This window comes from Acidithiobacillus sp. YTS05, from assembly GCF_024396695.1.
In the GTDB taxonomy this organism is placed as follows: Bacteria; Pseudomonadota; Gammaproteobacteria; order Acidithiobacillales; family Acidithiobacillaceae; genus Igneacidithiobacillus; species Igneacidithiobacillus copahuensis.
Genome location: NZ_CP094359.1, coordinates 343,753 through 400,286, shown reverse-complemented (window position 1 = coordinate 400,286; position 56,534 = coordinate 343,753). Strand labels below are relative to the sequence as shown.

Here is a 56,534-nt window from a genome sequence, read left to right as displayed (position 1 = left end):
GCGGCCATATCGGCCGCCATCAATGGAGTCTAGCAAAGTAGACCCCAACCCGCGAGTTACTCGACGATCTTCGAAACGACGCCGGCGCCGACGGTACGGCCGCCTTCGCGCACCGCAAAACGCAGACCGTCTTCCATCGCGATCGGGGCGATCAGCGTGACCTTGAACTGTACGTTGTCTCCCGGCATCACCATCTCCACGCCTTCCGGCAGATCAACCGCTCCCGTCACGTCCGTGGTACGGAAGTAAAACTGCGGTCGATAGCCATTGAAAAACGGCGTGTGGCGACCACCCTCTTCCTTCGACAAGACGTACACTTCGGCTTCAAACTTGGTGTGCGGCTTGATGGTACCCGGCTTCGCCAGGACCTGCCCACGCTCCACTTCGTCCTTCTTGGTGCCGCGCAGCAAGACGCCAACATTGTCTCCCGCCTGCCCCTGATCCAGAATCTTGCGGAACATCTCGACACCCGTCACCGTGGTCTTGGTCGTCGGACGAATACCCACAATCTCGACTTCCTCACCAACCTTGACCATGCCGCGCTCAATACGCCCCGTCACTACCGTACCACGACCGGAAATACTGAAAACGTCTTCAATCGGCATCAGGAAGGTCTTGTCCACCGGACGCTCGGGCATCGGAATGTAGCTGTCCATCGCGTCCGCCAACTTGAAAATCGCCGGCTCGCCAATGTCACTCTGATCCCCTTCCAGGGCCTTCAGCGCCGAGCCAATCACCACCGGAATGTCATCACCCGGGAACTCGTACTTGGACAGCAGCTCGCGCACTTCCATCTCGACCAGTTCCAGCAACTCGGCGTCATCTACCATGTCAGCCTTGTTCAGGAATACAACGATGTACGGCACGCCCACCTGACGCGCCAACAGGATGTGCTCGCGGGTCTGCGGCATCGGGCCATCGGCAGCCGAGCAGACGAGAATCGCGCCGTCCATCTGTGCAGCGCCGGTGATCATGTTCTTGACGTAGTCGGCGTGCCCAGGGCAGTCCACATGCGCGTAGTGACGGTTCGCCGTCTCATACTCCACATGCGAGGTCGCAATCGTGATGCCGCGCGCACGCTCTTCCGGCGCGTTGTCAATCTGATCATAGGCCCGAATCTCGCCACCAAACTTCGCCGACAATACCTTCGTCAGCGCCGCCGTCAGCGTGGTCTTGCCGTGATCCACGTGACCAATCGTTCCCACGTTTACGTGCGGCTTCGTCCGCTCAAACTTTCCCTTGGACATTCAGAAGACCCTCTCCAATCAAAACCAAAAGCGACGTAACAAAATGGAGCCCACAACCGGATTTGAACCGGTGACCTCTTCCTTACCAAGGAAGTGCTCTACCGACTGAGCTATGTGGGCCAAACTTGGAGCGGGTGATGGGAATCGAACCCACACCATCAGCTTGGAAGGCTGAGGTTCTACCATTGAACTACACCCGCACGACCGAACTCGGCAAATCTGGTGGAGGGGGGAGGATTCGAACCTCCGAAGGCAGAGCCGTCAGATTTACAGTCTGATCCCTTTGACCGCTCGGGAACCCCTCCAGCGGTAGCGGCGAATTATTACTTCGTCCCCCGCCACTGTCAAGACTTTTTCAGCGCTTTAACTGATCGGGCGGACACGCATTTTGACACCGATTGATGCCTTTCCAGACTGAGGCGAGGCACACGCGCCTTGACAGCGTTGTCGAATTACAACATTCTTCCGCTTGTTGTAAAAATACCGTCGCCTTGTCCGTGGCGCGGCTCTACATTTGGTATTGAGGAGGGTATTACAATGTCGAACAATCTGCGATTGACGCTGGCGCTTTCTGTCGCTGCGGTACTGAGCTCCAGCATGGCTCTGGCTAGCACCAGCCCTTACGAGGGGTATGCGGTAACTGCCCAGGGAGCACCGGTGGTCACTGCCAAAGGTCAGTGCGTGCGCGGCGGACGACCGGACGGCGACGGGCCCGCTCCCGCCTATTGCGTGCCTCCGGTAAAGGTCGCGGCCCCAGCTCCGGCGCCCGCACCTGCACCCGCCCCAGCACCTATCGCGCCCGTCGAGCAGACAGTGCTGGTCAGCAAACCGATCACCATCACCGGAATCAACTTCAAGTTCGATTCTTACAAACTCCTTGACCATGACATCAAGGTTCTCGATGAGGTGGCCGACTTTGCCAAAAATCATCCTGACGCGGTGCTCAACGTAAATGGATACTGCAGCAAGGTAGGTACGTACGCGTACAATCTGAAGCTGTCCAAGCAACGAGCCGACAGTGTGGCGCAGTACCTGGAGAACCATGGCGTCAGCCGGAGTCGCATGGTCCTCAAGGGCCATTCCTACGATGATCCAGTTGCCACCAACGCTACCGCTCAGGGACGTTTCCTCAACCAGCGTGTAGAAATCAACAGCACGATCAAGGTCGAAAAGACCGTAACCAAATAAGAGCAGACCGCTGCTTGGTTCTGGGCCCTGCGGGGCCCTTTTTCGTCCTATTCTCTGGTAAGCATGCTAGAATCCCGCCATGCGCCAATCTTATCTCCGTTCCCTTCGCATCTTCGAGATCACTCGCGTTCTGGTTCGCTACCGACTGGATGAGTTGCTCTATTATCTGCCGTTGCTAAAGCCGTATCAGGCCATCCTCAAGCTGAACCCCGGGCGCTGGATCATGCCCAAGCCGGAGGGGAGTTTTGGTGCCCGTCTGCGCCTCGCTCTCGAAGCCCTTGGCCCGACCTTCGTCAAACTCGGACAGATGCTATCCACGCGGCGGGACTTGTTGCCGGAAGAGATCACCCGCGAGCTCGCCAGACTACAGGACGCGGTACCTCCCTTTCCATCGGCTCAAGCACGGCAGATCATTGAGCATTCTCTAAGAAAACCGGTTGCAGAACTCTTCGCCGAGATAGAGAGCGAACCCGCTGCCGCGGCATCCATTGCTCAGGTCCATTTCGGTCGCCTGCATGATGGCCGCGAAGTGGCGATCAAAATCCGCCGACCAGGTCTAAGCCGCATCATTGAACAGGATCTGGGGATTCTCGCCTGGCTGGCCGAGCTTGCCGAACGCTATTCCCAGGAAGGCAGACGTTTACGAGTGTGCGCAGTGGTTGCGGAATATGCCAAGACCCTTCGGGGCGAGCTGGATTTTCTGCGCGAAGGAGCTAATGCGAGCCAGTTGCGCCGCAACTTCATCAACGAGCCAGATCTTCTCTACATTCCAGAGGTGTATTGGGACTACTGTAGTGAAGAGGTTTTAGTAATGGAGCGCATACGTGGCATTCAGATTGGGCAACGCGACGCGCTACGGGCCGCCGGTATCGATTTTGATCAGCTGTCGCGCCGTGCCGCCGAGATCTTTTTTCGCCAGGTATTCCGTGACTCCTTCTTCCACGCCGACATGCATCCTGGCAATATCTTCATCGATCCGAGCAATGGCCGTTTCATTGCCGTTGATTTCGGCATCATGGGGAGCCTGGACGAGGCCAGCCAGCATTATCTCGCCGAGAACATGGTCGCCTTTTTCGGCCGCGACTATCGGCGCGTGGCTGAAGCCCACATCGAGGCCGGCTGGGTACCGGCAGATACCAACGTCCAGGATTTCGAAACAGCGATCCGCGCCATCGCCGAGCCAGTGTTTGAAAAGCCTTTACACGAAATTTCCGTGGCCCAACTGCTTCTGCGCCTGTTCCAGACCACCCGCCGTTTCCAGATGCAGACCCAGCCGCAACTGCTACTCTTACAGAAGACGTTGGTGAATGTGGAGGGGATTGCGCGGGACTTCAACCCCACCCTGAATATCTGGGAGGTGGCAACACCACTATTGCGCGACTGGTTGAATCGGCAGCGCGGTCCGCGGGCATGGTGGACACAATTTCGCCGGCACGCGCCGCAGTGGGGCTTGGTGTTACCTGAACTACCGGAACTGGTGCACAACCTGCTGCAAAAGGCCCAGCGTGGCGAGCTGCAAGTGCCCGTGCAGAATGAGGAACTGGAGGCTATTCGGCGGGAGTTACGGCGCGGTCTGCAGCGCCTTGCCGTGGTGACCAGTTCGGTGATCGTGGTTATGGGATTGGCCCTCATTGCCGCGGTCGAAGGGGACCTGAGTACCCTGGTGCTGGATCTTCCTATCTGGCTATGGTTGCTCAGCCTACCTTTCGTCGGCTGGGCACTAACGCGCTGGTTTCAGGCGGTCTTTGTTCGATCACAAAACTAGGAGAGGCACATGTGGATTTTCTTTTCCCTGATCATTGCCGCCTTGGCAGTGATATTTGCGGTGCAGAACAATGCCCTCAGCGCTGTTCGCTTCTTTACTTGGGAGTTTCAACAGTCGATCGGAGTGATCGTCCTGATTGCCTTCGTTGCCGGGGCGCTGGCGAGCACCATTTTTTATCTGCCGACGCATCTGCGCAATCGCTGGCGGATTCGCAAGCACGTCCGGCAGATCGGCGAGCTGGAGACGAAGCTGTTGGGTGAGCAGAACCACAGGTTGACCCTGGAGCAGGAGCTGCATAAGACGTCCGGATCGGAGCAGCGGGAGTCAGAAGACTGCCCGCCGCAGAATCTCTGATCACTTACGGGGTAACGGGGGTCTTTTCGGCGACCTGCTGGAGGTTTTTCGCCTGCCACTTCTCCAACACCGCCAGGTTCGTCTTGGCTTGCGCTACGCCCAGCCCAGCTGCCTTTGTCCACCAATAGGCGGCCTTCTGGAAATCCTGTTTGACACCGAATCCCTGATAATAGAGGTTACCGAGATTGTACTGGGCCGAAGCCACATTCTGCTCTGCTGCACGCTGCCACCATTCGGCAGCCTGCGCATAGTTCTGCGCCACTCCCTGACCAAAATAATACTGCATTCCGAGATTGTACTGTGCCTTGCCATAGCCAATCTTGGCAGCTTTTTCGAACCACTGCGCCGCCAGCGCATAATTTTGTGGCACCCCCTGGCCAAGCGCGCAGTGGGTACCGATGTCATTTTCCAGCTTGGCGGTGGTGAGCAGGGCGGGGGACGTGCTTGCCGCATCCTCCAAAGTGGCTTGTTCGGCCTGGCCAGCCCATGCCGACGCGGAGAGGATGGTGCTGGAAACCAGTACAGCAGAGATAGCTATGGACTGTGAAATCTTCATGGTACCCTCAAAAGAAAACTCCTGGAGTCAGAAGGTTACATCAGAAAGCTCATGCATGGCTATAGCTACATGACGCTACTTTTCGGCGCTGTGGGGACTGAGTTCCACGGCCCGCCAGCGGCGGGCAAGCTGGTCCAGAACGCCATTGATGAAGCGGTGCCCCTGGTCGGCGCCAAAGGCCTTATCAAGCTCGATGGCCTCATTGATGACCACCCGATAGGGGGTGTCCGGTGCAGAGTGTAATTCAAAGGCGGCGAGGCGCAGGATGGCACGCTCGATCTCGTTGACCTCATCTTCCCAGCGACGATCGCTGATGGCTTCGATGATCGCCGGGTCGAGGGCGTCTACCTGGCCGCAGAGTGCCGCCCAGATCCGATCGAAGAAGGCTATATCCGCCGCTTGCAGGCGCTCCGGATCGGCATGGAACTGTTCCGCCAGCTCCTGACAGGAGCTGGGATTGAGCTGCCATTGGTACAATGCCTGCACCAACGCCATTCGCGCCAGACGGCGCCGGCTGGGGCTACGGGGCTCGTTCACAGGTTTTTCAGCAACTGAACCATTTCCATTGCCGTGAGAGCGGCATCAAAGCCCTTGTTACCGGCCTTAGTGCCCGCTCGCTCAATGGCCTGTTCGATGCTATCCGTGGTGAGGATGCCGAAAATTACCGGTACGCCCGTCTCGAGGCCAACCTGGGCGATGCCCTTGGCCGCCTCGCCTGCGACATAGTCGAAATGGGGTGTACCACCGCGAATCACCGCCCCCAAACAAAGGACGGCGGCATATTTGCCGGAGCGCGCGAGCTTTTGCGCCAATAACGGGATCTCATAGGCTCCAGGGCTGTAGATGACCTGAATCTGTTCGTCGCTGGCGCCATGGCGTTTGAGACCGTCAATGGCACCCTGCTCCAACTGCTGCGTGATAAAACTGTTGAAGCGGGCAACCAGCAGCGCGTAGCGCTCGCCAGCGCCGACCTGCAACGTACCTTCGATGCGCTCGATCATGGGTGTTTTCCTGTTTCGAGAAAGGGAAGTTGGCCGACGATTTCGAGGCCGAAACCGCCAATGCCGCGATACTGAAACTGACTGTCACTGAGGACCAGGGCCTGATGGACGCCAAGATCGGTGAGGATCTGCGCGCCAATACCGAAGGTGCGGAGAATTTTTCCCGAGTCTCCTGCCTGTCCAGGCCCCTGCGGCCGTGCCGGCAATTCGGCAATCTGGGCAAGGAGGGTCGCGATGTCGTCGGTATGTTGCAGATATACCAGAACACCGGTCTCTTCCTGCGCCAGACGCGCCAGCGCGTGGGCCACGGGGCCTTGATCCCCGAGAAAGAGATCCGTGAGGGTCTTTCCCACCTGCACCCGCACCAAGACCGGCTTGTCGCTCTCTTCCGGCTGCCCCTTTACCAGAGCAAAGTGGGTCTCACCAGCGATCCAGTCGCGATACAGATGCAGAGTGAACGTGCCCCAGGGGCTCTGCCAGGGCCCACTACCCTCGCGCCGGACAATGCGCTCGCGCTCCAGGCGATAGCGGATCAGATCGGCAATGGTCCCAAGCTTCAGACCATGGCGCGCGGCGTAGGGCAGCAGGTCCGGTAAGCGCGCCATCTCCCCATTTTCGTTGAGAATCTCGCAGATCACGCCCGCCGGCTTGCAACCCGCCAAACGGGCGAGGTCAACAGCGGCCTCGGTGTGGCCAGCACGCACCAATACGCCGCCGGGCTGCGCCGCCAAGGGAAAGATATGCCCCGGCATGACGAGATCCTGGGGACCAGCGCCATCGGCAATGGCTGCCTGAATCGTCGTGGCACGATCGGCAGCGGAGATTCCAGTACTGACCCCACGCGCCGCCTCAATCGAGACCGTGAAGGCAGTGCCCAGCTGCGCAGTGTTGTGCCGCACCATCTGCGGGAGCTGCAGTTGTTCACAACGCTCCTGGGTCAGGGGCAGACACACCAGACCGCGGGCCTCCCGCACCATAAAGTTGATGGCCTCGGGGGTGGCATGCTCTGCCGCCAGGATCAGATCGCCTTCGTTTTCGCGGTCCTCGTCATCCATGAGGATGACCATTTTCCCAGCCCGAATATCGGCGAGAATCTCTTCCGTAGGGCTGATATGCGTGTCCGTCATCAAATGAATCCTTTCGCGGCCAGACTTGCGGCGTCGAGCCGGGATTCTACCGCGCTTTTCCCGGTCTCGGCCATGAGGCGCTCCAGATAGCGAGCGAGAAGATCGACCTCCAGATTGAGTCGTTGCCCCGGTTTCCAGAACTGGGCAGTAGTCTGCGCCAGACTGTGTGGAATAAGATTGAGTGCAAAACCATCAGGATACAGGGAATTGACGGTAAGACTGACGCCATCCACGCAGATGCTTCCTTTAGCCGCGATGTAGCGCCGCAAATCCTCGGGTACCTGCACCCGATAGACCTGGGAGCGGCCGGAGGCCTGCGCGCTGAGCAAAGTGCCAACTCCATCGACATGGCCAGCCACCAAATGCCCACCCAAACGGTCGGCAAGACGCAATGCCTTTTCCAGATTGACCTGCGCACCTAGGGCCAAAGCGCCGAGGGTGCTGCGTTCCAGGGTTTCCCGCGAGACATCGACGGCAAAACGTCCAGGCTCCAAGGCGACTGCCGTCAGACAGACGCCGGACACCGCAATGCTATCTCCCAACTGCACGTCGCTCAGATCGAGATCGCCAGCGGCAACCCAGAAGCGTTGATCACCGCCGAGGTGCTGGCGTTGCTGCAGAGTTCCCAAGGCCTGGACGATTCCGGTAAACATCAAGCCTCCTGCTGACAGAGATAGCGAAGTTTTACGTCTTGTCCCAACACCTGGCTTTCCCGAAGGCGCCAGCGCGGAATCTGCCCAAGCTCCGTGAAGGGCCCGGGCTCGGCAAAGGCGCGGGCGTCCCGCCCCAGCAAGAGGGGAGCAAAGTAGAGTAGATATTCATCGACCATTCCAGCATCGAGAAGACTGCTGGACAGCCGTCCACCCGCCTCGACCATAAGTTCGTTGACTTCTTCGGCTGCCAAAAACTGCATGAGCGCAGTAAAATCGACCCCGACTCCTGAACTTGCCGGCGGCAAAGCGACGAGGCGGGCACCAGCAGCGACCAGAGCCGGACCAGAGGCACCATCGGCATCATCTCGATGCACAATCCACGTCCTACCCGGGCTACGCAAGAGAGCGGCCGTGGGCGGGGTACGCAGGTGTCCATCGAGGACGATCTTGACCGGGTAGCGCAGGGGCGCGGATTCCAGGCGTGGGGCCAGCCGCGGATCGTCGGCCAGGACCGTACCTACGCCAACCAGGATGGCACTCGCCTGCGCCCGCTCCTGCTGCACGTCCTCCCGCGCAAGCACCCCGGTCAGCCATTGGCTCTGATCATTCGCGAGGGCAATCTTGCCGTCCAGGCTGCTGGCCTGCTTGATGCGAATCCAGGGACGACCCGTGCGCATGCGCTGGATGAAACCACGATTCAGCCACGCGGCTTCCTCTTCCAGGCAGGGCAGATCGACTTCAATGCCGGCAGCACGCAGGCGGGCAATGCCCTGACCCGCCACCAGGGGATTGGGGTCTGCCATCGCCACCACCACGCGACGTACCCCGGCGGCAATCAGGGCATCACTGCAGGGCGGTGTGCGGCCGTGATGAGAGCAGGGTTCGAGAGTAACATAGAGCGTTGCGCCGCGCGCCGACTCCCCCGCCTCGCGTAGGGCAAGGACTTCCGCATGTGGCCCACCGGCCTGCAGATGCGCTCCGCGCCCCAGCTCCCTGCCATCGCGCAGCAGAATCGCACCGACTCGTGGATTCGGGTGGGTGCTGTAGCGGCCCTCCTGCGCCAACGCCAGGGCCTCACGCATATACTGAATGTCGTTTTCGTCAATCGCCATCGTTGCTGGACTCAGCGTCATTTCCGGGATCGAGCAGGGCCTGAATCTCGCTGCTGAAAGCATGCAAATCATCAAAACGGCGGTATACCGAGGCAAAACGCACATAGGCAACCGGATCGAGCTCACGCAACGCGCTCATCACCAGATCGCCAATGCGACGGGCCGAAATCTCTCGTTCCGGATGGCTGCGAATCTGTTTCTCGATCTTACGCAGCGCAAGATCCAATTCCGCAGTAGAGACTGGGCGTTTACTCAGTGCACGCCGCAAACCGGCAAGGAGTTTCTCCTGCCGATAGGGCTCCCTGCGGCCGTCTGCCTTGACCACCATGGGAAAGGCCAGGTCGGCACGCTCATAGGTGGTGAAGCGCTGGCCGCAAACCGGACACTCCCGACGTCGCCGCACCGCTTCGCCATCATCGACAATGCGGGAATCGACGACACGGGTGTCGTCATGCGCACAAAAGGGGCAATGCACCGTCAGCCATAGACCGGGAATTTCCGGCAGAGATCCAGAATGCGAGTCTGCGCACTCCGCAGTACGGCCGAATCTTCATGGGCATCGAGGACGTCGGCAATAGCGATCCCGAGAATCTCCATTTCGCCCTCGGCAAAACCGCGGGTGGTCGCCGCCGGGGTACCGATACGAATGCCGCTAGTCACCGCCGGCGGACGGGCATCGAAAGGCACCGCATTTTTATTGACCGTGATATTGGCATGCCCCAAGGCCTCTTCCGCCTCTTTTCCGGTCACCGTCTCGCCCAGATCGAGGAGAAAGAGGTGATTATCGGTACCGCCAGAAACCGCCTGATAGCCCCGGCCCGCCAGGACGGCGGCGAGCTTCTGCGCATTGCGGATGACCTGGGTCTGATAGGTCTTGAATTCCGGCTGCAAGGCCTCCTGAAAGGCAACCGCCTTGCCGGCGATGACGTGCATCAGCGGGCCACCCTGAATGCCCGGGAAAATCAGGGAATTGACCTTTTTGGCGTACTCTTCACGGCAGAGGATCAGCCCCCCACGCGGTCCACGCAGGGTCTTATGCGTCGTCGTGGTGACGAAATCGGCATGCGGCACTGGGCTTGGATGCAACCCCGCGGCCACCAGGCCGGCAATGTGCGCCATGTCGACCAGAAGGTAGGCGCCAATACTGCGGGCAATCTCGCCGATCCGCGCAAAGTCGATGATGCGTGAGTAGGCGCTGGCCCCCGCAACGATCATTTTCGGGCGTTCCTGCTCGGCTTGTGCCGCCATGGCGTCGTAATCGATGCGTCCATCCTCACGGCGCACGCCATAGGCAACCACGTCGAAGACCTTTCCCGACAGATTCACCTTGGCGCCGTGGGTGAGATGACCGCCGTGGGCAAGGCTCATGCCCATGATCTTGTCACCCGGCTTGAGCACCGAAAAATACACGGCCTGATTGGCCTGCGAGCCGGAGTGCGGCTGCACATTGGCATGTTCGGCGCCAAACAGCTGCCTGGCCCGATCGATGGCCAGCTGCTCCACCACGTCGACATACTCACAGCCGCCATAGTACCGCTTGCCGGGATAGCCCTCGGCATACTTGTTGGTGAGCACCGAGCCTTGCGCCGCCATCACCATCGGACTCGTATAGTTTTCCGAGGCAATCAATTCGACATGATCTTCCTGCCGCACGCGCTCGTGCTCCATGGCCGCTGCCAGAGCGGGGTCAAAATCGGCGACTGTTTGGGAAGAAAACATGGGGGGCTCCTGCGTCTATCAATTTTCCAGGCGGAACAGTAGCAAGGCGAGCAGCATTCCCTCAAGCGCAAAATCTGCTGCCTGGCCATGAAGAAGATTCAACTGGCGCGCACTTTCTGCGGTTGCGCCTGCAATACCGGCAGCTGTACCGATCTGCCCGCACGCTTGCGCCGCGGCCGCTGCTTGTTGGCAAAGATGTCTTCATACGCGACATGGACGATGGGAGGCCCGAGTACCCAGACCAAAAGCGCCAGCCATACTTGCGCCGGCAACGGCAGAATGACGCTGGCAACCAGGAGTATGGCCCATAAAGCAATGAGCGGATCACGCAACTCCTGACGAAACAGCAGTGCAAGCGTCGTTTCGACTTCCGCCTCCAGCCAGCCATGCCCCTTGTGCAGCGCTAGGGCCACACCAAAGAAAGCCGGGGAAAACCAGAAATACGGGGTCAGGGCGAAATCGGTGAGGCGCTCACTGAAGCCCATCCACCAACCCCAGAACCCCGGTTCCTGACCCAGCTGCCAGTTGCCCTGCGCACCGCTCAACAGCTCCCCGAGAAGTACCGTTTCGCGGCCAAATTCGAAAAGCAGACCAAACAGCGTCAACACCATTCCCCACAACACCGCCACACTGAGGGCGTGGCGGATTTGCGCACCGGTATATTCCTGCCCGTCACAGCGCCCAGCCAGGTACAATCCGCCCAGGAGTCCGAGGGGGGCAAAACCGTACATGAACCAGAAGGGCAACGGCAGGGCGGTGAGAGCCAAAGGCACCAGCAGGTAGCGCGCCCAGCGCCCGGGATGCTCGCGGACGATGTCGACGCCGCCGTGCACCCAACTTTCCATTCGCTGCAGCCATTTTTTGGCCAAAACCATCCCTCCGCTACCGCCGTCTTTTGACATTCTAGTGAAGGCAGGATACAAACTCAAAGAAATTGGTGATCTTGGGAACACGCCGGTGCCGGAACTTCCAGCCTTTCGCGAACAGGTACGCAGGGCGCACGCGCAACTTATTCATCAGGTCGTTGCCGTCTGTCAGAACGCCGATCGACGGCCAGCACTGGCGGACAGTCTGCGCGCAGCCAGCGCCAACGGTTGGCAAGAGCTCGTCACGCGCCTGGAACGAATCCTGGCGGGCGAGAGGGATGCGACACTGTTGCTCGGTCTGGACGACGAAGACCGCATTGTCGTCGAGAGCGTCCTGCAGGGTCTGCAGGATCCCCTCTCTCTCCCGTCCCCCGGCACCCAGGCCGATCCGAGCTTCGCCGCTCCCGGGATTGCCGGAATCGTCGTCGCTGCCCAGCGGGGCGATATCCAGGCCCTGCAATGGCTCGGGCAGATGGCCGGCCAGATGCAGCGGGCTGGGGGCGAGATGGCAAAGTTGGGCGCCTGTCTGGGACCATTATCCCAAGGAAAAACCGACGTGGAGCGTCTGGGCAAAGGACTGGGCGCCAGCACCCGCGGCCTGCTGCAGCAGATCGTCGAGGAAATGCACAAGCTGCAGGCCCAGTGACGCGCTCACGGCAACAAAGTATCGTGTAGTCATGTTCAGAATCCGAAGAGCAGGAGTGGAGTAGATGGCGTCTGGTTCCCACGTGATTGACGTAAACCTGGGCAACTTCAGTGAGGCCGTGGAAGCCGAATCCTTTCGTCGCCCGGTCGTGGTGGATTTCTGGGCTCCCTGGTGCGGCCCCTGCCGCGCCCTGGGTCCGGTTCTGGAGCGCTTGGCCGACGAGATGCAGGGAGTATTTTTACTCGCGAAGATCAACTCGGATGAAAATCCCGAGCTCTCTCGGCAGTATTCCGTTCGGGGAATCCCGGCGGTCAAAGCCTTTCGTGATGGCAAGGTCGTCGACGAGTTTGCCGGCGCCCTGCCCGAGTCCGCCGTTCGTCAGTTCCTCGACAAGATGTTGCCCAAGGTCGGCGACGAGCAGCGCAAGGCGGGGCTTGAAGCCCTCGCAGGCGGCGACACCGAGGCCGCCGAGCAGGCCTTTCGCGCCGCCCTCGAGCAAGATGCCCGCAATGATGAGGCCCGCCTGGAGCTTGCGCGTCTTTTGCTCGGTCGTGGCGATCACGACGCCGCCGAGCTCGAATTGGCTGCTCTAAGTCCCGCCTTCCAGGTGCGGGAGGACGTCGAGGCGCTGCGGGCACTACTGGAATTTTCGGCAGAACTGCGCGATGCGCCGTCCAGCGCGGAAATCGCGCGGCGCTTGCAGGAAAGCAGTGGTGATGAGCAGGCGCAGGCCATGTACCAACATGCGCTGCGCGAGCTGTTGCAAGGTCATGAGCAGGCAGCACTGGAGCAACTCGTCGAGATGGTGCAGGCGCATCGAAAATATCGCGACGACCTTGCCCGTAAGACCCTCCTGAAGATTTTTCTCGTACTGGGCAAGGAACATCCCTTGGTCAACGAATATCGCAGCAAACTGGCGCGGGCACTCTATTGAGCCTGTTCTCTGGCGGATGCTCTCCGTCGCACCGCCCTGGCGGGTACCCCAAGGAGTAAGACCGAATGTCCGGCCCCATTTCCCGTTTCTCGCAACGTCGTGCCATCCTCTCAGCGTTCACTCTGGCCCTGCTTGCCTCTGGTTGTGCGCAAGCGCAGGTGAGTAGCGAAAAGCCAGCTGGCAGCCAGGCAGCGCCGGCTGCTGCGGTCACGCAAAGTACTCCCCTGCGGCCCCTGGTGAATCTTCCTGATTTCACTCCCCTCATCGACCGTTATGGCCCAACGGTGGTAAATATCAGCACGACCTCCGAACAGACGATTCCCGGGGCCGGCAATCCCTTCCCGCCAGACTCGCCTTTCTACCGCTTTTTTGAGCATTTTGGCGCACCCAATAGTCAGTCCAAGCAGCCTCCGCAGGAGAAGGTCGAATCTCTCGGCTCCGGCTTCATCCTGAGCAGCGATGGCTACATCGTCACTGCCGCCCATGTCGTGCGTCACGCCAAGCACATCATTGTCACCCTCGCCGATCACCACGCCTATCCGGCCAAACTCGTCGGCTTGTCGGTGCGCTACGATACCGCCCTGTTGAAGATCGACGCCAACAGTTTGCCCACCGCACCCATAGGCAACTCGAGCGATCTCAAGGTGGGACAATGGATACTCGCGGTCGGTACCCCCTTCGGTTTCTCCAACTCTGTCACTCAGGGCGTGGTCAGTGCCCTGGATCGACCACTACCGGACGATGAGTACATTCCTTTCATCCAGAGTGACGTGCCTATCAATCCCGGCAACTCTGGCGGTCCCCTTTTCAATATGTATGGTCAGGTCGTGGGCATCAATGATCAGATCTACACCAACAACGGTGGCTACATGGGCTTGTCTTTCTCCATCCCCATCAATACGGTGATGTCGGTGGTAGAGGATCTCAAGGCACATCGCGCTATTCAGTTTGGCTATCTCGGTGTCGAGGTCCAGAGTGTGACACCAGACATGGCCGAAGCACTGCATCTCAATGAACCCGTGGGCGCCCTCGTCGCCTCGGTCGAGCCGGACAGTCCCGCGGCACGTGCGGGCCTGCGTGCCGGCGATGTCATCGTCACCTTCGCGGGCAAGCCGGTCTACAGTGTCGGCCAACTGCCCTTGCTGGTAGGCACGAAAAAGCCTGGAACTCGGGTAGAAATTGGTATCTTACGACACGGCAAAGCGGTGAATCTGCCGATCACCGTCGGCGCCTTGCCCAGCCCGCAGAAAGCCAGCGATCTGGAGAGCAGTCCGACACCAAATCCTGGCGTGCTCAAAATCGAACGGCTGGGCATCTCCACCAAACCGCTGCCTGCCAAAGTAAAACAAGAGCTGGGAATCAATCAGGGCGTAGCGGTAGTGGACGTACACGAAGGGGCGGCGGCCGAAGCCGGCGTGCAGCCGGGGATGATCATCGAACAGTTTGATCAGCAGGTGGTCCAGAGCCCGCAGCAGCTGCAACGTCTGGTTGCAGCGACTCCTGCAGACAAACCGGTTCCGGTACTGGTCCGACAAGGAAAATCGAGTATTTTCATTGTCCTGCGCCTACCCAAAAAAGGCGGCTGAAACTAGCCGCGCGGGTGGTGCGCGGCGTGCAGGGCCTGGAGCCGTGCCTGGGCAATGTGCGTGTAGATTTCCGTCGTACTGAGCTGGGCATGTCCCAGCATCAACTGTACGCTGCGCAGGTCAGCGCCGTGATCGAGCAAATGGGTGGCAAAGGCGTGGCGCAGACTGTGGGGAGAGAGCCGGCAGCGGATGCCAGCAATCCTGCCATAGTGTCGGATTAGCTGCCAGAAACGTTGCCGGGTCATAGGCGCTGCCCGCTGGCTGAGAAACAGGGCAGCTTGGGCACCCTGCTGCAAGAGCTCGGGGCGAGCGCGCCGCAAATAATCGACAAGCAGGTCCTGGGCCCGCTCGCCAATGGGCACCAAGCGTTCCTTACGTCCCTTGCCGAAGGTCTTCAGCACCCCGGCTGCTATGTCTATCTGTGATAACTGCAGGGTCACCAACTCCGATACCCGCAGACCGGTCGCGTAGAGCAGCTCCAGCATGGCCGCATCCCGCAGACCCAGGGGATGGCTTTGATCCGGTGCGGCAAGCAGCGCCTCGATCTCGGACTCCGTTGGCACCTCCGGCAAGTGCCGTCCCAAACGGGGCGAGCTGAGGTCCAGACTGGGATCGCGGCGGATCCAGCCCTCACGCAGGGCATGGGCGTAAAAGCTTCGTAGACTGGAGAGCTGCCGCCGCACGCTGCGCAGGGCCGCACCAGCGCTCAGGCGAGTGGCGAGAAAACCTGCCAGGTCGGCGTGCTCTGCCTGACGTAAACGCATCTCGCGCGGCTGCAGATACCGGAACAAGCTGTCAAGATCCTGGCGGTAGGCCTGCAGCGTATTGGCACTCAGGTTTTTCTCCAGCCACAAGGCATCGAGAAATTGGTGAACATCCTCGTCCAGCCCCCCTGCAGGGTTCTTAGGCTTGTCCATGCCACACCCCCTCGTGCTGAAGAAGAAGTTTTTTGTAGCTGAGCGCTGCCCCCTCCCGCTCGCCCGCATAGCCGCCAAGACCGTCCTTGGCGAGTACCCGATGGCAGGGGATGAGGATGGCGATGGGATTGCGACGGCATGCCTGGCCAACCGCGCGGGGTGTGTTCTGCAAACGGCTGGCGAGTTCACCATAACTGCGGATCTGGCCCAGAGGAATCTCCTGCAGGGCACGGCAAACCTGCTGCTGAAACGGCGTGCCGAGTACCCGCAACAAAAGCCGCCTGCGGCATCGTTCATAGGCCTCGAAGTCGCCTGCCGCATAGGCTACCAGCGCCTGCGCAACCGGATGATCGGCGGGGAGATCGGGCAACTCTTCGACTTGTCCGAAAACGGGACTCAGGCCAATCAATGCAGCGTCACAAAATTCCAGGGTCAGCGTGCCGATCGACGCGACGCTGTAGCGCCACCGGCTCACGATTCCGGGTACAGGCGCAGAAAAACCAAGGGATGAATCCATAATAGCGGTCCGGCGAGTTCCTGGGTAGCCCTTTGCGTCTCCTGCCAATGTGCCCAGAAGTCTGTCGCGGGCTCGGCAGCTACGCTGAGATATTGCTCGGCCCGCCGACGATACCAGGTTGCCAAGGTCTCGCTGCCGAGGGCTTGCACCTGGAGAATGCGCTGCCAGTCCTCACGGAAGGTTTGCGGCGTAAGCTCCTCGGACAGAGCATGGCGGAAAGCTGCGAGTTCAGCATATCCCGGCCAGTCTTGCTGCGCCTCCCAACCGGCGAAGCGAAACAGATCAGCAGCCGCACTGAACAGTATGCGGCGACAACGACGCAAGCTACGGTGGGGCATCTGGAGTATCGCCGCCAACCACAGGTAGATCTCTCCCAGTTCACGCAGTTGGGCGCTCGCCGGATATTCCAGAATCATCAGGCCCAGCGCCAGAAAAAGCTGACGCAATGCGGCAATCGGTTGGTCCCCCATACCGCGAAGATGCTCCATATAGGCACCCAGATCACGCTCGCGCAGACTCTGCAAGAGCGCCTTGCCACTATCCGCGCGCCGCTCCGCCCGCCCCTCGGGAACCACCACCGCACAAGCCTCGGGCAGGCCCCAATGTTGCTGCAATGCAGCCAGGGTAAGCGCGACAAAATCTTCCGCAGACACGACGGCAGCGAGCTGTGCCCAGGCATGGAAGAGACTGCTGCGCAGCCCATGGGCGAAACCATCTTCTGCGACCCGCAGGCGCAGACGATCGATGATCAGGTGCCGAGCCTTGACATCTTCGGCCATGCTGCGCAACAGCGGCAACAGGCGTTTCTCGTCCCGTTTTTCGACGGCCTCGGCCAGGATATCGAGTTCCATGTCGATCGGTAGGGGGGCATCGGGTGTTATCTGTAGCCATTCGGCGGGAACCGGCGCGCCCGTCGCCATCGTCGACCAAGCCCGCGCGACCAGATGGCCAGGCAGGGAATTCGCGGCAATGGTCACGCTGAGTCGCGCCATCCAGCAGCGACTGAGATGCAGATCGGCCTGCCCCCGAGACAGAGGCAGGCCCTCCCGCAAAAAAGCTGACTGCAAGGGCAGACGCGCAGCAGCGTCTGCCCAGATGCGATCCTGCTCTGGTGTCGCAGCCATCCGCCATTGCTCCAGCAAGGCGGTAGACTGCAAGGCGGTCATCAGCCGAGCTTTTCGCGGATGCGCGCGGCCTTACCAGAGAGATCACGCAGATAGTAGAGTTTAGCGCGCCGGACATCGCCGCGACGCTTCACTTCTACCTTGGCAACCAGCGGGGAGTGCATCGGGAAAACGCGCTCGACGCCTTCGCCACTGGAAATTTTGCGCACCGTGAAGGACGAGTGGGCACCCCGGTTACGCCGGGCGATACACAGACCCTCGAATACCTGAACCCGCTCGCGCTCGCCTTCCTTCACGCGAACATGCACCGCTACGGTGTCACCGGCGATGAAGTCGGGGATCTCGTTCTTGGCCTCTGCCAGATTGATTTCATCAATGATATTCACAGCACTTCTCCTTACACCCTGCCACTTTCATCCGCGCTCTCTGCTTCCTGCAGACAACGTATATCCTCAACCGACAACTGGCGCCGCACCCAGAGGTCCGGGCGCCGCGCCCTGGTTCGCAACAGCGACTGTCCCCGACGCCAGCGCGCAATCCGCGCATGATCACCCGACAACAAAACCGCAGGCACTCCCACTCCTTCCCATTGCTCGGGTCGGGTGTAATGCGGACAATCCAGCAGGTCCGCCGCCGCAAAACTATCCTCCTGCGCCGAAGCCTCATGGCCGAGGAAGCCGGGCAGAAGGCGCGCCGTTGCCTCCATCAGCACCAGTGCCGGCAACTCCCCGCCGGCGAGGACATAATCCCCCAGCGACCACTCCTCATCGACCTGCGCCATGACGCGCTCATCGATGCCCTCATAGCGCCCGGCTAGGAGGATCATCCCCGCGCGGTGGCTGAAGCGCTGGCAATCCGCCTGCCGCAGGGGCCGCCCCTGAGGCGATAGATACGCCACCGGTGCCTCCGGATTCTCCCGCCGCGCACGAGCGATGGCCGCCAACAGCGGCGGCGCCATCATCAGCATCCCCGGACCACCGCCAAAGGGGCGGTCGTCCACCCGCTGATGCGGAAGATCACTGAAATCCCGAGGATTCCAGACCTGCAGTGCGAGCAAACCGCGCTGCCGACCGCGGGCCAAAACTCCCGCCTGAAAATATCCTTCTATCAGCTCTGGAAAAATGCTGATGACATCAAAACGCATCACCAGTCCTTTTCCCAGTCAAGCACGATACGACGTTGTACTGCATCCACCTGCACATCCGCTGTCCACGGGATCAGGGTTTCCGCACCTTGCTCGTCCTGCACCACGAGAACATCGTTGGCGCCAGTCTCCAACAGGTTTTTCACCTGCCCGAGCCGCTGCCCGGTATGGTTGATCACCTGCATACCGATCAAGTCTCGCCAGTAATATTCGCCTTCCGGTAGCAGCGGCAGCTCTTCGGCAGGAACCGTAATTTCTTGCCCGATCAGTGCCCGCGCCGCTTCGCGATCCTGGACTCCGCGCAGCTGCGCAATCACGGCTCCGGCCTGCAGCCCACCGGAGAGCACAGCGACCGGGCGGTGCTCTACACCCAGATACCAGAGGGCATGATCCAAAATGCCCTCACGCTCCTCGGTATAGGAAAAGACCTTGACAGCGCCGCGGACACCATAGAGGCCGGAAATGCGCCCCAGGGGCACCCATTCCGCGGTTTCAGGCGGCGTTGACACCCGTCTTGCTCACGCCCTCGGCCTTGAGGAAGCGCGCCACGGTATCCGAAGGCTGCGCGCCCTGGGCCAGCCAGTAGGCAGCACGTTCCTTGTCGAGCCGGAGCTCCGACGGATTACTGACGGGATTGTAAAAACCCAAACGCTCGATGAAGCGTCCGTCACGCCGCGCCCGACTATCCGCCACCACGATGTGGTAGAAGGGCCGCTTCTTGGCGCCACCCCGAGCCATCCGAATCACTACCATGTCCGTTCCTCACAAAAGTACAATACCGCAACCCGCGCGGCGGGAAAGGCGCGAATCATAACCAAAAATTTCACTTATTGAAAGGGCATACCGCCTTTCATGAGATTGCGCGGATTCATCCCCAGCAAGCGTCCCAAGCCCTTGCCCCCCTTGCCCATCTTTTTGAACATCTTTTGCATCATCTCAAACTGTTTGAGTAGCTTGTTGACTTCGGCGACAGTCGTGCCAGAGCCTGCCGCAATTCGGCGGCGGCGAGAGGCCTTGATGATTTCCGGGTGGCGCCGTTCTTCCATGGTCATGGAATTGATGATCGCTTCCAGCCGCCGCATCGGCTTTTTGTCCTGCAGGGCCTCCTGCGCTTCGCTGGGGATTTCACTCATCCCCGGCAGCTTGTCCAGGATGCTGGTCAGCCCGCCCATGCGCTCCACCTGACGCAACTGTTCACGAAAATCTTCGAGATCAAAGCCCTTGCCTTTGCGCAGCTTGTCGGTCATCCGCTGCGCCTGCTCGACATCGACTTCCTGCTGTACCTGCTCCACCAGACTGACGATGTCACCCATGCCGAGGATACGCGAGGCCATCCGCTCTGGGTGGAAGGCCTCCAGCCCCTTGCGCACCTTCTCGCCCACACCGAGAAACTTGATCGGCTTGCCGCTGATGGCGCGAATGGAGAGGGCGGCGCCACCGCGCGCATCGCCATCGGCCTTGGTGAGGATCACTCCGGTCAGCGGCAGGGCAGTGTCAAAGGCCTTGGCGGTGTTGACCGCATCCTGGCCAGTCATGGCGTCGACGACAAAGAGCAATTCCGTTGGCTGTACTGCAGCGGTCAGGTCCCGGGCCTCGGCCATCATTTCTTCGTCTACGTGCAGCCGTCCGGCGGTGTCGACGATCAGCACGTCGTAGACCTGCTTGCGTGCCGCATCCAAAGCATCCCGCGCGATCTGCACTGGCGCCTGACTGGGATGGCTGGGAAAGACCTCGACGGCGATGTCCCGTCCGAGACTGGCGAGTTGCTCCATCGCCGCCGGCCGATAGACGTCGGTACTGACCATCAACACCCGCTTCTTTTCTCGCTCCTTGAGCCAGAGGGCGAGTTTGGCACTCGTGGTGGTTTTCCCAGAGCCCTGCAGCCCGGCCATGAGGATCACCACTGGCGGTCGCGCCTGCAGATCGAGACGGTCATTATGAGAACCCATCAGACGCGTCAGCTCGTCGTTGACGATCTTGATGAAGACCTGTCCGGGGCTCAAGCTGCGCAACACCTCTTCGCCGAGGGCCTTCTGTCGCACTTCGGCCACAAAATCCTTAACCACCGGCAACGCCACGTCAGCCTCCAACAGCGCCATACGCACGTCGCGCAGGGCATCGCGGATATTGTCTTCACTGAGGCGGGCCTGACCACGCAAGGCCTTGAAACTTTGGTTGAGACGTTGGCTGAGGGATTCGAACATGGGTACCTCGACAAAGCGGATTATCATTTTGCGCGCTCAAGGATACGGGCGCAACGCCTTCCGGCTGAGATTCAGATTCTTCAGAAGAACCACGCCATTATGCCAGAAAGCCGGCTATTCCAAGTGGGTTCCCACACGATAGACGCCTTCACCACCGATCTCGCCAATCCCACCGCAGTGCAATCCATTGCCCGAGCGGGTGGCCTCGACCCTCTACCAAATTACATCATCTTGCGCATCATCGCCGGCATGCCATCCTGGACGAAACGATTGATTTCTCGGGCATGCGCGTGAATGACTCGCACCATTTCTGGGTCATTGGAGGTTTCCGTCACGGCGATCCCGTCCTTGAGCATGGTGAGCTTGCGCTGATACAGAGTTGGATGTGCGAACATCACTGGAACACTGCGACTCATCGGGTATGGGAAAGGACGATCCTCCGCCAGTCGGGCATACATCTGCTCCACATGAGCCTGTAACAGTGCCACCGTTTCTGGTACTGCAGATATCGTAACGGCATGGATACCATCGGGTAGAAAGGTCACTTTGCGATGCACCTGGCGATGTCGCTCAAATAGTTCCATCCCGGTCTGCATGGGCCCCCGATTTTCTGGGGACATCATCGCCCGCATGCCTTCTTCATCTGGCCCGTTGCGCATCATGCCTCCCATCATCCCGCCTATACCTGAAGCACTGGCGGCACCGAGACGAACATACCCCAACAGTGCCAGGGCCGAAAAAATCGACTTCATCATTTGCCTACGATTCATCGTCATCTCTCCTGTATAGGACTATCCCAGTTTCCACCGTCGTTTTTGCCACAACGCATATAGCGCCGGAATCACCAATAGCGCCAACAAAGCCGCGCTGAACATTCCCCCAACCACCGGAGCTGCGATGCGACGCATCATGTCCGCTCCCGTTCCGTGGCTGAACATAATCGGCAGAAGACCCACAACGACCAACGTGAGGGTCATAGCCAGTGGCCGTAGTCGCAGCATGCTGCCTTCTATAACCGCCAATTGCAGGTCATGCCAATTCTCCAGAGCGCTGCGTGCTCTCCGGCGGTAGACTGCCTCATCGAGATACAAAAGCATGACCACGCCGAATTCCGCTGCGACGCCAGCGAGTGCAATAAATCCAACGACTACGGCTATCGATAGCTTGTAGTGCAGCAGATAGACCAGCCAAAGCCCCCCGAGCAGAGAAAAAGGAAGCGTCACCAGCACGATCCCGACCTCCACCACGTTACGGAAATTGAAATAGAGCAGTATCGTGATCAATAACAAGACGGCAGGGACCACCAACAACAGGCGGTGGTCAGCACGCTCCATGCTTTTATATTCTCCGACCCAATCGATAGTATATCCAGCAGGTAACGGGACATGTTGGGCGAGTGCCTGCTTGGCAGCCGCGACATAGCCGCCGATACTGGTGCCGGGCTTGAGGTCAATCGTCACCCAGGAGTTCAGCTGACTGTTATCGCTAGTCAGCATCGCCGGACCTTTTTCAAAGCGGACACGCGCTACCTGCGCGAGCGGAATCTGGGCACCACTGGGTGCCGTGATATAAGCGTTCCTCAAAGCGCTTAGAGACTGTCGTTCGGCGCGCGGATACCGAAGATCGACGGGAAAACGCTGCACCCCCTCTACTGCGGTGGTCAGGACCTTGCCACCAATCGCCGTTTCCACGACTCGATTGACATCAGCCACTGAGATACCATAGCGTGCCGCCGCCTGACGCTCTGTATGGATGACAATATAGCGTCCACCCAGGGCATGCGCAGCGTATACCGACTCGGTACCGGGGACAGACGCCAAGGCTTGCTGTATTTTCTGACCGAGCTGGTTCAAGGTAGTCAAATTCGCCCCGGTGATTTTGATGCCCAGCGGGGTCTGTAAACCCGTCGTCAGCATATCTACGCGTCCTTTGATAGGCTGCGTCCAGTCGTTACTCAGCCCCGGTATTTGCAGTGCTTGATTGAGACGACTCCGTAACCGATCAAGGGTCATCCCGATTGGCCAATGCTGCCTCTTGCGCAGGGTGACGACCGTATCAAACATGGAAATGGGCGACTGATCTGTCGCCGTTTGCGCCCGTCCAGCTTCGCCGAACACGGTTTTGACTTCGGGAAAGCTTTTGAGGATGCGATCTGTCAACTGCAGCAGGCTACCCGCCTCGCCATAAGAGATCGCTGGGTTCTGAGCAACCGGCATGTAGAGCAAGGTACCTTCGTCGAGGGGGGGCATGAGCTGGGTACCTAGTCGCTGCCACGGGTAGATCATGGTCAACGATAGCAACCCAGCCAGTATCAGAATCAGCCAGGGTAACCGCAGCACGCCATGGATAACCGGGCGGTACAGCGACGCCAGTAGGCGATTGATCGGGTTCTTGCGCTCGGCGGGAATTCGCCCTCGGATCAACCAGGCCATGAGGAGCGGTACCAAGGAAATGGATAGCAGAGCCGCCGCCGCAATGGCGAAGGTTTTGGTGAAGGCAAGAGGAGCAAAGAGTTTGCCTTCCTGACCACCGAGGGCAAAAATTGGCAGAAACGACACCGTAATGATCAACAGAGAAAAGAACAATGCTGGTCCGACTTCGAGCGCCGCCTCGCGCGCTGCGATCCAGGGGTTTGTCTCTCTACCCTCCTCCATCCGTTTATGCATATTCTCGATCATGACCACGGGAGCGTCGACCATGACCCCCACGGCGATCGCGATTCCGCCGAGAGACATGATGTTGGCCGAAATTCCCAGGCCATACATGACCGCAAATGCGGTCAGAATGCCGACCGGCAACGTGATCAACACCACCAGCGCGGAGCGGGCACGCAGCAAAAATAGAAAAGTTACCAGGAGTACTGCAATACACTCCTCCAACAGTTTGCCACTCAGGGTGGCAATACTGCGTTGGATAAGTGGCCGCTGGCTGTATGTGGTGACGATCTTTACACCCGTGGGGAGGGAAGATTGCAGACTATGCAGCTTCTGTTCTACCCGCCGAATCAGCGCGTTGGCATTCCCGCCCTGATTCATCATGACGATTCCCCCGACTACCTGCCCTTGTCCGTTCAACTCGGCGATGCCGCTCGGCAATACCGGGCCTAACTGCACCCGGGCAATTTGCTCCAGGGTAATGGGTATTCCATCCCGCACCGCCACGGAAACCTGGCGAAGATCCTGCAGGGAATGAATGTACCCAGAAGTGCGCACGATATACCGAGACTCGCCCAGATCAATGACGGACCCACTGGTTTCTCCATTCGCCGCGCGAATGGCCGCTTCTACCTGGGGCAATGAGACATCCTCGGCAATCATGCGCTGCGGATGGACGACAACTTGATACTCCTGCTCCATTCCCCCTACGGTAGCCACCTGGGCCACCCCTGGTATCCCCTGCAGGGCAAACTTCAAAAACCAGTTTTGCAGGGTGGTCAATTGTGCTAGGTTCAGGGTCCCTTTTGGATCGGTCAGGGCATATTCGTAGATCCAGTCGACGCCGGAACTGTTCGGACCCAGTGCAGGTATCACACCCCTCGGCAATTCACCCTGCGCCTGTTCGAGATACTGGAGAACGAGGTTGCGTGCTTGGAAAATAGGGGTACCGCCTTTGAACAAGACATACACATAGGAATCCCCAAACATCGAATACCCCCGTACCGCTCGCGCACCAGGGACCTCCTGCAAGGTAGTTTCCAAGGGATAGGTGACCTGATCCTGCACGACTTGGGGGGCCTGTCCCGGATAGCTGGTCTTAACGATCACTTGGGTAGGAGAAATGTCGGGGATCGCCTCCAGAGGAATTGCATACATTCCCAGGATGCCGGCCACCGTCACGATCAGGGTGGCCAGAATGACCAGGAGCGGATTATCGATGGATGCCCGAACGATGGCTTTAATCATGTCCGTCGCCTCCCATGTGCATGCCCGCCATTGATTCCGCTGAGGAAGTCTTGCGCGTCGCTGCGGCAGGAGAGGGAATTTCCGCTTTGCTCGGCGCAGTGTGCTTCGAGCTTAGGTTCCCGCCCAACATACGGGCCCGTACAGATTGGAACTGCGACTCGGAATAGAGCAGGAACTGGGCATTGTTCACCACTCGCTCACCGGCATGCAGACCTTGTGGGATTGCGGTCCAACCATCGGCCGTGGCTCCAGCTTGGACTTGCGCAGGGAGAAAATGTCCGTCGGCTTGGTAAAGCATCACAAAATTCCCTTGCACGGTGCGAAGAATGGCGCTATCGGGCACGGCCAGGACTTTGTGCGCCTGGGTCCACACCTGTGCCGTGACATACATTCCTGGCCGCAACGTCCTCTCGGGATTAGCGAAGGACAAACGCGCCGTGACCGTGCGGCTTTGGGGATTTTGTGTGGGATACAGAAAGCTGAGTCGGCCTTTCCAGATCTTTCCAGGGAACTCCTCGGAGCGTAGTTCTACGCGATCCCCTATATGTACCCAAGGCAGTTGGTAGCCATAGAGTGCGACCTGCACCCAAACTCGATCGAGATTTGCAATCTCCATCATATTACTTTGCGAGGAGAGATATCCGCCCTGGTGGATCGGCAACTTCTGCACCACACCAGAAATGGGGGCATAAACGGGGACCTGCCGCTGTGCCACCCCGCTGCGACGCAGTGCGGCAATCTCCGTCGACGACAACCCCAGAAGGCGCAAGCGTTCTGTTGCCGCCGCACGCAGCTCTTCGCTTGTCGCATCTTTATCTGGACCACTCGCTTGGACAAGTAAATATTCTTGCTCGGCACTATAAACTTCCGGCGAATATACCCGAGCCAAAACGCTCCCAGCTGCAACCGGGTCACCCACCGCACGAACCGCGAGGTTGGTGATCCAACCAGAAAATCGTGGGGTGACGGTGTACACACGGTTTTCGTCCTCGGCCACCGTGCCCACAGTGGTGAGGACACGGCCAATCCGTCGACGTTGCACAGCAACCACGCGTACACCGAGTTGTTGCACCATCCGCGAATCCACCGTGAGCCCAGTTGCAGAAGCCGCAGGTGCATGGGCATATACCGGGATATAGGCCATGCCCATGTTGTCTTTCATAGGATGGGTTGCATGGATTTTCGGGTTCATGGGATTGGCCCAATACAAGATACGTGGCTTGGCGGTTTTGGTCTGGACCGGCGCGGATGGCGATTTCAGGAGAGGCGATTTGCTCGGTGATTGCGCAGGCAACCACAGCACCAGCGTGGCACCGATCCCGGCACCGAGCAGGAGAGAGGCGAGAGAAAATCCCCAGAGACGCTTGTTCATGGTTGCACCCCGCGATATTGCGTTGCCAAAAAATCCAACTGCGCGATCGCCAGAGCTCGATCCCGGCGGGCAGCAAGGGTGTTCAGCGCAGTGGCGAGTACGGTATTCTGGGCGCGCAATACTGATTGCAATCGCCCTCGTCCGCTTCGGAAATCCGCGAGTTCGGCGGCATAGGTCTGCTTCGCCAAGGGGAGTAAATCCTGCTGGTCACGCTCATCTTCGGCAGCCGCAGCCTGGTATTGGGCATAAGCACTTCGCAGCTCTCGCGCGATACGCAGGCGTTGTTCGCCATAGTTATCAACCGCAGCCATCTGCTTTTCTTGCGCGGCGGCAATGATCTGGTCCTGACGATTGGCTGGAAAAATCGGCAGGCTGAGGTTGACACCCACGGAAAGCCAGTTCGGACTACCGGGCATGAAGTCTTGTCCATAGGACGTGCTGACGGTAATCGAAGGCAGCAGACTGCGATTCGCCACCCGCACAGCCACTTGCGCGGCACGTTCGCTTGCCGCAGCTGCCTGTAATGTCGGCTGACCAGAAATCCTCGCGACCAAAAGCGACAAGGCGGGCGGCGGAGATGCATGTGGCCACTGCCACTCCAATCGCGGAGGAGCGGAAAGCCCCAAAAGTTCGGTGATACGTGCTTCGGCGCCTGTTTGCTCAGAGCGAATCCGATCTTTTTCGTTTGCAAGAGCGAGGCGTTCCAGACGAGCACGCAATACCTCGGCTTCCTCGATTCTACCAGCACGATAGGCGGCCATCGCTGCCTGCTCCGTCAGCCGTGCCAATTGCTCTTGGCGAACGAGGATCCGTATTTCGTTGTGCCCCACCTGGGCCTGAATCCAGCTTTGCTGTAAGAGCCAGCGCAGTTCAGCCAATCGCTCCGCCTTGCTGGCAGAGGCCGCGCGGGCTTCCATGCGAAACTGACGGCTGCGTAGCGCGAGCTGGCCAAAAGGAGGAAATGTCTGGCTCAGCCCTACACTCAGCATGCTCATTTTCTGCTGATTCATGGAAAAATTGTTGGTAGGAAGATTGACCGCACCCAAACTGAGATGCGGATCTGGCAGCTGTGATGCAGCAATGGCCTGATGACGCAAGGCCAGAATTTTTTGCTGATAGGCGGCCAAACTCGGGTTTTGGGAAAGTAGGCGTTCCGCAGCGTCCAGGGTAAGGGTTGTGGAGCCCTCTGCAACAGCAAAGGGCAAAACACTCAGCGTGGCACTGACTGCGACGAGTAGAAGGATACGCAGCTGCGGAGGCCGATTTTCGAATGCTCGGTTGTTGAGTTTCATGGAATGCTCCTGAAAATAACGCGAGAAAACTCGTCCAGCGGACGGGAGGCGCTAGTTCTCAGGGCAATTCAAATCAGGAGGCGGACTCGAGAAAGTGGCGGGGGATGCGCCCAAACAACCAATAGATTCGCAAAAGGGAGTCGGATAAAGCCTTGCAGTAGCAAGGCGAACCAAGCGATTACTACGGTGAGGATGGCCGGATAGACAAGATGCCCGAAGACCGTTCCCTTGGGGGCATGAGCCAGGTCGCAAAGCGCCGAGCAAGAACGCGCACCCATCCCGGCCATCGGACAGTGGTCATCCATACCTATCATGGAAGAAGATCCAGCCTGCATCTTGCCGCTCATCGAGCGCATAGGCATTCCAACCATCATGCTGCAGCGACACCAGTCCGGGAAAAGGGCATTGGACAGGAGTAAGAAAATCAGAAGATAGCCCAAACACGCCCGCAGCAAGCGTTGCAGCTCACCAGCCCGCAGGCGATGCCCGCGTGACAGTATCCTATTTCCCTTGGCGGCGTCATGGAACACTGCGGAGGTCAAACTCCTGTTCGACAGAATTTTAGAAAATTTTATGTATTTTTATGTTAAACCTGAAGCAAGCTTCAGTGTCAAGTGGGTTTTGGTCTTTGGGTTTTGGTCTTATCCGTTAAGCCACGTTACCGCCGACAACCGTGATCGGTGCGACGCGCACGCCATGGCGGGCCTTGGCTTCCTCGACCACACCCGGACGAAGCCAAGACGATCGTAGCCTTTATCGGCAGCAAGGGTGATCCGTCGGCTTCCACCCAGCTCATCCATGAGTTGTAACGCAGCATCTACCTCTGCCGTCCCATCCGCCGTGGTGACCTGTTCTCCCACGATCAAGCCCTCTCGGTTAACCATGAGTACATGCCCCAGATACACCAGCCGCGAGGCATCCCCGGGTGCCTTCTTGTAGAGGCGACAATCGGGGTCCGTTACCGAGGCATGGGTGTCATTGCTGCGCTTCTGCCCACGGAAATCCGAGCGAGGACGAGTGATGCAGGAGCGGATAGAGATGAGCGAGCGGGAGCGCAAGCGGTTTGCGGTGCTGCAGCAGGTGATCGATGGGAGCCGAAGTCAGGGGCAGGCAGCGCTGGCATTAGGCTTGTCGGAGCGGCAGATTCGGCGCTTGCAGCGCGGGGTGGAGCGGGAAGGGGCACGGGCATTGATCAGTCGACGCCGTGGCAGACCCTCCAACCGAAGGGTAGAGACGACGGTCCGGGAGGGCATCCTGGCGCAGGTGCGGGCACGCTATGCGGACTTTGGCCCCACCTTGGCAGCGGAATATCTGCGCGCAGATGGCTATACCGTATCGAAGGAGACGCTGCGTCGCTGGATGATCGCTGCGGGCCTGTGGCAAGCCCAGCGCAAGCGGCGCACCCGCCTGCACCCACCCAGGCCGCGCCGAGCGCGACTGGGGGAATTGATCCAGATCGATGGCAGTCCCCACGATTGGTTCGAAGGCCGTGGGCCGCGCTGCACCCTGATCGCCTTCATTGACGATGCCACCAGTCGGGTCTTGTATGCCCGTTTTACACCGGTAGAAAGCAGCCAAACCTATCTGTCCGCCCTACAGACCTACGTCACGACTCATGGCTGTCCCGTAGCGCTCTACAGCGATCGGCACAGCATCTTCACCAAACACCACCCAGAAGACAACGAACCCACACAGTTTCAGCGTGCCACCGAAGCCTTGGGAATTGCCACCATCCAGGCCTTGAGCCCACAGGCCAAAGGTCGGGTAGAACGCCTGTTCCAAACGCTTCAGGATCGCCTGGTCAAGGCCTTGCGCCTGGCGGGTATCAGCGATCAGGATGCCGCCAACGCTTGGCTCCCCCAGTACCTGCAGCAACACAATGCGCACTTTGCCGTGGCGGCTTGCGACGACGAGGACGCCCACCAACCCTATGACGGAAGTCCAGAAACTCTCGCCCGGATCTGCGCCATCCACCACCGCCGTACCCTATCCAAGGACCTGGTGCTGTCCTTCCAAAGACAGCGCTACATCATCCAGACTGGTGGCGCCCCACGCTATGCACTGCGCGGACGGAAAGTCGATGTCGTGGTCCATGCCGACGGGCGAATAGAGCTGGTAACCGGCGGCGAAGTCTTGCTCTACAAGGTCTTCGATTCGCCCCAGGAAATCCCTCATCCTGTCGATGACAAAAGCCTCAACGCTCGCGTCGATGCGATCCTGACTTCCCGACGTTGGTCAGAAAAATCCCGGCCTGCTGCCGACCATCCTTGGCGTCGTTATCCCACCGCAGATCGTCCTGGAAAGTAATCAATGCCCAAAAGAACCGGACATCTCTATCTTGCCCAACGCCGGACATTTCTAATGTGCTTTGACACGCCTTCCGGCTGGTGGCGGGCTTGGAGAGCTTTGGCGGTCATGGCAGAATGCAGAATACGTATTATGCAGGGGCAGAGAGTTTATGGCGGTTGTTTCGCGTCACCACGACGCCCTCATTCAGCGTCTCAGTCGGCATAGCGCAAACTATCGTGATCCACTCGAGGAGATCCCTTGGGACACCCTGGATCCGGAAAAGGCCTGGCTGCCTGAACCCCTTCTTTCTTTATATGGATTACCTGAGTTCGACGCCCTCCGTGCCGAGGAGCGGATACGCCTGTCGCAAGTCGAGTTTGTCTCCTTCTGTGAGCTGGGTCTGTGGCTGGAAGCGCTCTTCATTCAGCGGCTGGGTAGCCACTCCCTGCAGCACCTGTACGGCGACACGCACAGTTACCACTACCAGCTCCACGAACTGCGCGAGGAAGTCGGGCACAGTTTGATGTTCCTCGAGCTGCAACAGCGGGCACAACTCCCCTTCCTTACCCCCCCGAGTCAGCGCCCGCGCTTGGCGACCCTGTTCGCCCGTTTGGCGCCGGAGGGCTCGGCAGCTTTCTGGGCGACGATTTTCATTGGTGAAAACGTCCCCGACCAGATGAGTCGACAAATCTTGAGCGATAAAATGCTGCCGCCGGCGGTTTTGGCGATCAATCAGCTGCATCGTCGGGAAGAGGCCAGGCACATGGCCTTTGCAAGAATCACCGTGCAACGGCGCAGTCGTCGCCTAGGCGGTATACAGCGACGCCTCCTCAGCCCTTTACTGCGCGAGGTGATGCGGCAGTTTTTGTACACTGCGTTTTTCCCGGTGCCGGCGGTATATGCTGCGGCAGGATTAGACTCGGCATCGCGCCTGGCACGCTTGGCGCGACAAAACCCACACCGGATAGCGTTGATGCAGCACTGCGCGGAACCGAGCCGCGAATTTCTTCGTAGCCAAGGATTTTTTGTATGAGCGATCTTCATCCCAAGATGCTGTTCCCTCTCGGTACCATACTGCTCTCTCCCGATGCGCAGAGCATTTTCGAAGCGGGAGACATCGATCCCCAGGAGCTGCTGCGTCGTCATGTGACTGGCGATTGGGAAGAAAGCATGGACGAGGATCTGCGTCGCGCCAGCTTGGCTGCCATCGAAGACGGCGGCATCATTGTTAGCACCTGGCAGATTGGCGGCTATACTTTATGGGTGCGCACCGATGCATCCCGCAGTTCGACGGTGCTGGACATCCCCTTGGATCATTGAGGCTCTGTGCATGGAAATCACCACGGTCAAGACGCAAGCTTTTGCCGATCAACGGCCGGGTACCTCAGGCCTGCGGAAAAAGGTGAAGGTGTTTCAACAGGCGCATTACCTGGAAAATTTTGTACAAGCCGTTTTTGATGCCATTCCCGATCGTGCAGGCAAGACTCTGGTCCTTGGCGGTGATGGTCGCTATTACAATCGCGAGGCCATCCAGACCATCATCAAGATGGCGGTCGCCAACGGCTGGGGAGAACTGCTCATTGGCCGCCATGGGCTCTTCTCTACCCCCGCCGTCTCCCATGTCATCCGCTACTACCGAGCCCGCGGCGGACTCATTCTCAGTGCCTCGCACAATCCCGCCGGCCCCGAACACGATTTTGGCATCAAGTTCAATGGTGAGAATGGTGGCCCGGCCAGCGAATCCCTGACCGAGCAGATCTGGGCGGGGAGCAAGGCCATCAACAGCTACCGCATTGCCCAGACCGAGTACATCGACCTCGATCACGAGCAGGAGTTGCAGCTGGGGAACACCCGCATTCGCATCATCGATCCGGTGCGCGATTATGCCGACTTGATGGAGAGGATTTTTGACTTTCCTGCCTTATCCCGGCTGCTCCAGGGCTCCTTTCGCATGCGCTTCGATGCCTTGCATGCCATCACTGGTCCCTATGCCCAGGAAATACTCGAACGACGCCTCGGCGCGCCGGCAGGCACCGTACAGAACGCCATCCCTCTACCCGATTTCGGCGGCGGTCACCCGGATCCCAATCTGGTCTATGCCAAGCCGCTCGCCGATCTACTGTTTTCCGAGCAGGCTCCGGACTTCGGCGCCGCCTCCGATGGCGATGGTGACCGAAACATGATCCTTGGGCGTGGCGTCTTCGTGACCCCCAGTGACTCCCTGGCCGTGCTGACTGCCCAGGCGCGCTGCATTCCCGCCTACGCCAATGGTCTGCATGGGGTGGCGCGCTCCATGCCCACCAGCCAGGCTGCCGATGTGGTGGCCAAAGCCCTGGGCATCGAATACTTCGAGACTCCCACGGGCTGGAAATTTTTTGGCAACCTTCTCGATGCCGGTCGCATCACCTTCTGCGGCGAAGAGAGTTTTGGTACGGGCTCTGACCACGTGCGGGAAAAGGACGGCCTCTGGGCAGTGCTGGCATGGCTTTCGGTACTCGCCCACAGCGGCCAGTCCGTGCGCGAGATTCTGGATGCCCACTGGCAGCGCTTTGGCCGCCATTATTACACCCGTCATGACTACGAAGAGTTGCCGAGCGAGGTGGCGGAGAAGATGCTGGCCGGGCTGCAGGCGCAACTGCCGGTGCTACCCGGACAGCAGCTGGCGGGACGCGAGGTGCAGGTGGCAGATGATTTCTCGTACACCGATCCCATCGACGGCAGTGTCAGCGAACACCAAGGCCTACGCATTCTCTTTGCCGACGGTGCCCGCCTGATCTTCCGACTCTCGGGAACCGGTACCACGGGAGCCACCTTGCGCATTTATCACGAAGCCTACGAAACCAATCCCGAACAATTCCACCGCGACCCGCAGCGCTACCTGGCTTCCCTGGTAACGCTCGGAAAAGACCTGACTCGCTTGGAAAGCCTTTCTGGCCGCAAGGCCCCCACGGTCATCACGTAACGGAGGTATCTCATGGATTACGATACAGACAATGGTTTGAGTTATGCGGCCCTGGGCGCTGCCCTCGCTGCCGGCGCCCTCGCGGGTGCTGCAGCGGCGCTACTCTTTGCTCCGCAAAGCGGCGAACGTACCCGCGAGCAGTTGCGCCAACAGGCCAACCGGGCCTGGGACCGGATGGCAGTATCGCGTGAGCGCATCAATGAGCGCGTCGAAGAATTGCTCGATACCATCGCCATCTATAGCGAGGAGCTGGTAGAAAAGGGCAAGGACATCACCGAGAAAGAGCGGCAGCGACTGAACGACGGGATCGCCCTGGCCCGCCGCGAACTCGATCGCCTGCGGCGCAAGCTTTCCCGCCTAGATTGACCGAAGTCGTTCCCCACGGCTATCCTAATAGCTTCGGGGAGTGGCGCAGTCTGGTAGCGCGCCTGCTTTGGGAGCAGGATGTCGCAGGTTCGAATCCTGTCTCCCCGACCAAATTCTCCCGTGGCGAAAGGAAACCGACGCATGCGCCGCCTGCTCTTACCGTTTCTGTGGCTGGGTAAGGTTCTTCACTGGCTGCGTCTCACGGTCCTCAATCTGCTGACACTGGTCATTCTGATCCTGATCATTGTCGCCATCGTCCAGCATTTCTCCCGCCCACAGATTCACGTCGCCAAAAACTCCGTCCTCTGGGTCGAGCCACAGGGGAGCCTGGTCTACAGCGAAAGCGACTCCTGGCAGGATCGTCTCCTGCAAAAAATTCACCCCACGCAAGAGCATGTTCTGCTGCGGCATCTGATCGCCAGCATCGATCACGCAGCCAAAGATCCGAAGATACGGGTGCTGGCGCTTGATCTACGGGAATTCCGTGGCGGCAGTCTGACGCAGCTGCTGGATGTCGCCCATGCCTTGCAGCGCTTCCGCGCCCAAGGCAAACTCATCTACGCCTATGCCCCAGAATATTCTACTGGCAACTATGTGCTTGCCGCGCAAGCCAACCAGGTATTTCTGCCGGAATTGGGTATGGCCCTGATCACCCCCTTCTCCAGCGATTCTTTGTATTTCAAGGGCCTGTTCAACAAGATTGGGGTCGATGTTTACGCCTTCCGCCAGGGCAAGTACAAATCGGCAGTGGAACCGCTGACCCGTACAGATATGTCGCCGGCGGCGCAGGAGGAAAATCGAGCCTGGCTGGCGACCTGGTGGCAGTCCTATACGAGCGCGGTGGATCAGGGGCGTGGCCTCTCCGCCGACACCTTGCAGAATTATGCCTTGCACCTTCCCGAATTATTGCAGAAAGCTCAGGGCAATGCGGCGCAGCTGGCGCTACAGCATAAGCTCATCACGCAGATTGGTGATCAGGAGGACTTTCGCGACGCCATTACCAAGGCCTTGGGGCAAAAGAAGCTCCGGCGCATCGGCTGGCAGCGCTACTATACGAGCTTTGCCGCGCATCAGCCGGAGGAGCACGGACCCGAGATCGCTGTGGTACCCATTGATGGCATGCTGGTGCCCGGAGATATGGAAGAGCCCGGCGTGGTTGCCGCCGAGGCGACGGTGCGCCAGCTCGATCACCTGCGCCACGAACGCGACGTCAAGGCCGTCATCTTGCAGGTCAACAGCCCCGGCGGCGACGTCAATGCCGCCAACGCCATCCGCCGCGCCATCGAGCGTTTGCGCAAAGCGGGTAAGCCCGTGGTAGTGAGCATGGGGACCCTCGGAGCTTCCGGCGCCTACTGGCTTTCCACTGCCGCCGATCGCATTTATGCCGAGCCTACCACCATTGCCGCAGACATTGGTGTCTTTGTGCTCGTTCCCAATTATACCGGTCTATTGCAAAAGATTGGCGTTGGCTATTCCGGGGTCAGCAGCCTCCCCCATAGTCCCTCGCTGACACCTTTTGCGCCGCTGGGGAAACCGGAGCAACAGGCCCTCCAGGCGGTAGTCGACCACCTCTATACCCACTTTGTCGGGCTGGTGGCGAAGGCGCGCCATCTGCCCTTTGCAGAGGCAGAAAAAGACGCGCAAGGCCGAGCCTGGAGTGGCGTGGACGCCAAGCGCTTGGGACTGGTAGATGGCTTGGGGGGAATGACAGAGGCAGAGCAGGCCGTTGCCCAACTGGCACATTTGCAGAACGGTCAGTACCATCTGGTGTATCTGCCGCGCCCGGCGGGCGAGTCATCCTTTGCCCAGATCCGCTCCTGGGCACTAGCAAGCCTTGGCTTTTCCCTCCCCCAGGGAAGCGGCGGCGAAGCACTGGCACAGGCGCAGTTGTTGCTGCAGTACTCGCGCCCCTACGGCATATTTGCCTATCTGCCCGTCGATCCAAAGCTTTCCTGAAGCATCCGGAATGGCCAATGATAAAGGGCTGACCACACGACGCAGGTCGTCGGCCAGCCCCAATGCTCTATAGCTCCTCTAGAGCAGGTTCACAGGAATTTTCAGATAACTGACGCCATTGGCCTCCGCGGGCGGCAAGGCACCGGCACGCATGTTTACCTGAACCGAGGGAAGAATCAGTACGGGCATACCCAGGGTGGCATCCCGTTCTGTACGCATCTTGACAAACTCTTCTTCGGAAACGCCATTGTGCACGTGGATATTACCGGCACGCTCTTCCGCCACGGTCCACTCCGCACGCGCTTCCCGCCCTTCCGGGGGATAATCGTGACAAAGATGGAGGACGGTATCCTCCGGCATGCTGAGCAAGCGCTGGATGGAACGATACAGGGTATGGGCATTGCCATTGGGGAAATCGCAGCGCGCCGTACCCACGTCGGGGGCAAAAATGGTATCACCCACAAAGACGTGTTTGCCGATCACATAAGCGCTGTCGGCTGGCGTATGGCCGGGAACGTGCAGCACCGAGACCTGCAGGTTACCGATGGAAAAGGTATCTCCATCTGCAAAGGTCTGATCGAACTGCGAACCGTCGGTCTGAAAACCCTCTTCAGGATGGAAGATCTTCTTGAAAGTCTCCTGCACCTGCCGAATGGTCGCGCCAATCCCGATCTTGCATCCATAGCGCTTCCGCAGCAGATTACCGGCGGACAGGTGATCGGCGTGGACGTGCGTCTCCAGCACCCACTCGGGCTGCAAATCCTGCGAGGTAACGTAGTCGATAACAGATTGTAAAGAACGCTCCGCCGTACGCCCGGACTTTGGATCATAGTCCCACACGGGATCGATAACGGCCGCCTTGCGGGTGGCCGGGTCATGAACCACATGGGTAAAGGTCCACGTGGTCGGATCGAAAAAGGTCTTGATTGCCACTTCCGTCATGGTAGTACCCTCCGTTTGCAAAAACCTACCGTCACTGCACAACTGGAGGTCGCCATAAGAATACAGCTCCCTCTTTTATAATCAGGGGCTTGACTTCATCCCCTAGAATTAGTTTATATATATACAGTAAATAACTCAACTACTGGAGCGTTCTCGATTCTGCGAGGTGATAATATGTTTACTGACCTAGTCTCGTTTCAACCTTGGGTTTCTCTGTTTGGTGGTGCATTGATCGGCTTGGCGGCCGTGCTGTTGCTGGCCATCAACGGCAAGATCGCCGGCATCAGCGGCATCGTGGGTGGGCTCCTGAAGCCTTCCTCCGGTGATGTCGGTTGGCGCCTCGCCTTCATTGCGGGTCTCCTCGCCTCTCCACTCCTCTTGGCAGCGACAGGATTTTCCCTGGGCAAAGGAGAGATCGACCTGGACCTGGGAGCCGTTCTCCTCGGCGGGCTTCTGGTTGGCTTTGGCGCCCGCCTGGGATCGGGCTGCACCAGCGGACATGGAGTAATCGGGCTCGCCCGGCTTTCACGGCGTTCTGTAGCGGCCACCATCAGCTTCATGGCGGCAGGCTTTCTGATGGTCTCTTTGATACATTTTTTCTAAAGAAAGGAGAAACTTCACATGAAACTGCTCAGTGCGCTACTGATCGGCCTTCTTTTTGGCATCGGTCTCAATGTTTCCGGGATGACGGACCCGGCAAGAATCAAGGGCTTTTTTGACGTCTTTGGTGCTTGGGATCCCTCTTTGATCTTTGTGATGGCGGGAGCTCTCGGGGTCAGCATGGTAGGTATCACACTGGTGATTCGTCGGGGCAGGGCCCTCCTGGGCGACAAGCTAGGGGTGCCGACGCGCCGGGATATCACCCCCTCACTGCTGATTGGATCTTTCCTCTTTGGCAGCGGCTGGGGACTTGCCGGTTACTGCCCGGGCCCGGCCCTCGCATCCTTCGGCACACTAGAAACCGAAGTCGTGCTGTTCTTTGTTGCCATGATCGCCGGCATGTTTGCCCACAACCTCTTTGAAAAATGGCAGCTCCGTCAATCCGCCAAGGGAAAAAGGGCAACGGCCTGATATGCCTAGCTGAATCACACCCGTAGGACGGGGGCTACGTTGGCGGGGTCGGTCTTGCTCAGATGGCCGGTTTCGACATGCCCTGCCAAACGCCAAACATGGGCCTGGTCGGTAATCCGCAAGTCATACCACTGATCGCTCTGCTCTAGAGAAAAATCTAACGCCCTTTTTTCCCATTTTCCTAAGCGGACGCGACGTTTTTCGGCACCATACGCAGCGTCCTCGATCTCCACTTCGCGCGCTGAGGCGGATCGGTTCTCCAGAACCAACCGAAGATTGCCGCCCGGGAGCAGGTATTCTTCGCTTACCCGTAGCGAAGACTGCCCTTTCCCCTGTAACTTGCGAATGAAGCCATTGGAACCGTAGACAGTCAGTGCAGCGGGAACATCCTTGGGCCAGGCGATATGGTCCTCCAGCTGATGGCCGGCACCGATGGTATAGCGCTGGGGCAAACCCCTGCTGCCATCCCAGTAGGCCCAACAACAGATCCCCAAACTTGACGGGTTCTGGCAGCGAACCAGATAGCCACCGGCGCCGGCTTCGATTTGCAGAGTCTGGCGGTAGTCGATAGGTAGAGCAGGACGCTGACCTTCTTCCTGGGGAGGGATGCCTTGCTGCGTTCCCGCCACCGGTACCTGCGGCAGAGGCAAGTCTGCCACTGCCCGCTGGACCAGATTGAAGTTATTGGCGGTACTGGGCAGAAAGTATTGCCGAAGGTCGGCGCGGGAAAAATCAAAGGCCGAAGTCAGATCACCCGCAACCGCCCGCCGCCACGCTGTGATGTTTGGCTCGCTCACACCAAAGCGCTTTTCCACAAAGCGCAGAACCGAGGTATGGTCGAACACCTCGGAGCAGACCTTGCCCCCCCGACTCCATGGCGAAATAACGATCATAGGAGTGCGCGGCCCCATACCGTAGGGCAGATCGTCGGGAACAAACAATGGAGCTTGACGCGGGTTGACCAGATCGTGCACTTCGCCGGCGGTGCTGACGGTACTTTTCCCGGGCCGCACAGGGGTCGGTGGTTGCGGCGGAATGACATGGTCGAAAATGCCGTCGTTCTCGTCATAATTGAGAAAAACCACGGTTCGTGACCAGACCTTGGGATTGGCGGTCAACGCCGCCAGTACCCGCGCGATATACACCGCGCCATAGGCAGGGGCATAAGAGGGATGCTCGGTATAACCAGCGGGTGCGACAATCCAGGAAACCTGTGGCAGGCGGTCTTGGACGACATCTTCTTGCAACTGGCGAAGGCTGCGCACCGAAATGCCACGCTGGCGCAGAGGAGAGTCACTTGGGGCATTCACGTACTGACGAAACATCTGCAAGGGATTGTCACCGTAGTTCCCTTCAAAAGGTTTCTCCAGGCTCAGGGTGGTCCCCTCTTGGTAGACCTGCCAAGAGATTCCAGCCTTTTGCAAACGCTCAGGATAAGTCGGCCACCAGACGGGCGGGTATTTTTTTGGATCGGTAATGTAATCATCGTTGTTGATCAGGGGACCTCCGCCCTGGCCGCTGGGATCGACCATACCTGTCCAAAGATAACTGCGATTGGGATGGGTCGGTCCCGCCAACGAGCAAAAATAGTGGTCGCAGACGGTAAAGGCATCGGCCAGGGCGTAGTGATAGGGAATGTCCTGGCGCAGATAATAGCCCATGGTCCGGTCGGTCTTGGCCAGCGGCCAAGCATTGAAGAGTCCGCCGGCGTTGGCAGCGTGGGTGCTATACCAGCTATGATCGAGATCACCGACTACCTGGGCAGAGCTGGTCAAAGTATTGAGATGATAGGGAAGAATCACTTCGCTCGCATCAGACAGACGTGGCTGTTCCCAGATGCTTTTGCCGCCAGGAATGGGCAGGGGAAAACGATCGTTGTAACCACGCACTCCCGAGAGATGCCCAAAATAGTGATCAAACGAGCGATTTTCCTGCATGAAAATGACAATATGCTCGACGTCCTCGATGCTTCCACTGGCCGCGTGCGCCGGGGTGGCCAAGGCCCGCTGAATGGATAAAGGCAGAGTGGCAGAGACCGCCCCCATCAGGGCCAGAGATTTGAGAAATTCACGGCGATTGACGCCCGCGTTGCGCTCATTCATGAGATTTTCCTCCATTGGAAAGGACTTTCAGCTCGGCAACAGCCTCGGGGTATCCCTTCTCGGCGGCCTGCTGCAGCCAATGCAATGCTTTTTTATGGTCTTTAGGGACCCCATACCCCTTGCTGTAGGCAAGAAAAAACAGCATATCCGCATACGGATCGCCGTCTGCGGTCGCCTGCTGCAAGGTATGAAAGGTCTCTGCGTAGAGCTCTTTGGCCTTCTGCGCATTTTTGGGAACCCCCCAGCCCTTGGCATAGCTCTCAGCAAGATAAAAAGTGTCAGGGACGATTTCCTTCACATCTTCGGCATAGCGCGCCCAATAAGAAGCCCTGCGCGGATCTGCGGCAAGACCTGGGGCTCCATTCAAGTACAGGACGGAAAGCTCGCGCGCCGACCAAGCATTGCCCTGTAGCGCTGCCCGTGTCAAAAACCGAATTTGTTGCTCCGTATTAGCCGCAGAGGCAGGGTCACGTCTCAAGTAATGGGCGAGAACCTGACTGGCCCAACCACTACCCATTCCACTGGCTTTCACCAGCCAGGGTTTGGCAGACGCGGGGTCGCCTTTGCAGGCCCAATAGGCAGCCATTGCCACCACGCCATCGTAGGATCCAGATTGTGCGGCGCGCTGGATTTGCGCGAGCGCCGCGCTATCCTGCTGCAGGCAGGCGGCGGACGCCTCCGCCAACGGACCTTTCCAGCGCTGCGTGGCGGCGTGAGCACCGTTGCTCATCAGACCGATCGCCGCGATCCCCAGAGCCAGTGTAATTTTCATGACTCCTCGTCGCAAAATCGTCATGGTAGATTTCCTTCATTGGCTTCATACGCGGCAATTGTGGTGCCGTGCGCCGCTGCATAGCGCCGCAGGCGCTCTTGCAAATCTTCATAACTACCTAAACCCTTACTCGCAATCCATTCTTGGCGGAGCTGCTCGGGACCTGCCACCTTCAGTAAGGAGGTCGGGGTATAGCTTTGCGCAGCCGTGGGCTTTGTCAGCCCAGCACCATGGGGATCGGTATGACGTAGCAACCAGTTTTCAGTAAGGACATGACCGGTGGCTCCCGCCTCGCGCCGCAGGAGCAAGCGATCGCTACACTTGCCAGCGTTGAATTCCACCGGTACCTGCATCGGTTGCACGGGCATGGGATCTTGACGCGCTTCTTTCCGCCAGATCCCTCCGATTACCTGAGCATTGGCATCCCACTGCGACATGGGTGGCAAATTCAGTGTGGCTTCGATGGTACGCACGATATTGACCTGCGACAGGGGTTCGGAATCAATCATGCCAGCTTTTACCCAAGGCCCCATCGCCAGAGCAAAGGTGCGATGTGCGTTGATATGATCCGCACCTGACTGCGCGTCATCCTCATTCAAAAACACCAGCATGTGTTTCCACTGCGGCGTGCTCGCCAGATAATGCAGGAATTTGGCAGTCGCATGATCATTATCAGCGACGTAATAATCCGGACTGTAGTAGCAGGGAGATAAACCTGCAGTGTGATCATCGGGAATCCAGATGAAAATGAAATGTGGAAAGCGCTTGCCGGGATGCCGTTCGAGCCAGGAGATTGCCGCTCTCACTCGCGTATTATCCAGCAGCATCCGATCCCAACCCGGATAGGTCTGATCTACGTGTGCCAAGAGTGCCTCGCGGAGAACTCCGTCACGCGCACGGCTTAAATCCTCGCCAAAATCCTCAAACGATACATGCTGCGACAAAAGATCGTTAAACAAATACAAACGCTCTGGGTAGCTCATCCAGGGATTGGTGTAATTTCCCAGATCTTTTCGGCTGTACTGATAGGGGTTGTGACTACCGGGAGCCCCCGGGGTCAGGCTCGAAGAACCTCCGGGTCCGGCATTCCACAACAGCCCCCGATTCGAGTAATACGCAGGCCAAAGGCGTTGTACCACGTCGGAATCCGATGCCCCGTCGGTCCACTGGTGTCCCTGGGCGGTTACCTCACCATCGGCCATAAAATTGACAAAGAGGGTGTTGTGCGGTGCCCAGACATGATAGAGATTTGGCAACTCTCTAGGTCCGTAAAGATCGAATTGCGGATCTGCCCATTTCCCAGCCACCTGATATTTTCCCAGATCCTCATCAAACGTCTTATTTTCCCGCAAAATAAATACCACATAATGAATATGTTGGCGGAGATAGCGGGTAACTTTGGTATTGGCAGTAGCCAAGTCGTGCCGCTGCACGCTGCTAAAGCCATCATCCGCCAAGGCCGTTTTTGTCCATTGCGGTAAAGATTGATCCAGATTATGCAAAGAAACTTTTTGTAAAACGCCATGCATCATGTTACCGACATACTGCCACTGCAAATTTGGACCGGTACCAAACCCTTTGGCAGCGACCACGTACAGATTCTCCCCCTGTATTGCGATAGCGGATGGATACCAGGCTGTCGGTATGAGACCGAGCCTTTTCCCGGTCTGCCCGTTGTAAACGGCGATATCGTCATTGCCAGCATTGGCTACAAAAAGTCTGCCCTGACTGTAGGCGAGCCCATCGGGATAGCTGCCCGGCGGCGCATCCGGATAGGGGCTATCGGAAATCACTTTTTTTGGCCGCAAAGTGACGCTATCGATCTCGACAAGGGCATCACTGTTGGCATCGGCCACCCAAACATCGGGGCTATTCGGTACCGCTACCATCGCTGTGGGGTGTGCTCCCGCCGCCACACTACGCGGCCCGAGCACTGGGGCGGTATGAACTTCTCCCAACACACCCAAGGTCTTGCGATCCAGGACCGTCACTCCGTCGCCCGCCCAGTCACTGACCACCAGGCGTTGCCCACCATCGGCCAAGATCACGGCAAATGGGTAAGCTCCCACATTGACATAGCGAGTCTGGCCTGTCTGGAGATCAATTCGCGCGAGACTATTCGACAGCATTCCAGTGACGTAGAGATGCCGACCGTCAGGACCAAGGACCAGAGAATCGGGATAATATAACCAGGATTTCTTTCGATGATCCCCTTGGTAGGTGTATGGATACTGATTCTTGGGAAAAGGTTGCCAGGCCAAGTGGTAGACGTGCGACAAATGAACACGCTCGTTCTCGACCTGAAGTGCATAAACCGCATTCGCGTTGCCACCAGTGGCGAACCAAGTATGGTTAGGTCCGGCAATCAGTCCTTGAAAGAGATCTGCATGACCGATTGCTAACGTCGGGATTTTTTTTGGATTGGCCTCGGCTTTGAGGGATGCTTTGGCCTCCTGCTCGCGGGTCGCAGCGCTCTGATCGGTAGTGTAGACCGTTCCGGGAGCGCCAGCATGCCTCGCGTCGGTGGCGATACCAGCCCCACCGGGGGTTGCAATGGCCACTTCCTTGCCCGGAACCGCCGAATTCAGAGCGGCAAAACGCGTCTTCCGTTGCAAGTCGTAGTCATACCAAGTGATGGTCTGAAACGGCGTTGCACCGTTTGCCAAGACTCCCACGCCGTCCGGACCGAGGGCCAACTGCGTTGGGAAGTTGGGCGTACTCATCACCGTACCGACGGGCGTCACTTTACGCCAAGTGGGTAATATCCCAGTGTACTCCGCACGGTTGGCCGGAGTGATCGTCACGGGGCTATCGAGGACAGCCGCGTCAGAAGTGGATGATACCGTGGCCAGGCTCAATCCGCTGAACACTACCCATAGGTATCTCCCCATTACACAGCGCCGCTTTTTATGCTTTTCCATGCCCGATCTCCAACCTTCTATCGCGTCCGCAAGTTGTTCCGAGAAGCAACCTCCTTACATGCCTGCGCCAACTCAGAATTTGACGCTCACGCTGCCAAATATTTGCAACGGAGCACCGGCATAGGCAAACAAAGAAGGTTTCTCAGTGGGGTCATAACCTCCAGTCGCAAGGTAAATATCAGATTCATATTTACGGTTTAGCAGATTATACAGCCCCAATGTAAAGGTGGTCTTGCGTACTCCAGGGATAAGCTGGTTGAACGCTACCGTTTGGTAATTGGCAGACAAGTTGACTAGGTTATAGGCGTTTATAGTTTCGTTGGTTGGCCCACCACTGACATTATCATATAGCGTTTGTCCGCCAGAATACTGATCACTAATGGTTGGTTCCACGATTCCTCCGGGCACCCGGATCTTGTAGGAGGCGGAAATATTGAAGGAATAATGAGGAATCCCAGCCAATCTCATACCATCAAAAGACTGACCGGAATTGTTGTGATCGCTGGTATAATAAGAGTGCTGCACGTTGGCCGATCCATAGAGATATAATTGCCACACTGGTTTCCATTTTACATAAGCATTGACACCCTGATAAACCGCATTGCCAAGATTGTATCCGGAAGCATTGAATTGTGTCACAGATCCAGAAACGCCGTTGAGCAGATTCGTCAGATAGTCATGATAATAGTTGATACCGGCATTAAGAGTATTATCGTGAAATCTCAGCCCCGCTTCATAGTCCTGTGCCTTGGTAATCGGAATATCAGCCGGATTGATTTTAATGCTCTGCAAATAGGCGCCATAGGCCAAGTCCGTCTCATTCTGATAGGTTTCGCTATAATTTGCATAAATTGAGAAATTTTTCGTTATCCGATAATTTATACCAACGGATGGTTCCAGACGAGTGAAGTTGGTTTTTGCCCCGGGCGTTGCGGTGATATAAGTGGCCGTCGTATCCGGATTTATCAGATCGCTCATGGAGGTATAAAAACCAGCCAAGGCAAGACCGGGAGTAATCCGCAAATTTCCGTGTAACAGTTTTGCCGTATCCTGGGCAAAGAGATCACTAAAGAGACTGTTGATTTCCACATTATTGTACACATAGGGATTCTGTTGGGAAGTTCCCAAATAGGGATTCCATAGCTCCTCATTGGTATCGTATTGCTGGTAGGACAGCCAGCCACCAAGGGCAACGTCGTTATAGTGAGAGTGCAAAGTCACGTCCAGGCGATCACCAAAGGAATTGTTGGTGGGCGCGTAGTGCTCTGCGGCTTCGGGATTATAGGTTGTCGCACCGTAGTTGAAGTAAGCTTGGTGCAGACGATACGCATGCCGATACCAGGGGGTATTTTTCAGTTGCCAGCCAGCGCCCAGATCAAACAATTGCTGTGAGTAGAGAATCCAGGAGTCGACAATATCGTCCTTGTACCATAGATCAGCAGAAGGAACATAGTAAAATCCACTGGTCTGCTGACTCAGCAGCTGACCGGGCTTGCCATAGCCATTTACGGTGTACCCTGAAATTGGCGTTACAGGGACAGTAAGGCTGTGTGTTGCATCGGATTTTTCATAATAGAACCCAAGGGTGAATAGTCCGTTGGAGAAAGGATGGGCAGTTTTCATGTATACCGACCAGGAGTGCTGCGGCCAGTTGCTCGGCCCCTGAAAAAAGGAATTTGCACTGGTGTATCCGCCAGCTAGGACCGTAGACCAGCCATGGAATGCGCCGGTATTAACCGAGAAACTTGCCGTCTTGCTACCGTAGCTACCGAAGGAAAGGTTCGCTTTCGCGTTGAATTTTTCGGTAGGCTGTAGCGGAACAAAGTTAATTGTTCCTCCCATACTGTCGTACCACCGTTGCTGGGGGTTACCTGGACCATATACCACGTTAACGCCGTGGATCATAGTGAGGATGGGAATCTGACTGGAGTTCCACTGCCCGTCATTGGTGATTTGGTTGTTCATGGGCACGCCATCGAACAACACGCTAATCTGGTTGCGATAGGTATTTCCACTCCACCAACCGATCCCCATGCCGTTTATGGTGATATTGTAGCGCCCCGATCCATTTTGTGGATTTTCGCTCATGATATGGACCCCTGGTGCCGTTGCCAGCAATCCTGCTGCACCGGAGTTGGGGCTGATCATTTTCTTGTTTTCTTCGTTCAGCGTGACCACCGACTGCGTCGACTGGAATACCTGCTTATTCGTTAGTGTCTGGTGCAGGGGCGCGGTTTTCTTATCGTATTCACTCAGCTTCGCAGAGGAGGCCGTACCGTTCACCTCCCCCACATTCACTGCAGACTGGCTGGGGGTGGCATCGGCAGCAAGAGCAGGTAGGGCGGCAACTTGGGCAGACAGGGCGACGGCAATGGACGAAAGCAATAGCTTTTTCTTCATAGCGATCCTCAGCGGTAAGTTTTATGACCGCGAAATCGTATCACCAGAATGTTACACTATGATGAAAGCTAGATGACAGTTTTATGTTATTTTTATGACAAATAGCTGACAAACACGGCATCGATCAGATTTTATTGCACAATTCCAAAAAGTTTCGCCCAAGTGGAAAATCGTTTTGAACGACACAGGATCTGTGGTACTGGACCATACTACCCCGCCAGACGGTAACCGTCTGCGTCCTTGCCACGAATGCGGCGCCAGAGAACTTGGCCACTCAGGCGGTTGGCGACAACGATAAAGACCTTGCGGTAGGCGCCCGGGGGACAGCTCACAGCTTTCACCGCATGCCAGGAGTGATCGGTCTGGGCGAAGAGAAAACTCTGGTTGCCTAAAACCCGCGAGGCGGCCACCTCGCGCAAGTCGGAAAAATCGGGAGCCGAGTGCCGCGGCCATCGGCCAGCATCGTCCGCCAAGACCAAAGTTTGGCCGCCCCAGGACTCGTCCCAATCGTCTTCGGTATTGCAATAGAAAATGTGCGAGCCGATCTTGCGTCGCGCGTCGGTATGCGGGGATACCGACGCGCCAGCCGGGGCGTAATGCCAATGCATGGTCAGGATCACCGGACTGCGCGGGCGCAGGCCGAGCATGGTACGCCAAAAATTCAGGTAGGCCGGGGAGTGCAATTCGGTAATGAACTGCCGCCACAGGGGCGACAATTGCGCATCCAGAGATGGTCGGTACTGCAAGGCCAGACGATCATGATTTTTCTGTCCATGGGCGCGGGTTTTACCAATATGGTTTTCAAACAGTTCCGGCGATGGCAATTGAGCGCAAAGTTGAGGAAAGACTTCGGGGCGGATGAAGTCCCTGATCCGAAGCCAGGGGTAGGGCGCAGTACCCTGAAATCGTTGCGCGTTTGCCGAACACCCCTGCACTGTCTCGTCCCATAGAACCTTCATCGTCTTGTCCTATGCTTGCTATCTGTCGACAGTATAATACAGGCTAGGTATCCATTCCATTTACCGCGCTGGGCAAACTCTCTACTCTTCGTCGATGCTGATTTTTCCATTACGTGTAGCCCATCTGGAAATCCCCCTGTGGATTCCCATCACCCTCTTTGCCGCGATCATGCAGACCTGGCGCACCGGCCTGCAAACGCGACTGAAAGGCACACTGAGCGCCGAGGCCGCAAGCTTTGTGCGTTATCTGTATGCTCTGCCCTTGGAACTTTTGGCACTGCTCTTTCTGCTCTGGCGTTTTGGTGACGACCCATTTATCGGGACGCAGCCGCTCTTTTTGTTCTTCTGCCTGGCAGGTGGCGTCGCGCAGATCCTTGGCACACTCTTTCTCGTGCGCTCCTTCCACAGTCGCGGCTTGGTCACAGGGACCGCCTACGCCAAAACCGAGGCGGCACAACTGGTGATCTTGACGGTACTGTTTCTGGGTTCCGAGATCCAGGCCATGGCCATCCTTGGCATCTTTCTGGCATTGCTCGGCGTCCTGTTGCTGTCTGGGCAGGGCTTCGCATTTGTAGAGCGCGACTTTTGGCGCGGCCTACGCGAGCCCGCCGCCCGCTATGGATTAGCAGCGGCGTTTTCCTTTGCGCTGACCGCCATAGCCCTGCGCGCTGCCAGCCAGCACGGTGATCCCCATCTTCCTGTCTTAGCTCTGGGCTTGTGGATGCTGCTGGTCACCAATACCCTGCAAACCCTCTTGCAGGGGTCCTGGCTCTTATTGCACAAGCGTGCAGACCTGCGCGCCAGCCTGCACCAATGGCGTGTTGCCTGGCCGGTTGGCGTGCTCTCGGCACTGGGTTCCTGGGCGTGGTTCAGCGGTTTTGCATTGACGCAGGTCGCCCTGGTGCGCGGCCTGGGGCAGGTGGACACCCTGCTCGTCTTTCTCTTTGGCCACCGCATCCTGAAAGAACGCCTCGGCCGGGCGGAGATCGTTGCGACGCTCCTGATCGTGCTGGGGGCCTTGTGCATCATCGCGCCCGACATTCATTGGCACGGTTGACACGGTTAGGACTGCGCCTTCCGGCGGGGCCGCAAGGCCCAAAGTAATAGGAGTAACGAAAGGCCGAGGTAGGGCCAGTTGCCATAGCGCGCAAAAGGCGTCTCGCCAGCCATCGGCTGAATGCGCGCATTGAGGGCGGCATAACTGAACTGCGGCAGTTGCGCCAAGACCTGTCCGGTGGGCAGGATCACCGAAGTAATACCGGTGTTGGTGGCGCGGATGTCGGGCTTCTGCTCTTGCATCGCCTGCATTACCGCCATCTGCAGGGTCTGTGCCGAGGCCGTGCTGTGGCCATACCAGGCGTAGTCACTGCTGTTGACGAGGAAGGTTGCCCCTTGAACCACTCCTTTGCGCACATCACGGGAGAAGGACTCTTCATAGCAGATGGTCATTCCTGCCTTTTGCCCGTCCACCGGCAGTACCGAAGATCCGTCTCCCGGGGTAAAGCTACCAAGACCCGGTAGAAAATGATGCACCAACGGGCCGAGAATCCTGGGAAAGGGGATATACTCGCCAAAAGGAACCAGATGTTCCTTGCGGTACCAGCGAACCGGCGCATTTCCGTCGATTTCCATGATGGCATTGTAGTAACGCCCCTGGGCATCTTCGGGAATGCCGATCATCAATACGGCGTGGTATTTGGCAGACCAGGCCTGTAGTTGCTGGATGAGCAGCGGGATCTCCGTTTGAAAGATGGGAAAGGCGGTCTCTGGCAGAACAACGAGCTGTGTTCCCGGCGGACTCGCCACGATCAGGCGCACATAGCGCTCGAGGATGTCGTTGATGCGGCTGGCATTCCATTTTTCGCTGATGGGAATGTTGCCTTGCAAGAGCCGCACCTGCAGCGGCGCGCCGGTGGGATCGGTAAAACGGACGGTGGCGGCAAAAAGGGCCACGGCAAAGATCAGCAGAATGGCCGAAGCGCCCATGGACCAGACCGCAGCATTCCGCCGCTGGCTGATGACCCAGGCGCCAATACTCGCCACCCCCGCCGTCGCCAGTCCCACCCCATATTGGCCAAGCCAGGGGGCATATCCAGAAAGAAAATCTCCGGCCTGGGTATAACCGACCGCCAGCCAGGGAAAGCCGGTCGCCACCCGCGCTCGGAGGAACTCGGCAAAGACCCAGAAGAGGGGCAAAAGCCACCAGCGTGCCGTCGGCGAAAAACGTCTGGCCACGCCCATCGCCAAGGCTGGATAGAGGGCACAATAGGCAGCCAGCAGCGCCACCGCCGCCCCTGCCAGAGGCCAATCCATATGGGCAAAGTTGTGCAGAGTAATAGATAGCCAGTACACCCCGGAACTGAAGGCCGCAAAACCAAAGAGAAAGCCCAGCCCCGCAGCACGGCGCGGCGAGCTGCTCCGCTGCACCAGCAAAAAAAGGAGGCCCAAAAGAACGAAGGCGAGCCAAGCCTGGTGAAAGGGTGCAAAGGCCAAGGGCCAAACTGCACCCAGGGCAAGTGCCGCGAGAGTGGGCCAGGTCCGGATCGGTGAAAAAGTCATGCCGCTTAGAGTTCCGCGTCGCTATCGCGTTCCACCGTCGTTACCCCCGCGGCAGAACTGGGCGCGGTCAGACGGAAACTCTGCACACGCCGGCGATCAGCGCGCAGGACTTCCAGCTGCAGGCCCTGTACGCGCAATTTTTCTCCCACCCGAGGAACGTGTCCCAGCTCCCGACTGACCCAGCCACCCAGGGTATCGGCATCGTCATCCTCCAGCCGTACCGCAAAGGCGGCATTGAAATCCTCCAGAGGAATCAGGGCGTTGACCAGATAATCGCCATCTTCGCGGGGGACGATCATGACGTCTTCGTCGATGTCATACTCATCTTCGATCTCGCCGACAATGATCTCCAGCACATCCTCGATGGTGATCAAACCGGCAACACCACCATATTCGTCCACCGCCAGAGCCATGTGATGACGACCGGTGCGGAATTCGTAGAGCAGGTGGTCGAGATGCTTGCTGTCGGGGATGTAGGTGGCCGGCCGCAAAAGCTCTTCGATCGTTGGTGTGGAACCTTGCTGGCAGGCGCGCAGCAGATCCTTGGCGAGAAGAATGCCGCGCACATCATCACGATCATCACCGACCACCGGATAGCGAGAGTGGCCCAACTCCACCACGCGGCGGATGACCTCGGATACGGGACGGTCGATTTCGATGACTTCCATTTGTGCACGCGGGATCATGACATCGCGGACGGTCATCTCGCCGATGCGAAAGATGCCGTCGATCATGCGTGCCGATTCGGCATCGATGATCTCTCGCTCACTGGCCTCGCGGATCAGCTCGAGCAGACCCTCCTGATCCTCGACATTACCCCGCAGGGACTGGGTGAAACGCTCCCACCAGCCGCGGGAGCGCTCGCTACTTCGGTCTTCACTCATTTGCTTGCATACGATACGGGTCGGCCACACCCAGTTGGGCCAGTAAACGGGTCTCCAGCGCCTCCATGCGGCTGGCTTCCTGCTCTTCCTGATGATCATAGCCGAGAAGATGCAGGGCACTGTGGATGAGGAGATGGCGATAATGGTCACGCAAAGGCTTACCCTGTTCCTCGGCCTCGCGGCTGATGACCGCGGGACAGAGGAGAATGTCGCCCAAAGGACGGCTGCGACCAGGCCAGATTTGCGTCGGTGCCGGGAAGGAAAGGCAATTGGTGGGCTGCGGCCGCTGTCGGAACTGCTCGTTGAGCGCGGCGATCTCAGCACTGCTCAGGAATTGCAGGGAGACCTCCAGACGCTGGCCGTCGGCGTCAGAGTCCGTCAGGGCCAGGGCCAGGGCAGCACGCAACAGGCGCCGGGAGGGAATCCCTGCCCGTTCCGCTGCGCGCAATTCCGGACTCAACTGCATCCGCAAGACGAAACGTGGAGCACTCATGCTGGGGCATTCCCGCGATCATAGGCTTGGACGATTCGCGCCACCAAAGGATGACGCACGACATCGGCACTATGGAAAAAACTCATCGACACCCCTTCGACGCCGTTGAGGATGTCGATGGCCTGCACCAGTCCGGAAGGCTGCCCGCGTGGCAGATCTACCTGGGTGACATCGCCGGTGATGACCACCTTGGCACCGAAGCCCATCCTGGTCAAAAACATCTTCATTTGTTCTGGCGTTGTGTTCTGCGCCTCGTCGAGGATGATGAAGGATTCGTTGAGGGTACGACCACGCATGTAGGCCAGGGGTGCCACCTCGATGATCTGCCGTTCCATCAGCTTGGCAACCTTCTCAAAACCGAGCATCTCGTAGAGGGCGTCATAGAGTGGGCGCAGATAGGGATCGACCTTTTCCGCGAGACCGCCGGGCAGAAAGCCAAGGCGCTCCCCCGCTTCCACCGCCGGGCGCACCAAGACCAGACGCTGCACCTGCTGTTTGTCGAGCTGCTCGACGGCGGCCGCCACCGCCAGATAGGTCTTGCCGGTACCTGCCGGCCCCACGCCAAAGGTCAGATCATGCTGACGGATGGCTTGCAGGTAACGGCGCTGCCGCGGCCCGCGGCCGTTGATCCAGCCCTTACGGGTGAGAATCCCGGCGATCTGTGCGCTGTCGCTGTCGTTCTCGGCCTCCAGGACATGGGCCTGGAGGCAATGATGCACCCACTGCTGGCTCAGGGAGCGTCCCGCCCGCACCTGCCCATAGAGTTGCCGTAACACATCGGCGGCGGCCTGCACGGCGGCAGGCTCGCCACTGAGGTGGTAACGCTCGCCGCGCTGGGAAATGACCACGCCCAGTCGCCGCTCTACCTGCTTGAGATGGGCATCGAGTTCCCCGGCGAGTTCTGCCAGCTGTGCGGCACTGGCCCCCTCGGCGATGAACTCCCGATGTTCCGCGGGCGCGGCAGGCTCCATCGCTGGCGTCTCAGGAGGCCGCACGCATAGCCGTCAAACGCCCACGCAGACTGTTGGGCAGGGCTTCGGTGATCTCCACCGCCAGCATCTGCCCCGCCAGCCCCTTGGGCCCGGCAAAATTGACCGAGCGGTTGCAACCGGTCTTGCCGGTCCACTCGTTGGGGTCACGCCGCGACGGGCCGGTCACCAGGACATTCTGGGTGCTGCCCACCAGGGCGCGGCTGTAGTCCTGTGCCAGCTGATTGATGCGCGTTTGCAGGATGGCGAGGCGCTCCTCCTTGACCGGCTCAGGAACGCTGTCTTTCAGCTTCAGGGCCGGGGTATTGGGACGGGGGCTGTATTTGAAGGAAAAGGACTGGTCGAAGCGCACCTGGTCGATGAGATCCATCGTCGCCTGAAAGTCGGCATCGGTCTCTCCCGGGAAGCCAACGATGAAATCTGAGGAAAAACGGATCTCCGGGCGCGCCTCGCGCAGGGCCGCCACCTTCTCGAGATACTCCGCGATACTATGCTTGCGGTGCATGCGCCGCAGGATACGATCGGAACCGCTCTGTACCGGCAGATGCAGATGCGGCGCCAGAACCGGTAGATCCCGGTGCGCGGCAATGAGGCGCTCGCCCAGGTTGTTGGGGTGTGAGGTGGTATAGCGCAGGCGCTGTAGCCCCGGCAAGAGCGCCAGACGACGCAGGAGATCGGCAAAATCGGCATCACCGATCAATCCAGAAGGTGCACGATAGGCATTGACGTTTTGCCCGAGCAGGGTGATTTCGGCAACTCCCTGATCGAGCAACTGCCGCACCTCACGCACGATCTCCGGCAGCGGCCGGCTGTATTCGCGCCCGCGGGTATGTGGGACCACACAGAATGTGCAAAATTTGTCGCAGCCTTCCTGGACTGTCACAAAGGCGGTCGCCCCCTGCCGCCCCGGTCGCTCCGGCAGGCGGTCGAATTTTTCCAGCTCGGGAAAGCTCAGATCGAGCTGAGGCTGCCGCTCCGCCAGTCGTGCGTCGAGCAGATCCGGCAGGCGATGCAGGGTCTGCGGCCCAAAGACGATATCGACAAAGGGCGCACGGCGGCGCAGGCGCTCACCTTCCTGACTGGCGACGCAGCCACCGACGGCGATCAGCGGCTGGGGATCTCGTTCTTTCAGCGGACGCCAGAAGCCAAGTTGAGTGTAGACCTTGTCCTCCGCCTTTTCGCGGATAGAGCAGGTATTGAGAATGAGCAGATCGGCTTCCTCCGGAGTCTCGACGAGCTCCATGCCGTGACTACGCGCCAGCAGCTCGGCCATGCGCTCCGAGTCATACTCGTTCATCTGGCAGCCAAAGGTTTTGATGTAGAGATGCCGCAAGTTCGCTTCCAAGACTTCCTTCTAAAACGCCATGATACGAGGGGGATGGGGGGCTGGCAAGGCGGCCGCGGGACGGTTCACGATGGCAATTGTTTTGCCAGCACTGCAAGAAGTTGGGTACCGCAAACCGAGGGGGATAGTCAGGTTCCACAAAAGGTGCGATACGGCCCGAAGCTGCCGGGCATTGGCTCGCTATAGGGGAGGTACTCGAGGCGGGCGGTGTAGGGATCGGCAAGGACGGTCAGGAGTTTTTCCAGGAGACGCGAGTCATTGCTCTGACTGGCCGCGGCGAGGGTGATTTCTACTTGGTGGTTACGCGGGATATAGAGCGGATTGACCGCATCCATGGCAGCGGCTACGGCGCCGGCGGGCCGCGCATCCCCCAGGCGCGCGTGCCAGCGTGCCCGCCAGGAGGCCCAGCTCTCGGGGATCGCGGGAATACCTAGGCGCTCTCGCTGCGCTGGGTCCATGTCCTGCAAATCTGCCGCCAGACTGCGGAAGGCGAGGGTGAAATCGGCGTGCTCCTGGTCCAGCAGCAGCAGGAAGTCTTCCATCAGCGCGCCGTCTTCCGCGCGCACGTCAGGGATCCCGAGTTTTCGTGCAAAGACTTCCCGCCACGCCTGCTGGTAGAGCTGCGGGAAACGCTGCAGGGTCTCTGTGAGGCGGGCGATGGCCTGGTCGACATCATCAGCCACCAGGGGTACCAAGCATTCTGCCAGCCGCACCAGATTCCACTGGCCAATGCGTGGCTGCTCGCCATAGGCATAGCGGCCGTTCTGATCGATGGAGCTGAAGACCGTCCCCGGATCATAGGCATCCAGGAATGCACAAGGCCCAAAGTCGATGCTCTCGCCGGCGATACTCATGTTGTCGGTATTCATGACGCCATGGATAAAGCCCACCCCCATCCATTGCGCGATGAGTCTTGCCTGCCGCTGCATCACCGCATCGACAAAGGCGAGATAGCGCTCACCTCCGCACAACTCGGCGAGCTCAGGATAGTGACGCGCAATCGCATAATCCGCCAGGCGACGCAGCAGGTCCTCCTGCTCGCGCACGGCAACAAACTGAAAGGTGCCCACGCGCAGATGGCTGGATGCCACCCGCGCCAGGATCGCCCCCGGCAGTGGCTGTTCGCGCTGCACCGTTTCGCCGGTGGCAACGACCCCCAGCGCGCGCGTGCTCGGAATACCCAAGGCATGCAGGGCTTCGCCGATGACGTACTCGCGCAGCATCGGCCCAAGAGCGGCCTTGCCATCTCCCCCGCGGGAGAAGGGGGTACGCCCGGAGCCCTTCAGGTGCAGGTCCCAGAGTTTCCCCTGGGGATCACGGATTTCGCCGAGCAACAACGCGCGGCCATCGCCAAGTTGCGGGTTGAAAACCCCAAATTGGTGCCCGGCGTAGGCCTGGGCAACGGGGCGGCTGCCGGAAGCCAGGCGTTGTCCGGAGAAGAGTGCCGCGCCATCACTGCGCAATGCCGCCACCGACAGACCCAATTGTGCGGCCAGGCCCTCGTTCAAGAGCAGGAGCTTGGGGTTGGGGACAGGCGCAGCCTGCCATTCGCTGTAGAGCCCTGCCAATTGTTCAGCAAAGTTGCTTTCCAGCTGCAATTCCGTTTCCATTTCCTGCTCCTGTCTGCTCCCGCGCACAATGACAGAAAGACCAATGCCCGGGCAAGAGAGGACAGTGCTATGCTTGGCGCATGCAAAGCCCAACTCCCAGCAATCGTCTGCGTCGGAATCGTCGCGCGGCACTCGCCCTTCTCCTGCTCGCCTTTGCCCTTTTTGTCTGGGCCGCTTTGGAGAATGGGCAGGGAGGCTACGCCTGGTTGCTCGCGGCCAGCGAGGCGGCTATGGTCGGCGCCCTCGCCGACTGGTTCGCGGTGGTGGCATTGTTCCGCCATCCTCTGGGGATACCCTTCCCGCACACCGCCATCCTGCCGCGCCGCCGCGACCAGCTGGCGCGGCGCCTGGCAGAATTCATCCGCGAGCACTTTCTGCAGGAAGACGCCATCTTACGTCTCGTCCAACGCTATTCTCTAGCGAGTGGCCTGGCCTCCTGGCTACGTCAAGCTAAAAATCGGGCGCTTTTTGCCGAACAGGTGCAACAACTCGTCTATCGCGCCCTGCAACTGGCGCAATTGGAGCCCTTGCGACAAAGCCTCGCCAAGAGTCTGGGGGAGCAACTACGGCAACTGGATCTGTCGCGCTGGACGGCGCAGCTCCTGCAACTCCTGACGGAAGATGGCCGCCACCAGGCCTTACTCAGCGACGCCATCGCCCGCCTCGATGACTGGCTCACGCAGGAAAGCGTACAAGAAGAATTGGCGGAACAAATCGAGAGACTACTGCAACGCGCCTATCCCACGTTGTTTTCCTGGCTCGGAGCGGTCGTCGACCCCGCCAATCTGAGTCGCAATCTGGCCCGCAATCTGGTTCGCGCGGCGCAGGAGACCCTGAGCGAGATCCATCAGGACCCCGAGCACCCCAAGCGCCAGGCCTTCGACCGCTGGCTCCAGGAAAGTCTCCTGCGCCTGCAACAGGATCCAAGGCTACAGGCACGCATCCGCCGCTGGCAGGAAGGGCTGCTCGCGCACCCGGCGGCGCGCGACTACGTAAGCCGCGTGGTAAACGATCTGCAACAATGGCTCTTGCAGGACCTGCAGGCGCCCCGGTCCCGCAGCCGTCAGCTCTTGCGCCGGGGCGCGGGTTGGTTTGGCGAGCTGCTGGATACCCAGCCGCAGTTGCGCCAGGCGATCGACGGCTACGTGGAAGAGAGCGCGCGCCGCCTGCTCCCCACGGTGCAGGAAAGCTTCACCAAGCACATTGAGGACACCATCCGCGCCTGGCCAATGGCCGACATGATCCGCGTCCTGGAAGAGGGTATCGGCAGCGATCTGCAATACATCCGTATCAACGGGACGGTGGTGGGACTGCTGCTCGGGCTGCTCATCCATGCCCTTTTCATGCTGCTGGCGACGGCATGAATGGCTCTTTCGGGACTTCTGAGCCAGTAGAGAGCGGTCCAATCGGGGCAGTGCCGGTATCGTCAGCACACATACTCGCGGAGTAAAGAAACGGAACATTTTTTGCTTGACGCAATGCAAGATTTCACTAGAGAGGAGTAGATCATGAAGCCGTTGCTTGTCAGCACCCTTGCCTGTGCCACCCTGCTCTGCAGCAGTCTCGCCTTTGCCGCCAATGCCAGTGACGCCCAAAAGGCGATCAGTGCTGCCCAGGCCGCCATGGCCAAGGCCGAGAGCATCCACTACCAATGGTTGGATACCCCGAAATTCCTCAAGGAGGCAGAAGCCGCAGAAAAGGCCGGCAAGTATGATGAGGCGGTTGCCAAGGCGCAGCACGCGGAGGAGTTGGCCAAGCTCTCCTACGCCCAGGGTGAAGCGCAAGCCAAGAAGTATAACGTCAGCCTCGGCAAGGACGGTATTACCCTCAACTAAAAAGGCAGGATTCGGGCGCGTACTCCCGCGCCCTGCAGGAGCCTTTGGGCAGCAACCATTTTCTGTTCAGCATCCGCCGAAGCGCTAAAGTGCAGGGTCAGCGGCTCACGGGGGGCCGCCGGTGGCGGCGGCTCGCAGCGATGCAAAAGACGGTAGAGCTGCCGCGCCACACCATCATTGCCATCAAAGATGGCGCTTCCGCCAGTCCACACAGAGATTTCCTCACGCAGCCAACAGTAATGGGTACAACCGAGAACCAGCGCTGTTGTGTCCCCAAGCTGTGCGGCGATTTTTTCCTGCCAGTAGTCGCTGGCGCGCTCGCGCCAGTCCACGCGTTGTCCCTCGATAATTTCCATCCAGCCCGGGCAGGCCAGCGCCCGTACCCGGCGTTCCGGATCACAATCCCGGAGAAGTTTTTCGAGCTTGGCGCCGCGCACGGTAAGCTCGGTAGCCAACAACAGCAGCTCTCCGCTGCTTTCCTGCAGAGCCACCTTGATGGCAGGCTCGATACCGATGATGGGCATGGACGCGTATTGGCGCAGTGGTGCTGCGGCAGCACTGGTGGCGGTGTTGCAGGCGATCACCAGGGCATCGACATCGAGTTGCAAAAAGCGCTGGTAGGCCGCCTTCGTAAAGGCCTGCACCTCGGCCACCCTACGATCACCATAGGGTGCGTTGGCGGTATCCGCAAAAAAGAAATATTCCGCTTCCGCGAGATAGCGGGTACAGGCCAACCACGTACTCAGACCGCCAAGGCCCGAGTCGAAAACCCCGACCCGCATCAGGCGGTCAGCACTTCTCGGGCGAGCAGGGCCGCGCCACGCATACCGGCTTGATCATCGCCATTGCCGGC

Annotated in this window: 54 protein-coding genes, 4 tRNA genes and 1 pseudogene (1 of these 59 running past the window's edge); 18 read left to right on the top strand and 41 right to left on the bottom strand. The window is 58.8% G+C overall.

The features are described from left to right. Positions 1–56 precede the first annotated feature (56 nt). The 4 genes from tuf to MQE22_RS01825 form a co-directional block, all read right to left on the bottom strand. Complete coding sequence (gene tuf / locus MQE22_RS01840) at positions 57–1,247, bottom strand: elongation factor Tu (protein ID WP_255790039.1); 1,191 nt, start codon at positions 1,245–1,247, stop codon at positions 57–59. A 44-nt stretch (positions 1,248–1,291) separates the two neighbouring features. Then, a tRNA-Thr gene (locus MQE22_RS01835) sits at positions 1,292–1,367 on the bottom strand. 6 nt (positions 1,368–1,373) lie between these two features. After that, a tRNA-Gly gene (locus tag MQE22_RS01830) sits at positions 1,374–1,447 on the bottom strand. A gap of 20 nt (positions 1,448–1,467) precedes the next feature. Further along, a tRNA-Tyr gene (locus MQE22_RS01825) sits at positions 1,468–1,552 on the bottom strand. Between the two features lie 292 nt (positions 1,553–1,844). Between MQE22_RS01825 and MQE22_RS01820 the strand changes: the two genes are divergently transcribed. The 3 genes from MQE22_RS01820 to MQE22_RS01810 all read left to right on the top strand — a co-directional run bounded on the left by MQE22_RS01820 (position 1,845) and on the right by MQE22_RS01810 (position 4,554). Then, complete coding sequence (locus MQE22_RS01820; protein WP_215871285.1) at positions 1,845–2,435, top strand: OmpA family protein; 591 nt, start codon at positions 1,845–1,847, stop codon at positions 2,433–2,435. Between the two features lie 79 nt (positions 2,436–2,514). After that, the gene (ubiB, locus tag MQE22_RS01815) at positions 2,515–4,200 is read left to right on the top strand and encodes a ubiquinone biosynthesis regulatory protein kinase UbiB (RefSeq protein WP_215871280.1); all 1,686 of its coding nucleotides are present in this window, start codon (positions 2,515–2,517) and stop codon (positions 4,198–4,200) included. Positions 4,201–4,209: 9 nt separating this feature from the next. Then, complete coding sequence (locus MQE22_RS01810; protein ID WP_215871279.1) at positions 4,210–4,554, top strand: LapA family protein; 345 nt, start codon at positions 4,210–4,212, stop codon at positions 4,552–4,554. A gap of 4 nt (positions 4,555–4,558) precedes the next feature. On the opposite strand, the gene MQE22_RS01805 is transcribed toward MQE22_RS01810, so the two are convergent. The 9 genes from MQE22_RS01805 to MQE22_RS01765 all read right to left on the bottom strand — a co-directional run bounded on the left by MQE22_RS01805 (position 4,559) and on the right by MQE22_RS01765 (position 11,591). Continuing rightward, entirely contained in the window at positions 4,559–5,110 is a 552-nt protein-coding gene (locus MQE22_RS01805; protein ID WP_215871278.1) for a tetratricopeptide repeat protein, read from the bottom strand. Between the two features lie 75 nt (positions 5,111–5,185). Further along, positions 5,186–5,647: a transcription antitermination factor NusB gene (gene nusB / locus MQE22_RS01800; RefSeq protein ID WP_255790038.1), complete on the bottom strand. Its 462-nt coding sequence runs from the start codon at positions 5,645–5,647 to the stop codon at positions 5,186–5,188. Continuing rightward, positions 5,644–6,111: a 6,7-dimethyl-8-ribityllumazine synthase gene (gene ribH, locus MQE22_RS01795; protein WP_215871277.1), complete on the bottom strand. Its 468-nt coding sequence runs from the start codon at positions 6,109–6,111 to the stop codon at positions 5,644–5,646. The genes nusB and ribH overlap by 4 nt, the downstream gene beginning before the upstream one ends. Further along, a complete protein-coding gene (ribB, locus tag MQE22_RS01790) occupies positions 6,108–7,238 on the bottom strand; it encodes a 3,4-dihydroxy-2-butanone-4-phosphate synthase (protein ID WP_215871276.1) in 1,131 nt (376 codons plus the stop codon). The genes ribH and ribB overlap by 4 nt, the downstream gene beginning before the upstream one ends. Beyond that, positions 7,238–7,891 carry a riboflavin synthase gene (locus tag MQE22_RS01785; RefSeq protein WP_215871275.1) on the bottom strand — a complete coding sequence of 218 codons (654 nt, stop codon included), beginning with the start codon at positions 7,889–7,891 and terminating at the stop codon, positions 7,238–7,240. The genes ribB and MQE22_RS01785 overlap by 1 nt, the downstream gene beginning before the upstream one ends. Then, positions 7,891–9,024 (bottom strand): bifunctional diaminohydroxyphosphoribosylaminopyrimidine deaminase/5-amino-6-(5-phosphoribosylamino)uracil reductase RibD, encoded by a 1,134-nt coding sequence (gene ribD / locus MQE22_RS01780; protein WP_255790037.1) that lies wholly within the window; start codon positions 9,022–9,024, stop codon positions 7,891–7,893. The genes MQE22_RS01785 and ribD overlap by 1 nt, the downstream gene beginning before the upstream one ends. Beyond that, positions 8,993–9,478 carry a transcriptional regulator NrdR gene (gene nrdR / locus MQE22_RS01775; RefSeq protein WP_215871274.1) on the bottom strand — a complete coding sequence of 162 codons (486 nt, stop codon included), beginning with the start codon at positions 9,476–9,478 and terminating at the stop codon, positions 8,993–8,995. The genes ribD and nrdR overlap by 32 nt, the downstream gene beginning before the upstream one ends. 2 nt (positions 9,479–9,480) lie before the next feature. Continuing rightward, the gene (gene glyA / locus MQE22_RS01770; protein ID WP_215871273.1) at positions 9,481–10,722 is read right to left on the bottom strand and encodes a serine hydroxymethyltransferase; all 1,242 of its coding nucleotides are present in this window, start codon (positions 10,720–10,722) and stop codon (positions 9,481–9,483) included. A 98-nt stretch (positions 10,723–10,820) separates the two neighbouring features. After that, positions 10,821–11,591 carry a hypothetical protein gene (locus MQE22_RS01765; protein ID WP_226827088.1) on the bottom strand — a complete coding sequence of 257 codons (771 nt, stop codon included), beginning with the start codon at positions 11,589–11,591 and terminating at the stop codon, positions 10,821–10,823. 88 nt (positions 11,592–11,679) lie between these two features. Between MQE22_RS01765 and MQE22_RS01760 the strand changes: the two genes are divergently transcribed. The 3 genes from MQE22_RS01760 (at position 11,680) to MQE22_RS01750 (ending at position 14,754) form a co-directional block, all read left to right on the top strand. Next, positions 11,680–12,234: a hypothetical protein gene (locus MQE22_RS01760; RefSeq protein WP_215871272.1), complete on the top strand. Its 555-nt coding sequence runs from the start codon at positions 11,680–11,682 to the stop codon at positions 12,232–12,234. 64 nt (positions 12,235–12,298) lie between these two features. Beyond that, positions 12,299–13,168, top strand: a complete 870-nt coding sequence (locus MQE22_RS01755; RefSeq protein WP_215871271.1) for a tetratricopeptide repeat protein — start codon at positions 12,299–12,301, stop codon at positions 13,166–13,168. Positions 13,169–13,233: 65 nt separating this feature from the next. Then, on the top strand, positions 13,234–14,754 hold the full coding sequence (locus MQE22_RS01750) for a Do family serine endopeptidase (RefSeq protein ID WP_215871270.1): 1,521 nt from the start codon (positions 13,234–13,236) through the stop codon (positions 14,752–14,754). Positions 14,755–14,756: 2 nt separating this feature from the next. Here the strand turns inward: MQE22_RS01750 and xerD are convergent, their stop codons facing one another. From xerD to MQE22_RS01680, 14 genes and pseudogenes are all read right to left on the bottom strand, one after another. After that, positions 14,757–15,671, bottom strand: a complete 915-nt coding sequence (xerD, locus tag MQE22_RS01745) for a site-specific tyrosine recombinase XerD (RefSeq protein ID WP_226827090.1) — start codon at positions 15,669–15,671, stop codon at positions 14,757–14,759. Continuing rightward, positions 15,658–16,146 carry a methylated-DNA--[protein]-cysteine S-methyltransferase gene (locus MQE22_RS01740; RefSeq protein WP_215871268.1) on the bottom strand — a complete coding sequence of 163 codons (489 nt, stop codon included), beginning with the start codon at positions 16,144–16,146 and terminating at the stop codon, positions 15,658–15,660. Before MQE22_RS01740 ends, xerD begins: the two co-directional genes overlap by 14 nt. Next, positions 16,143–17,354: a hypothetical protein gene (locus MQE22_RS01735; RefSeq protein WP_215871267.1), complete on the bottom strand. Its 1,212-nt coding sequence runs from the start codon at positions 17,352–17,354 to the stop codon at positions 16,143–16,145. Before MQE22_RS01735 ends, MQE22_RS01740 begins: the two co-directional genes overlap by 4 nt. Next, positions 17,354–17,698, bottom strand: coding sequence for a 50S ribosomal protein L19 (gene rplS, locus MQE22_RS01730; RefSeq protein WP_215871266.1), 345 nt, complete (start codon positions 17,696–17,698; stop codon positions 17,354–17,356). The genes MQE22_RS01735 and rplS overlap by 1 nt, the downstream gene beginning before the upstream one ends. 11 nt (positions 17,699–17,709) lie before the next feature. After that, complete coding sequence (gene trmD, locus MQE22_RS01725; protein WP_215871265.1) at positions 17,710–18,456, bottom strand: tRNA (guanosine(37)-N1)-methyltransferase TrmD; 747 nt, start codon at positions 18,454–18,456, stop codon at positions 17,710–17,712. Further along, positions 18,456–18,965 carry a ribosome maturation factor RimM gene (gene rimM / locus MQE22_RS01720; protein ID WP_215871264.1) on the bottom strand — a complete coding sequence of 170 codons (510 nt, stop codon included), beginning with the start codon at positions 18,963–18,965 and terminating at the stop codon, positions 18,456–18,458. The genes trmD and rimM overlap by 1 nt, the downstream gene beginning before the upstream one ends. Next, positions 18,949–19,209 carry a 30S ribosomal protein S16 gene (gene rpsP, locus MQE22_RS01715; RefSeq protein WP_215871263.1) on the bottom strand — a complete coding sequence of 87 codons (261 nt, stop codon included), beginning with the start codon at positions 19,207–19,209 and terminating at the stop codon, positions 18,949–18,951. The genes rimM and rpsP overlap by 17 nt, the downstream gene beginning before the upstream one ends. A 74-nt stretch (positions 19,210–19,283) precedes the next feature. Continuing rightward, the gene (gene ffh / locus MQE22_RS01710; protein ID WP_215871262.1) at positions 19,284–20,660 is read right to left on the bottom strand and encodes a signal recognition particle protein; all 1,377 of its coding nucleotides are present in this window, start codon (positions 20,658–20,660) and stop codon (positions 19,284–19,286) included. A gap of 221 nt (positions 20,661–20,881) precedes the next feature. Next, entirely contained in the window at positions 20,882–21,430 is a 549-nt protein-coding gene (locus tag MQE22_RS01705) for a hypothetical protein (protein ID WP_226827092.1), read from the bottom strand. A 21-nt stretch (positions 21,431–21,451) separates the two neighbouring features. Further along, complete coding sequence (locus MQE22_RS01700) at positions 21,452–24,562, bottom strand: efflux RND transporter permease subunit (RefSeq protein WP_215871261.1); 3,111 nt, start codon at positions 24,560–24,562, stop codon at positions 21,452–21,454. After that, the gene (locus MQE22_RS01695; protein ID WP_215871260.1) at positions 24,555–25,934 is read right to left on the bottom strand and encodes an efflux RND transporter periplasmic adaptor subunit; all 1,380 of its coding nucleotides are present in this window, start codon (positions 25,932–25,934) and stop codon (positions 24,555–24,557) included. The genes MQE22_RS01700 and MQE22_RS01695 overlap by 8 nt, the downstream gene beginning before the upstream one ends. After that, positions 25,931–27,226: a TolC family protein gene (locus MQE22_RS01690; protein WP_215871259.1), complete on the bottom strand. Its 1,296-nt coding sequence runs from the start codon at positions 27,224–27,226 to the stop codon at positions 25,931–25,933. The genes MQE22_RS01695 and MQE22_RS01690 overlap by 4 nt, the downstream gene beginning before the upstream one ends. Positions 27,227–27,294: 68 nt before the next feature. Beyond that, positions 27,295–27,756: a hypothetical protein gene (locus MQE22_RS01685; RefSeq protein ID WP_215871258.1), complete on the bottom strand. Its 462-nt coding sequence runs from the start codon at positions 27,754–27,756 to the stop codon at positions 27,295–27,297. Positions 27,757–27,951: 195 nt separating this feature from the next. Next, a pseudogene (locus MQE22_RS01680) lies at positions 27,952–28,233 on the bottom strand (IS5/IS1182 family transposase); the annotation flags it as partial. Between the two features lie 31 nt (positions 28,234–28,264). Here MQE22_RS01680 and MQE22_RS01675 point away from each other — a divergent pair. The 7 genes from MQE22_RS01675 (at position 28,265) to sppA (ending at position 34,799) form a co-directional block, all read left to right on the top strand. Continuing rightward, positions 28,265–29,533 carry an ISNCY family transposase gene (locus MQE22_RS01675; RefSeq protein WP_255790026.1) on the top strand — a complete coding sequence of 423 codons (1,269 nt, stop codon included), beginning with the start codon at positions 28,265–28,267 and terminating at the stop codon, positions 29,531–29,533. A 151-nt stretch (positions 29,534–29,684) separates the two neighbouring features. Beyond that, positions 29,685–30,548 carry a diiron oxygenase gene (locus MQE22_RS01670; protein ID WP_215873140.1) on the top strand — a complete coding sequence of 288 codons (864 nt, stop codon included), beginning with the start codon at positions 29,685–29,687 and terminating at the stop codon, positions 30,546–30,548. Next, positions 30,545–30,835 (top strand): hypothetical protein, encoded by a 291-nt coding sequence (locus tag MQE22_RS01665; protein ID WP_226826838.1) that lies wholly within the window; start codon positions 30,545–30,547, stop codon positions 30,833–30,835. The genes MQE22_RS01670 and MQE22_RS01665 overlap by 4 nt, the downstream gene beginning before the upstream one ends. Before the next feature lie 10 nt (positions 30,836–30,845). After that, positions 30,846–32,477 carry an alpha-D-glucose phosphate-specific phosphoglucomutase gene (locus MQE22_RS01660; protein ID WP_215873139.1) on the top strand — a complete coding sequence of 544 codons (1,632 nt, stop codon included), beginning with the start codon at positions 30,846–30,848 and terminating at the stop codon, positions 32,475–32,477. A gap of 12 nt (positions 32,478–32,489) precedes the next feature. Further along, positions 32,490–32,843 carry a YtxH domain-containing protein gene (locus tag MQE22_RS01655; protein ID WP_215873138.1) on the top strand — a complete coding sequence of 118 codons (354 nt, stop codon included), beginning with the start codon at positions 32,490–32,492 and terminating at the stop codon, positions 32,841–32,843. 34 nt (positions 32,844–32,877) lie between these two features. Then, positions 32,878–32,954, top strand: a tRNA-Pro gene (locus tag MQE22_RS01650). Between the two features lie 30 nt (positions 32,955–32,984). Next, positions 32,985–34,799, top strand: a complete 1,815-nt coding sequence (sppA, locus tag MQE22_RS01645; RefSeq protein WP_215873137.1) for a signal peptide peptidase SppA — start codon at positions 32,985–32,987, stop codon at positions 34,797–34,799. A gap of 78 nt (positions 34,800–34,877) precedes the next feature. Here the strand turns inward: sppA and MQE22_RS01640 are convergent, their stop codons facing one another. After that, positions 34,878–35,741: an MBL fold metallo-hydrolase gene (locus MQE22_RS01640; RefSeq protein ID WP_226826840.1), complete on the bottom strand. Its 864-nt coding sequence runs from the start codon at positions 35,739–35,741 to the stop codon at positions 34,878–34,880. Between the two features lie 174 nt (positions 35,742–35,915). On the opposite strand from MQE22_RS01640, the gene MQE22_RS01635 reads away from it, so the two are divergent. Then, the gene (locus MQE22_RS01635; RefSeq protein ID WP_215873136.1) at positions 35,916–36,344 is read left to right on the top strand and encodes a YeeE/YedE family protein; all 429 of its coding nucleotides are present in this window, start codon (positions 35,916–35,918) and stop codon (positions 36,342–36,344) included. Positions 36,345–36,362: 18 nt separating this feature from the next. Next, complete coding sequence (locus MQE22_RS01630; RefSeq protein ID WP_215873135.1) at positions 36,363–36,812, top strand: YeeE/YedE family protein; 450 nt, start codon at positions 36,363–36,365, stop codon at positions 36,810–36,812. 14 nt (positions 36,813–36,826) lie between these two features. Here MQE22_RS01630 and MQE22_RS01625 read toward each other — a convergent pair whose 3' ends face one another. From MQE22_RS01625 to MQE22_RS01605, 5 genes are all read right to left on the bottom strand, one after another. Beyond that, entirely contained in the window at positions 36,827–38,914 is a 2,088-nt protein-coding gene (locus MQE22_RS01625) for a phosphocholine-specific phospholipase C (protein ID WP_215873134.1), read from the bottom strand. Further along, positions 38,907–39,686: a tetratricopeptide repeat protein gene (locus tag MQE22_RS01620; RefSeq protein WP_215873133.1), complete on the bottom strand. Its 780-nt coding sequence runs from the start codon at positions 39,684–39,686 to the stop codon at positions 38,907–38,909. Before MQE22_RS01620 ends, MQE22_RS01625 begins: the two co-directional genes overlap by 8 nt. Before the next feature lie 20 nt (positions 39,687–39,706). Continuing rightward, positions 39,707–42,607: a bifunctional YncE family protein/alkaline phosphatase family protein gene (locus MQE22_RS01615; RefSeq protein WP_226826842.1), complete on the bottom strand. Its 2,901-nt coding sequence runs from the start codon at positions 42,605–42,607 to the stop codon at positions 39,707–39,709. Between the two features lie 72 nt (positions 42,608–42,679). Next, positions 42,680–45,007, bottom strand: coding sequence for a TonB-dependent receptor (locus MQE22_RS01610; protein WP_215885456.1), 2,328 nt, complete (start codon positions 45,005–45,007; stop codon positions 42,680–42,682). A 209-nt stretch (positions 45,008–45,216) separates the two neighbouring features. Further along, positions 45,217–45,966, bottom strand: a complete 750-nt coding sequence (locus MQE22_RS01605) for a 2OG-Fe(II) oxygenase (RefSeq protein WP_215871190.1) — start codon at positions 45,964–45,966, stop codon at positions 45,217–45,219. 94 nt (positions 45,967–46,060) lie between these two features. Between MQE22_RS01605 and MQE22_RS01600 the strand changes: the two genes are divergently transcribed. After that, positions 46,061–47,023, top strand: a complete 963-nt coding sequence (locus MQE22_RS01600) for an EamA family transporter (protein WP_215871191.1) — start codon at positions 46,061–46,063, stop codon at positions 47,021–47,023. A gap of 5 nt (positions 47,024–47,028) precedes the next feature. Here the strand turns inward: MQE22_RS01600 and lnt are convergent, their stop codons facing one another. The 6 genes from lnt to MQE22_RS01570 form a co-directional block, all read right to left on the bottom strand. After that, positions 47,029–48,525 (bottom strand): apolipoprotein N-acyltransferase, encoded by a 1,497-nt coding sequence (lnt, locus tag MQE22_RS01595; RefSeq protein ID WP_215871192.1) that lies wholly within the window; start codon positions 48,523–48,525, stop codon positions 47,029–47,031. Positions 48,526–48,530: 5 nt separating this feature from the next. Continuing rightward, complete coding sequence (locus MQE22_RS01590) at positions 48,531–49,409, bottom strand: CorC family transporter (protein WP_215871193.1); 879 nt, start codon at positions 49,407–49,409, stop codon at positions 48,531–48,533. Continuing rightward, positions 49,402–49,902 (bottom strand): rRNA maturation RNase YbeY, encoded by a 501-nt coding sequence (gene ybeY, locus MQE22_RS01585; protein WP_226826844.1) that lies wholly within the window; start codon positions 49,900–49,902, stop codon positions 49,402–49,404. Before ybeY ends, MQE22_RS01590 begins: the two co-directional genes overlap by 8 nt. After that, a complete protein-coding gene (locus tag MQE22_RS01580) occupies positions 49,899–50,873 on the bottom strand; it encodes a PhoH family protein (RefSeq protein ID WP_215871194.1) in 975 nt (324 codons plus the stop codon). Before MQE22_RS01580 ends, ybeY begins: the two co-directional genes overlap by 4 nt. Before the next feature lie 10 nt (positions 50,874–50,883). Further along, a complete protein-coding gene (miaB, locus tag MQE22_RS01575; RefSeq protein WP_215871216.1) occupies positions 50,884–52,224 on the bottom strand; it encodes a tRNA (N6-isopentenyl adenosine(37)-C2)-methylthiotransferase MiaB in 1,341 nt (446 codons plus the stop codon). 140 nt (positions 52,225–52,364) lie between these two features. Further along, positions 52,365–53,846, bottom strand: coding sequence for a protein adenylyltransferase SelO (locus MQE22_RS01570; protein ID WP_215871195.1), 1,482 nt, complete (start codon positions 53,844–53,846; stop codon positions 52,365–52,367). An 80-nt stretch (positions 53,847–53,926) separates the two neighbouring features. Here MQE22_RS01570 and MQE22_RS01565 point away from each other — a divergent pair, with 80 nt between their 5' ends. Together MQE22_RS01565 and MQE22_RS01560 are read left to right on the top strand one after the other, a co-directional pair. After that, a complete protein-coding gene (locus MQE22_RS01565; RefSeq protein WP_215871196.1) occupies positions 53,927–55,210 on the top strand; it encodes a DUF445 domain-containing protein in 1,284 nt (427 codons plus the stop codon). Positions 55,211–55,354: 144 nt separating this feature from the next. Continuing rightward, positions 55,355–55,681 (top strand): hypothetical protein, encoded by a 327-nt coding sequence (locus MQE22_RS01560; protein WP_215871197.1) that lies wholly within the window; start codon positions 55,355–55,357, stop codon positions 55,679–55,681. On the opposite strand, the gene murI is transcribed toward MQE22_RS01560, so the two are convergent. Beyond that, positions 55,678–56,463, bottom strand: coding sequence for a glutamate racemase (gene murI / locus MQE22_RS01555; RefSeq protein WP_215871198.1), 786 nt, complete (start codon positions 56,461–56,463; stop codon positions 55,678–55,680). The two genes, MQE22_RS01560 and murI, sit on opposite strands and share 4 nt — an antisense overlap. Beyond that, positions 56,463–56,534 carry the end of an ROK family protein gene (locus MQE22_RS01550; RefSeq protein ID WP_215871199.1) on the bottom strand. The gene runs 870 nt beyond the window's last position, so the window shows 72 of its 942 coding nt (coding positions 871–942); the start codon falls outside the window, past its right edge — the gene reads right to left on this strand; the stop codon is at positions 56,463–56,465. Before MQE22_RS01550 ends, murI begins: the two co-directional genes overlap by 1 nt.

Excerpts from the sequence above, each read along its gene's own strand:
- MQE22_RS01705 (WP_226827092.1), bottom strand. The coding sequence starts at position 21,430 with ATGAATCGTAGGCAAATGATGAAGTCGATTTTTTCGGCCCTGGCACTG.
- MQE22_RS01565 (WP_215871196.1), top strand. The coding sequence starts at position 53,927 with ATGCAAAGCCCAACTCCCAGCAATCGTCTGCGTCGGAATCGTCGCGCG.
- MQE22_RS01660 (WP_215873139.1), top strand. The coding sequence starts at position 30,846 with ATGGAAATCACCACGGTCAAGACGCAAGCTTTTGCCGATCAACGGCCG.
- MQE22_RS01690 (WP_215871259.1), bottom strand. The coding sequence starts at position 27,226 with ATGAAACTCAACAACCGAGCATTCGAAAATCGGCCTCCGCAGCTGCGT.
- ribH (WP_215871277.1), bottom strand. The coding sequence starts at position 6,111 with ATGATCGAGCGCATCGAAGGTACGTTGCAGGTCGGCGCTGGCGAGCGC.
- MQE22_RS01785 (WP_215871275.1), bottom strand. The coding sequence starts at position 7,891 with ATGTTTACCGGAATCGTCCAGGCCTTGGGAACTCTGCAGCAACGCCAG.
- MQE22_RS01700 (WP_215871261.1), bottom strand. The coding sequence starts at position 24,562 with ATGATTAAAGCCATCGTTCGGGCATCCATCGATAATCCGCTCCTGGTC.
- MQE22_RS01670 (WP_215873140.1), top strand. The coding sequence starts at position 29,685 with ATGGCGGTTGTTTCGCGTCACCACGACGCCCTCATTCAGCGTCTCAGT.
- ribB (WP_215871276.1), bottom strand. The coding sequence starts at position 7,238 with ATGACGGACACGCATATCAGCCCTACGGAAGAGATTCTCGCCGATATT.
- MQE22_RS01570 (WP_215871195.1), bottom strand. The coding sequence starts at position 53,846 with ATGGAAACGGAATTGCAGCTGGAAAGCAACTTTGCTGAACAATTGGCA.
- xerD (WP_226827090.1), bottom strand. The coding sequence starts at position 15,671 with ATGGACAAGCCTAAGAACCCTGCAGGGGGGCTGGACGAGGATGTTCAC.
- MQE22_RS01750 (WP_215871270.1), top strand. The coding sequence starts at position 13,234 with ATGTCCGGCCCCATTTCCCGTTTCTCGCAACGTCGTGCCATCCTCTCA.
- MQE22_RS01605 (WP_215871190.1), bottom strand. The coding sequence starts at position 45,966 with ATGAAGGTTCTATGGGACGAGACAGTGCAGGGGTGTTCGGCAAACGCG.
- MQE22_RS01820 (WP_215871285.1), top strand. The coding sequence starts at position 1,845 with ATGGCTCTGGCTAGCACCAGCCCTTACGAGGGGTATGCGGTAACTGCC.
- MQE22_RS01755 (WP_215871271.1), top strand. The coding sequence starts at position 12,299 with ATGGCGTCTGGTTCCCACGTGATTGACGTAAACCTGGGCAACTTCAGT.
- ribD (WP_255790037.1), bottom strand. The coding sequence starts at position 9,024 with ATGACGCTGAGTCCAGCAACGATGGCGATTGACGAAAACGACATTCAG.
- MQE22_RS01630 (WP_215873135.1), top strand. The coding sequence starts at position 36,363 with ATGAAACTGCTCAGTGCGCTACTGATCGGCCTTCTTTTTGGCATCGGT.
- ybeY (WP_226826844.1), bottom strand. The coding sequence starts at position 49,902 with ATGAGTGCTCCACGTTTCGTCTTGCGGATGCAGTTGAGTCCGGAATTG.
- MQE22_RS01610 (WP_215885456.1), bottom strand. The coding sequence starts at position 45,007 with ATGAAGAAAAAGCTATTGCTTTCGTCCATTGCCGTCGCCCTGTCTGCC.
- lnt (WP_215871192.1), bottom strand. The coding sequence starts at position 48,525 with ATGACTTTTTCACCGATCCGGACCTGGCCCACTCTCGCGGCACTTGCC.
- murI (WP_215871198.1), bottom strand. The coding sequence starts at position 56,463 with ATGCGGGTCGGGGTTTTCGACTCGGGCCTTGGCGGTCTGAGTACGTGG.
- MQE22_RS01805 (WP_215871278.1), bottom strand. The coding sequence starts at position 5,110 with ATGAAGATTTCACAGTCCATAGCTATCTCTGCTGTACTGGTTTCCAGC.
- glyA (WP_215871273.1), bottom strand. The coding sequence starts at position 10,722 with ATGTTTTCTTCCCAAACAGTCGCCGATTTTGACCCCGCTCTGGCAGCG.
- sppA (WP_215873137.1), top strand. The coding sequence starts at position 32,985 with ATGCGCCGCCTGCTCTTACCGTTTCTGTGGCTGGGTAAGGTTCTTCAC.
- MQE22_RS01625 (WP_215873134.1), bottom strand. The coding sequence starts at position 38,914 with ATGAATGAGCGCAACGCGGGCGTCAATCGCCGTGAATTTCTCAAATCT.
- MQE22_RS01560 (WP_215871197.1), top strand. The coding sequence starts at position 55,355 with ATGAAGCCGTTGCTTGTCAGCACCCTTGCCTGTGCCACCCTGCTCTGC.
- MQE22_RS01640 (WP_226826840.1), bottom strand. The coding sequence starts at position 35,741 with ATGACGGAAGTGGCAATCAAGACCTTTTTCGATCCGACCACGTGGACC.
- trmD (WP_215871265.1), bottom strand. The coding sequence starts at position 18,456 with ATGCGTTTTGATGTCATCAGCATTTTTCCAGAGCTGATAGAAGGATAT.
- MQE22_RS01620 (WP_215873133.1), bottom strand. The coding sequence starts at position 39,686 with ATGAAAATTACACTGGCTCTGGGGATCGCGGCGATCGGTCTGATGAGC.
- MQE22_RS01580 (WP_215871194.1), bottom strand. The coding sequence starts at position 50,873 with ATGGAGCCTGCCGCGCCCGCGGAACATCGGGAGTTCATCGCCGAGGGG.
- MQE22_RS01655 (WP_215873138.1), top strand. The coding sequence starts at position 32,490 with ATGGATTACGATACAGACAATGGTTTGAGTTATGCGGCCCTGGGCGCT.
- MQE22_RS01665 (WP_226826838.1), top strand. The coding sequence starts at position 30,545 with ATGAGCGATCTTCATCCCAAGATGCTGTTCCCTCTCGGTACCATACTG.
- MQE22_RS01615 (WP_226826842.1), bottom strand. The coding sequence starts at position 42,607 with ATGGAAAAGCATAAAAAGCGGCGCTGTGTAATGGGGAGATACCTATGG.
- MQE22_RS01695 (WP_215871260.1), bottom strand. The coding sequence starts at position 25,934 with ATGAACAAGCGTCTCTGGGGATTTTCTCTCGCCTCTCTCCTGCTCGGT.
- ubiB (WP_215871280.1), top strand. The coding sequence starts at position 2,515 with ATGCGCCAATCTTATCTCCGTTCCCTTCGCATCTTCGAGATCACTCGC.
- MQE22_RS01735 (WP_215871267.1), bottom strand. The coding sequence starts at position 17,354 with ATGACCGCCTTGCAGTCTACCGCCTTGCTGGAGCAATGGCGGATGGCT.
- ffh (WP_215871262.1), bottom strand. The coding sequence starts at position 20,660 with ATGTTCGAATCCCTCAGCCAACGTCTCAACCAAAGTTTCAAGGCCTTG.
- rpsP (WP_215871263.1), bottom strand. The coding sequence starts at position 19,209 with ATGGTAGTGATTCGGATGGCTCGGGGTGGCGCCAAGAAGCGGCCCTTC.
- MQE22_RS01635 (WP_215873136.1), top strand. The coding sequence starts at position 35,916 with ATGTTTACTGACCTAGTCTCGTTTCAACCTTGGGTTTCTCTGTTTGGT.
- MQE22_RS01600 (WP_215871191.1), top strand. The coding sequence starts at position 46,061 with ATGCTGATTTTTCCATTACGTGTAGCCCATCTGGAAATCCCCCTGTGG.
- MQE22_RS01675 (WP_255790026.1), top strand. The coding sequence starts at position 28,265 with ATGAGCGAGCGGGAGCGCAAGCGGTTTGCGGTGCTGCAGCAGGTGATC.
- MQE22_RS01810 (WP_215871279.1), top strand. The coding sequence starts at position 4,210 with ATGTGGATTTTCTTTTCCCTGATCATTGCCGCCTTGGCAGTGATATTT.
- tuf (WP_255790039.1), bottom strand. The coding sequence starts at position 1,247 with ATGTCCAAGGGAAAGTTTGAGCGGACGAAGCCGCACGTAAACGTGGGA.
- MQE22_RS01590 (WP_215871193.1), bottom strand. The coding sequence starts at position 49,409 with ATGAGTGAAGACCGAAGTAGCGAGCGCTCCCGCGGCTGGTGGGAGCGT.